The following is a 53,972-nucleotide window of genomic DNA, read 5'->3' as shown; positions in this document are numbered from 1 at the left end:
GTGTGCGAGGGCGGTAACGGCGCCCTCGCACACGCCTCGTTCAGCATCCGGTCACCAGGGACCGGAGTGTCAGCCGTTCGCGTTCACCTGCGTGATGTTGCAGGTGACGTAGCAGTTGTTGAAGTTCGCCTGGTAGTTGACGTCCTCCCAGTCGTAGTACAGGCCGGTGGCCTGACCCTCCGGCAACTGCTGCAGCGCGTCGATGTCCGTCGTGTGCACGTGCTTCACCTCCTCTCGATCTCGTCCCCGCTCCGGCGGCGACGGGTGCGCGTCACGCCTCGTTGATCTGCGTGACACCGCAGGTGTAGTAGCAGGCGTTGATGTTCACCTGGATGATGATGTCGTGGACGAAGTCGCCACAGAGCGCCGTCGGCGTGCTCTCCGGCAACGTCTCCAGAGCCACGACCTCCCGGGTCACCTCCACCCGTTCACCCCCTCTCACCGTCGGGACGGGTCTCGCCGCGGTCGCGGCAAGTTCTCGGGCCGGGAGCGGCGGCCAGGAAGGCCAGCACGGTCCGCGGCAGATCGGGCGCGGCGGCGTCGTCCAGCACGCCGTGCCCCGCGCCGGGGTACTCGAGGTGGCACGGCTCGGAGCCGGCGGCGCGCAGCGCGTCGCGGACGGCGCGCACCTGGGAGACGGGGACCACGTCGTCCGCGGTGCCGTGGGCGAGCAGGACGCGGGCGGTGACCGCCGGGGCGAACCGCGTCACGTCGCGCTCACCGAGCTCGTCCTCGACCGGCGCCAGGCCGTCCAGCCGGTCGATCATCGCCCGGACCGCCGCCCCGGCCTCCGGGTACAGTCGCCGCGCCGAGGCGAACGGCGCCACCGCGACGACGTGCGACCACAGACCGGGCTCGACCCCGGCCGCCAGCAGCGCGAGGAAGGCTCCGTAGCTCGCGCCGAGCAGCCGCAGCGGCGCCCCCGTCGGCTCGGCGAGGTCGCGCGCGAGGGCGAGCAGGTCGGCCAGGTCCGGGCCACCCCAGGCGCCCCGGCCGGTGTGCTCGTCGCGCGGGCCGGGGCCCGTCCCGCCGCGCAGGTTCGGCGCGACGACGAGCAGCCCGGCGGCGGCGAGCTCATGCATCAGCGGGTCGTAGGACAGCCGCCACGCCCCGATCGGGCCGCCATGGAGCGCGAGCAGCACCGCGTGCGCGGTGTCCCGGTCCCCGTGGACCACCGCCTCGATCGGGCCCGCCGGTCCGTGGAGGACCGCGTGTTCCACCGGCCTCGGGGGCACCCGTAGATCGCCGTCATCGGGGTGCAGGACGAACCGGCCGCTCGTCGGCGGTGTCAGCTCGGCCAGCCCCGGCGGCGAGGCCGGCCCGGTGAACGGGAACCGGAGGGCGTCCTCGCCCCAGTGCGCCGAGCCGCCGATCACGCCGGGCGGCACCGGGACGGGCACGAGCTCGTCGGTGCCCGGGTGGTAGATCGCGAGGTGGGACCGGCAGGGCTCGTCGAGCTGCAGGAGCACCCGCCGCCCGCGGGGGTCCGGGGCGAGCGGCCACACGCGGCACTCGTCCGTGCTGCGCAGGACCTCGGGGAAGGTGAGCGGGCCACGCCCGTGGTCGGCGGCCCAGCCCAGCCGGTCCGCGCCGTGCCCGACCACCAGCAGCCCCGTCTCCGGCGCACAGAGCAGCGGGCGCACGCCGTCGTCCGGGCGGTCCGACAGCGGGCGGGTCGTGCCGTCGGTCGTGTCGATCACCAGCGGTCGCATCCGTCCTCCGGAGAGGCACCCGACGGCCAGCGCGCGGCCCGCGGTGTCCAGCCACGCCGTGCTCGGCACCAGGCCGGGCACCCGGCCCACCTCGACCGGCCCGTCGAGGCCGATCCGCCACAGCCGGGACGTCCCGTCCCGCTCGGTGCTCAGCCCCCAGCCCGCTGCTCCCCCGGCGGCCGGCGGGGCGACCAGCCGGAAGCCCTGGGCGTCGACCTCCCCGAGCCGCCGGCTCGTGCCGTCCGGGGCGACCAGCGTGAGGTGGTGGCGGCCCTCGATCGGCCGGGTGACCAGCAGGCTCCCGTCGTCGAGCGGGACGGGCTGGGTCCAGCGCGTCCCGGACCGCTCACCGGGCACCAGCCGTGGTCGGGCCGGGTCGAACGACCACGCCTCCACCCGGTACCGGCCGCCGTTCCCCGCGAGGCAGGCGCCGTGGCGGCCGGACGGGGAGAACCGGAAGCCGAGGCGGTCCGGGGGTCGGGGCGGCGGCGTCGCCGAGGCTGCCGGCTCTGCCGGGACCGGCCGGTCGACGACCTCGTCGACCATCCAGGCGCGGGGGCCTCCGTGCTCGAGCCGGACCAGGAAGCGGAGTACCCCGGCCAGCCCGGTGCCGGCGTCGGCGACCACGTCCCGGCCGGTCTCGTCGGCGACGAGCAGCCGGCCGTCGCGCCGGCAGTGCCGCAGCGCCGCCGCCTCGGCGAGGTCCTCCGCCCAATCCCGGAGGGCGGGTTCGTCGAGCAGCGCGGCGGCGTCGAGCAGGAACTCGCCGTCGCCGGCCAGGCCGTGGCAGGCCGAGGGCAGCGAGCCCCAGCGGGCCCGGTGCACGGCGACCGCGGCGGCCCGCGCGCACTCGGCGTGGCGCTCGTTCCCCGAGCACCGCCAGGCCCGCAGCAGGAAGCTGCCGATCCCCGACGACCCGTTGCACCAGTGCGCCCAGCGTTCCCGCCCACCGGGGCCGGCGGGCCACCACGCGGCCCCGTCCTCGACGGCGGCCGCCTCGCAGAGGGTGTCGGCCGCCGCCAGGGCGAGCTCCGTGGCTCGGCCGTCGCCCGTCGCGGCGCCGGCCGCCAGCAGGGCGTACCCGACGCCGGCGGCGCCGTGGGCGAAGCCGTAGTGCCGAACCCCGGCCAGCTCGGAGGCCAGGTCGCCCGGCACGGGCCACAGGACCTGCCCGTCGATCCGCTCGGCCGCGGCGACCAGCGAGTCGACGTAGCGGCGGGTCCGAGGGCGGAGCTCCTCGGCGCCCGTGGCCGACCACAGGTGCAGCGCGGCCAGCAGTGCCCCCGCGACCCCGTGGGTCACGTCGGGGCTGACCGGGTGGGCCTGCGGGATCTCGAGCGCGGTCCGCACACCCTCGTCGACCAGCGCGGTGTCCCCCAGGACGGCGCCGGCGTCGTGCAGCGCCCAGGCGGTCCCGGACCTGCCGAAGTACAGCCCGGGCAGCCGTCGGGGTTCCGCGGCTGCCCGCCGGCGCAGCCACTCGGCAGCCGCGGTCACCGCGTCGCGGAGCTCGTCCGGCCGCTCGGACGCACGCGCGAGGAGCGCGGCGGTGAGGGTGTCGAGCACGCCTGCGGCGCCGTGCTGCACCGCGGCCGGGTCGAACGCCGCGCCCCGGCCGGCCGGCCAGAGGCGGTCGGGGCGGTCCGGCGTCATCGTCGCGAGCAGGTGCGCGACGCCGTCGCGCACGAGCCGGGCGCGGTCCGGGGCCGGACGGGCCGACGCGGGGACGAGCGGAGCGGAGGGCCGGAGCAGGTGCAGCACCGTCGCCAGCGGGGCCCGGTCCCGCGGGTCGTCGGTCAGGAGCGCGGCGATCGCCGGCCGCAGGGCGCGGGCGGCCTCGTAGTCGCGAGCGACGGCATCGAGCCAGGCGAGCAGGCGCGGCCGAACCGGCGTGGCGCCGGGCGGGCGGTCGGCGGGCAGCACCGGGTCGCTGCCGGTGGCGAGCAGGAAGAACAGACAGCCCAGCGCGTACCGGTCCTCGGCGAGGGTGGCGGCCGGGTCGGGACCCGGCCCGTCGTGCTCCGGTGCGCGGTAGCCGGGCGTCCCGCCCCGCCGGGCCGGTGTGCCGACCGGCGCGGCGAGCTCGAGATCGACGACGGCGGGTAGGCCCGCGGCGTCGACCAGGACGTTCGTGGGGCTGAGGTCGCGCAGCACCACGCCCCGCCCGTGCACCTGCGCGAGCAGCAGGGCCAGCCGCCGGGCCAGCGCCAGCGCCTCGTCGGCCGGGACGCCCCGGCCGGGGCGGCAGCGGGCCGCGGTCCACGCCCCGAGCGGGGCGCGGTCGAGGTGCTCCTCGACGAGGAACTGGTCGCCGTCCTGGGTGAAGGTGGCGAGCAGCCCGGGCACCAGGCCGGTGGGCGCGAGCCGGCGCAGCATGTCCGCCTCCCGGCGGATCGCGTCGCGGGCGTCGCGGCCGGACTCGTCGGCCTCCGCGTGCGCGCGGCCCTGCTTCACCACGACTGTCCCGCCGAGCGCCCCGTCGTCGGCGAGGTAGACCCCGCCCTTCGTGGAGTGCCGCAGCGCGCCGCGGACGGTGAAGCGGTCCCCCAGCAGCACCGCGCGCGGGCCGGCCGGTTCCTCCTCGCCCCGGGGCAGCGGGCACGTCACCCAGGACGGCGGCGTGTACCGGGGTTCGCGGCGGTCCGGCTCGGCGACACCCTCCGGCGTGACGACGACCCCGCGGTAGAGCCCGTCCGCGGTCAGCTCCGCGGGCCGGTCGAAGGCGCCGTAGCGGTAGTGCACCACGCCCCCCGCGCGGTAGGGGCGGTCGGAGAGGATGCGCGGGCCGGCGAGCCCGGACGTCGCGGCGTCGAGCTCGCCCGCCAGGGCGACGAACTGCGCGTCGTCACCGGGATAGACGGTGACGACCTTCCCCGCCTGCGCCCGGTCGCACTCGCGGCTGCCCAGGGCCCGCACCGCGGCGAGGTCGGGGGCGAACTTGAAGGCGACCCGGTGCGCGGCCAGGCACGGGACGATCCCCCGCAGGACGGCCGGAGCCGTGCGCGGCGTCGCCGAGAGGTGCAGCTTCCAGCCGGCGTCGCGTGGGGGCCGCCCGGCGGGTGTCGCGGTGCACCAGGTGTCGCCGCGGCGCACGGTCCAGCCCGGCTGCGCGTCCGCCAGCAGCTCCGCCACCAGCGCGGTCAGGTCCGCGGGCCCGGTCTGCGCGGGCGGCCGGGCGACGAGCGCCCCGACCCGCGACATCCCCAGGGCCGGGCATTCGGGAGCACGCGACCGGGCCACCCGTCCGCCGAGCTCCCCGCGCCGCCGTTCCAGCGGCGCTCGCCCCGATCCGTGGACGTCCATGATCTCGCCCCCTCGCGTACGGCCGAGAAATCATCGGCCCGCCGGAGTCAGGGGCGGTGTGGACGAACTCCGTCGTCGGCTGCCCTGGGGCTGCCGGAACCGGAGACGGCGACGACGTTAACCGGGGCCGCGCCGGACCCGCCATACGTAGAACAACGCATTGCGCACGGCCGGACGCGGTCGGTCGGCGGAGCGCCTCCCGTCGGCGCCTGCGACCCGCTACCCTCCCTGCGACGCCGCCCCCTGCGGCGCCACCGGCCCTGACCTCGCCGTGTCCGCGCACTGCTCGGGGTCCGCGCCCGTCTCCCGTCCCGCTCGCCCGCCCGCGGTGCCGTCCGCGCCGGTCCGGCCGGTCGTGACCCGGTACCCGCCGCGAACCGCGACCCGCGAACGGAGAGCCTCATGCACCCGCGCTCGTTGCCGCGCGGCCGGTCGGTGCCGGTCGTCCTGCTCACCCTCGCCGTGTCCCTTGCTCTCGCGCTGTCCCTCGCCGCGGCGTGCACCGCGCCCGCGCCGTCGCCGCCCGCACCGACAGCTCAGCCGGCACCCACGGCGGCACAGCCGGCGCCGACGGCGGCGCCGCCCGCGGAGGACGACCCCGCGGCCTGCACCCTGGGTCCCTGCGAGATCCGCGTCGACGGACCCCTGACGATCCCGCTCGCCGCGGGCTCCGGTGTCACGGAGATCCGGGTCGTGGCGGCCGGCGCGCGCGGTGTCGAGCTCGTCGCGGTCGTGCCCGGCGGGCAGGTGAGCACCCGTTGCTCCGGCGCCTGCGCGGGCATGCGCACCACGACCTCCGACGGCACCTCCTCTGTCCGGCTCACCGCAGGAGCCGGCGCCGTGGTGGGTGTCAACGACGTCCGGATCGACGTGCGCTCGGCGACCGGCGGCAAGGCCGTCCTCCGCCTCACCCCGGGGTGAGTCCCTCGGCCTCAGCGGTAGCAGTACGAGTCCGAGGAGGCGTCCCCACCCTGCAGCCGGACCTGGTGCACCCGCAGGCCCCGGAACTCGTCGCCGTGGGGGAAGAACCGCTGGTCGAGGGTCATCCCGCCGTCCGGCCCGACGTCCGCCTTCGCCATCCACGCGCCCACGCCGTCGGGGTAGAACTGGTCGTCCCAGGCGCCGTAGAGGGAGTTCGTGAAGTAGACGCGGCGCCCGTCCCGGCTGACCTCGACCATCTGCGGCCCGCCGGCCAGCGGCAGGTCGGGGGCGGCCGGGTGTGCGGCGCGGCCGACGATCCCGCCGAGCCGGACCGAGCCCACCTCGCGCGGGTGGGCCGGGTCGCCGACGTCGAACTGCTTCAGCTCGCCGGTGCCCCAGCAGGAGACGTAGAGGAAGCGGTCGTCGACGGAGAGGTCGATGTCGGTGATCAGCGGCGGCACGGCGGAGAACGGCTTCAGGGCGGGCGGCAGCAGGTCGGGATCGGCGGGCTCGGCCGGGACCGTGATCACCTTCTCGACCCGCCACTCGTCGCCGTCGAGGAACCACCGCCAGATCGACCCCGACAGGTCCTCGGTCGAGATCACGACGCCCACGAACCCCCAGGTCGCCTCGGGATCGTGGGAGGGCCGCACCTCGAGCGCCATCTGGTGCTGCGCGCCCAGGTCGAGCCGCTGCAGGTGGCGGCCCTCGGCCAGGTCCCAGACGTGGATGGCGTGCCCGTACTCGTTGCCGAGCAGGAGCTCGGGCACCACGCCGTCCTCGATCATCGACGGGTGGCCCCACTCGCTGGAGATCAGGACGTTGCGGTTGAGGTGCCACCAGGCGTCGTAGGCCAGCCGCTGCGGGCCGCGGTCCGTCTCCCAGGCCCGAACCACCTCGAACGTCGTGTGGTCGAGCAGCGCGATCCCGCCGGGGCCGTCGTCGTTGCCCTGCGGACCGCCGATGCAGGTGAGGAACACGCCGTCGGGCCCGCAGTGCATCGTGTGCGGCCGCGAGTAACCGGCCGCCTCGGACAGGTCCTTCGCCGTGACCGTGCGGACCACCCGCGGGGCGCGCGGATCGGGCACGGTGTCGAGGACGTGGATGTTCGACGACCGCAGGCCCGGGACCAGCAGGTACCGCCGCGCGAGGCCGTTCATGTCGTGACCGGCGTGGGCGAGCGCGGAGGAGCAGGCGTTCCAGCCGAAGTGGTGCAGCTCGTCGCCGGTGCCGGGCATGTCCGTCCAGCCGACGACACGGCCGTAGGTCTCGGCGTCCGGGTCGACGTCGACCACGGCCATCGCGTCCGGCCGTTCGGCGGGACGGTCGAACGCGGCGACGTACGCCAGGCGCTCGGGTGGGGCGGCCGCGGCCTCGGCGGCGGAGCGGTAGAACGTCGGGTCGGTGACCGGCTGCGTCATGGAACGACCTCCTCGTCTCCCCGAGAGATCGCCCACACTTCGCCGCCTTCCGGGCCCGGTCAAGGGCTCGTCCGGGATCAGCGGACGGCGCGGGGGCGCGGCTGGCAGCGCGGACAGGAGAAGGAGCTGCGGTTCATGAACGCCTCGCGGCGGATCGGGGTGCCGCAACGGCGGCACGGCTCGTCCGTGCGGCCGTAGACCGCCAGCGAGCGGTCGAAGTAACCCGAGGCGCCGTTCACGTTGACGTACAACGCGTCGAACGACGTGCCGCCCTGGTCGAGGGCCTCCGCCATCACCTCGGAGGCGGCCTCGAGAACGGCGACGCCCTGCTTCCGGGTGAGCTTCTCGGTCGGCCGCGCACCGTGCAGCCGCGCGCGCCAGAGCGCCTCGTCGGCGTAGATGTTGCCGATCCCGGACACCACGGTCTGATCGAGCAGCGCGCGCTTGATCTCGGTGCGGCGGCGGCGCATGCCGGCCACGGCCGCGTCGAGCGAGAACAGCGGATCCATCGGGTCCCGCCCGATGTGCGCGACGGGCTCGGGCAGCAGCCCGCCGCCCGCCCCCTCGGTGAGCGGGTGGACGGACAGGCCGCCGAAGGTCCGCTGGTCGACGAAGCGCAGCTCGGGGCCCTCGTCGTCGAACCGCAGGCGGATCCGCAGGTGCTTCTCGTCCGGCCGGTCCGGGGTGGCGACGAGCATCTGGCCGCTCATCCCCAGGTGGGCGAGGATCGCGTCGTCCCCCGGCCCGGCGCTGTCCAGCTCGAGCCAGAGGTACTTGCCGCGGCGCCGGGCCGCGCTGATCGTGCGGCCCTTCAGCCGGGCGGCGAAGTCCTCGCCGCCGGCGACGTGCCGGCGCACCGCGCGCGGGTGCGCGACGGTGACCTCGGCGATGATGCGGTCGAGGACGTGGTCGGCGAGACCGCGCCGGACCACCTCGACCTCGGGAAGCTCGGGCACGTCAGCTCCGGGCCGTCAACGCTGGGCCTGGGGCGACTTCTGCGTCTCGTCCGTGATGGTGCGCCAGGCGAGCGCGGCGGCCTTCTGCTCGGCCTCCTTCTTGGTGCGCCCGTCCCCGGAGCCCAGCTCGCGACCCCCGACGACCGCGGTCGCCGTGAAGGTCTTGAGGTGGTCCGGCCCCTCCTCGGCGATCCGGTACTCCGGCACGCCGAGCCCCTCCGAGGCCGTGAGCTCCTGGAGGCTGGTCTTCCAGTCCAGGCCGGCCCCCAGCAGCGGGGCGCCCTGCAGCAGGTCGCCGAACAGCCGGTGCACCAGCGACCGGGCCGTCTCCAGCCCGTGGTCGAGGTAGACCGCGCCGATCAGGGCCTCGGTGGCGTCGGCCAGGATGCTCGCCTTCTCCCGGCCACCGGTGAGTTCCTCACCACGGCCGAGGGAGATGTAGGCGCCCAGCCCGTGCTCGGACAGCGTCGCCGCCACACCGGCGAGCGCGTGCATGTTGACCACGCTCGCCCGCAGCTTGGCGAGCTGGCCCTCCGGCAGCTCCGGGTGATCCCGGTAGAGCCGCTCGGTGACGATGATCCCGAGCACCGAGTCGCCGAGGAACTCCAGCCGCTCGTTGGTCGGCAGACCACCGTGCTCGTACGCGTACGAGCGGTGCGTGAGAGCGAGGGTGAGCAACTCGGCGCCGATCTCGACGCCGAGTGCCTCCAGCAGCGGGGTGCGGTCCTCGCGGGGCCCCGTGACGCTCTTGTCGCCCACCGGCAAATCAGGCCGGACGGACGACCTGACGACCGTCGTACTGCCCGCAGACGGGGCAGGCGACGTGCGGCGGCTTCAGCTCGCCACAGGCGCGGTTGTTGCAGGCGACGAGGGTCGGCGCGGTGGCCTTCCACTGCGCCCGACGAGAGCGCGTGTTGGACCGCGACATCCGGCGCTTGGGTACGGCCACGGCAGATCTCCTACGGTTGTGCTCGAGAGGTCTTACGACATCGAAACGTCTTCAGTCGGACGGCAGGCGCTCACGCAGAGCCGCCCACCGGGGATCCAGTGTCTCATGCCGGTGGTCGGGCCCGAGATCGGCCCGTCGTCCGCCGCACTCGGGGCACAGACCTGGGCAGTCGTCCCGGCACAGCGGCGCGAGCGGGAGCTCGAGGACGATCGCGTCCCGCACGGTCTGCTCGAGGTCCACGTGCTCGTCGACGACCCGCGGGATCTCGTCCTCGTCGGTCGTCTCCTCGGTGACGCTGTCCGGGTACGCGAACAGCTCCTCGATGCGCACCTCGAGGTCCTCGTCCAGCTCGTCGAGGCACCGGGAGCACTCGCCCGCCAGGTGCGCCGAGGCGGTCCCCGACACGTAGACGCCCTCGCTCACCGACTCCAGGCGCAGGTCCAGCTCGACGGGGCTGCCCGGCGGCACGGCAAGGACGCCGACCAGGCCGATGGCCTCGTCGGCACGCTCCGCGCCCGGTCCGGGGACGGACCGGGTGACGGTGCGCATGGTGCCCGGACGACGGCCCATCTCACGGGTGGAGAACACCCAGGGGCTGGTCTCGGGGCGGGATTCGGGGGCGCGGTTCGTGCTCATGACTCGCGCGAGGATACGCGCAGTCCACGACCCGGCGTCCACACCAGCCGCACCCCACCTCCCCGAGCCGGCAGTCCCGGCACCGCGAGTCGGGAGTTCCGGCAGCGCGAGTCGGGAGTTCCGGCAGCGCGAGTCGGCAGTTCTGGCAGCGCGAGTCGGGAGTTCCGGCAGCGCGAGTCGGGAGTTCCGGCAGCGCGAGTCGGCAGTTGCCACCGAAACGGCGATGCCGGGGAGACGGCGGTCGCGCCGCCCTTCGCTCAGCGGCGTACGTGGGCCGGGAAGGCCTCGGCGACAGCGGCGGCGAGCTCCAGGAAGGCGTCCCGCGTGGCCGGGCGCAGCCGGCCCTGGTCGATCCGCCCGCCCGTCGCGAGGTGGGGGTCGTGCGGCACCTCCACCACCGCGCGGCAGCGGCCGCCGAAGTGGTCGCGCAGCGCCGGGGCGTCGATCTCACGGCCTGCGCGCCCGACCAGCACCACGACCGCGTCGGTCACGAGCCTCTCGTGCCCGTGCGCGACGAGCCAGTCGAGGGTTTTGCTGGCCCGGCCGGCCCCGTCGACCGTCGGCGCCCCGACGACGACGAGCGAGTCGGCCACGTCGAGCGTCCCGGCCATCGCCGAGTGGACCATGCCGGTGCCGGAGTCGGTGATCATCACGCTGAAGTACCGGGCGAGCGCCTCGTCGACCCGCAGGTACTCGTCGCGGGTGAACGCCTCCCCCGCCGCGGGGTCCTGCTCGGAGGCGAGGACCTGCAGCCGGCCGGCGAGGCTCGTGTAGCGCGAGACGGCGGTCCAGGAGTCGACGGCGCCGAGGTCGTCGAGCAGGTCGCGGACGGTCCGGTCGCTGTGCCCGGTCAGCCGGTCGGCGAGGGTGCCGGCGTCGGGGTTGGCGTCGAGCGCGAGGATGCGGTCGCCGCGGTACTCGGCGAGCGCGAGGCCGAGGCACGCGGTCACGGTCGTCTTGCCGACGCCGCCCTTCAGCGAGGTCACCGCCACGCGGTGCGTCCCGGCGAGGTGGCTCCGAACCCGGGCGAGCCGGTCCTGGGCGGCGAGCTGCGCCGCGCTGGGGCCGGGGTCGATCCGGCCGAGCGTGGCGGCGTGCAGGATCTTGCGCCAGCCGCGGTCGGGCACCGGGCCACGCGCCCGGACCAGCGAGTCCGGGTCGAACGACCGCAGGTGGGCCGGTCCCGCGGCGCGCCGCGCGTCCGGACCGACCGCGGGCAGCCCGGCGGGATCGGTGAACCATGCCCCGGCCTCGCCGCCCTGCCGCTGCGGGTACGCCATGCGAGGCGGCTCGCGCCCGTCGTCGGCCGCCCTGTCCTCCGCCACCGTCGTCTCCCTCTCCCCGGACCCCGTCGGCTCGCCGTGCAGGCGGTGGCCGTACCGCTCCCACCAGGTCGCCGGATCCGGCTCGTCGTGGCGGGCCATGTGCGCAGAGTAGTCCGTCCGCCACAGTCTGTTGAGCCGATTGACCGGATAGTGATCGACTGCGCGCCGACATCGTCGGTTGCCGGCATGATCGTCGGCTCGGTGCAGCAACGGTCGCCGATACCGCCACCAGTGCAGGCAAAGGCCGATCACGACGCCCCGCCCTCACCGTCAGTCATGATCGTTGACTAGGTGCACCCACGTGGTCGGCGCCGCCGCCACTGCACGGAACTGGCGATCACACCCGCGGCCCGCCCGCGGGACCAGCAAACAACCACGGTCGTCGATTCAGTGCAGCCACGGTCACGGCCGTCGCTGTGAGCGCACGCGATCGCCGATCATGACGCCGAGCAGCGCTTGGCCGGCGACATGATCGTCGCCTGCGTGCGGCCCTGGTCGTCGACACCGCCGCCAGTGCACGAAACTAGCGATCACCCGTCGCGGCCTGCTCTCACCGTTCGACATGATCGTCGATTCAGTGCAGCCATGGTCGTCGACGCCACCGTGAATTCACGCGATCGCCGATCATGACGCCGCGAGCAGCGCCCCGACCTCCCGCGCGATCCGGTCCGGCTCGTGCAGCACGGTCCACGAGGCGAACCGCACCACCCGCCAGCCTGCGCGGGCGAGGAACGCCTCCCGTTCCAGGTCCCGCCGCGCCTGCTCGGCCGCGCGGTGGTGCGGGCCGTCGTGCTCGACGCCGAGCAGCGCCTCCGGGTACGCGAGATCCAGCCGGTGCGGCCCCACCCGGTGCTGGACCCGCGGACGTGGCAGCCCGGCCAGGTGCAGCGCGACGCGGATCCGCGACTCCATGGGCGACTCCGCCCGCGGGTCGACGAGCCGGAGAACCTCCGCGAGGTCGGCGCTGCCGTGTGCTCCGAGGTGCCGCCGCCACATCGAGCGGATCCGGTCGACCTCGAGCCTCCACACGGAGGCCACCGCGTCCACCCCCGCGACCCGTTCGGCCAGGCTCGGAGCCCACCGGGCCACGTCGAAGGCCGTCCGGATCGGCGTCGTGAGCGGCACCCCTCCCCGATGTGTGAGCTCCTCGCTCCACAGCCCGCTCCGCCGGAGCTGGACACCCGACGGCGGCCTCGTCGTTCCTGCGCGGACGATGAGGTCCACCGGTGCGTCGCGGGGCCCGCAGGACGCGCCGAGTAGCTCGGCGGCGGCCCACCCGGCCACGACGGCGCCCTCCCCCGCCCACACCGCGGCCGCGCGGGCCCGCAAGGCGAGGTCGACGGGCAGGTCTGCGGGCACGTAGACGTCGGGCAGGAGCCTGCGGAAGCGCGGCCCGCGCAGCGCACCGCGGGTGAGCGAGCCCGTGGCCGTCGCCTCGGAGCCGCGGAAGGGTAGGGAGAGATCCATGCGCGGTCGGACGGCTGCGCGATCGCACCGGTTCCGCGCCGCCGGAATCCGGCACGGCCCGCCGCGACGCCGGGAGCGTCTCGACGCCAGATTCGAGAGATCGCCAGCTCCGTGCATCCAACGCAGCGGGGCTCACCATCGCTGCACACCCAAAGACGATCATGGTCGGTGAGTGCACCGCGTAACCGGCGATGCCGTGCACTCAGGGCAGCCGGGCCCGCACCCGCTGCATGACAACAACGATCACGGCAACGTCTTCCCATGATCGATGCGACCGTGCGCTCAGGGCCGCCAAGCTCGCCTTCACTGCTCCCCAAACGTCGATCACCACCGGCAAGCCGGCGTACCCCGTGATCAGCGAGGCTGTGCGCTCAGGGCAGCGAGGCCCACCCTCGCCGCACCCCGACAACGATCACGACCCCGGCGTTCCATAATCGGCGGAAGAGTGCGCTCAGGGCGGCCGGGCCCACGCTCGCTGAAGTCGAATGACGATCACGACCGGCATGCCGGCGCACCCCGTGATCAGCGATGCTGTGCGCTCAGGGCAGCGAGTCCCACCCTCGCTGCACCCCAACGACGATCACGACCACGGCCTCCCATGGTCGGCGAAACCGTGCGCTCAGGGCAGCCGAACTCGCACCCCCTGCACCAGAACGGCGATCATGACAGGCAAGCGGCCCCCATGAGCGGCGATGCCGTGCACCCACGGCACCTCCCACAGCCCTCAGTGCACACTAGCGACGATCACTGCCGACGGAGCCCGCGGAACCTGACCCCGCCAACCGGGGTCGACGAGCGAGCAGCCCTCAGTCGATCAGATCCATCCCCGTCCCCGTGCGCCCGTGCAGGGCGGTGGCGGGGGTGCCGTTGGGCGAGCCGCCCTTCCACAGCTGGCTGCGCCCCCGGCTGACGGTGCGCAGCGCCTTGGTGAGGGTGTCCTCGAACTCGGCGAGCTTGGCGTCGACGTAGCCGTCGCACTCCCGACGCAGCCGGTCGGCCTCGCCGTCGGCGGTGTCGACGATCCGGGCCGCCTCGGTGTGCGCCGCCCGGACGACCTCGGTGCCGGACACGAGCCGGGCCTGCTCGGCCTGCCCGTCGGCGACGTACCGGTCGTGCGTGGTGCGGCCGGCCTCGGCGAGGCGGTCGGCGTCGTGCCGGGCTCGCTCGGTGAGCTCCTCGTACTCCTGCCGGCCGTCGGCGATCATCGTGTCCGCCTCGTGCCGGGCGTCGGCGAGGGTGCGTTCGGCCTCCTCGCGGGCCTCGGCCACCAGCCGTTCGGCCTCGGCGCGGGCCTCGGCGAGCATCTCCTCGGCCTCGGTCGACGCGGCGGTCCGGGTCTCCTCGGCCTCCCGCTCCGCCTCGCCGACGATCTCGTCGCGCCGGTCGAGGACGTCCTGGGCGTCGTCGAGCTCGCCCGGGACCGCCTCGCGGAGGTCGTCGAGCAGGTCGAGGACGTCGCCGCGCGGCACCACGCAGTTGGCGGTCATGGGGACGCCCCGCGCCTCCTCCACCACCGTCACCAGTGCGTCGAGCGACTCGAAGACCCTGTACACGGCCGCGATCCTCTCACCGGCCGACCCGGGATCCCCGTATTCGCGACGCCAGGGCGTGTCAAGTTCCGACCGGGTGATCACCGGCATGATCCGCGCGGCACCCGGGTACGGGGTTCAGCTGCGCTCGGAGATCCGGTCGAGGAGCTGGCGGTGCACCGAGGGCGGGAGCAGGTGCGCGACGTCCCCGCCGTAGGTCGCGACCTCCTTGACCAGCGAGCTGGACAGGAAGCTGAACTCGGGGTTGGTCGACATGAACAGCGTGTCGACGCCCGAGAGGCGCTGGTTCATCTGCGCCATCTGCAGCTCGTAGTCGAAGTCGGTGACCGCGCGCAGGCCCTTGACGATGGCCTTGATGTCGTGGGTGCGGCAGTAGTCCACGAGCAGTCCGTGGAAGGAGTCCGCGCGGACGTTCGGGAGGTCGGCAGTGGTCTCCTCGAGCATCGCGATGCGCTCCTCGACAGAGAAGAGCCCCTGCTTCTTCTTGTTGATCAGCACGGCCACGACGACCTCGTCGAACAGGCCGGCGGCCCGCGAGATGACGTCCAGATGGCCGAGCGTCACGGGGTCGAACGAGCCGGGACAGACCGCGCGCCTCATCGCTGCGCCTCAGCTGGCATGGCCGGACCGTAACAGCCGCCGACGTGGATCACGGTGTCCCCGTAACGACGCTCACGCACGCCTTCGAGCGGTTCCGGCCAGGGGAAACCGGCGGCGCCGCGACCCCGCTCGACGATCACCACGGCGTCGTCGGCCAGCCAGCCGTGCGTTGCAGCGGCGTGCAGCCAGGCCGCGACCTCCGCGTCGGTGACGGCGTAGGGCGGGTCGACCAGCACGAGGTCGAACGGCCGGGGCGCGGGCCCCCTGAGGACCGTCCCGGCCGTGCCGAGCCGGACCTCCCCGCCCAACCCGACGGTGGCGAGGTTGCGCCGCAGCACCCCCGCCGCCTTCCGGTCGGACTCGACGAACAGGGCATGCGCGGCCCCGCGGGAGAGGGCCTCGAGCCCGAGGGCCCCGGTGCCCGCGCAGAGGTCGAGCACCGCGGCGCCCTCGAGGCCCGGGTCGTGGTCGAGCGCCGAGAACAGCGCCTCGCGCACCCGGTCCGAGGTGGGGCGGGTGCCCGAGCCCGGCACCGCGAGCCGCCGGCCGCGGGCGCGCCCCGCGATGATCCTGGTCAAGCTGCGCCTCCGGCGCCCGTGAGTGGTAAGTGGTGCCAGAGCACTACTTACCACGCACGGGCGGCGCAGCCGCGATCACTCGATCTCCAGCAGCAGGTCGCCGCCCTCCACCTGCTGGACCTTGCCGATGGCGAGCCGGGAGACCGTGCCGCCGCGCTGGGCGGAGATGCTGGCTTCCATCTTCATCGCCTCGATGGTGGCGACGGTCTGGCCGGCGGACACCGCGTCACCCTCGCCCACCTGCAGCGTGACGACGCCGCCGAACGGCGCGGGGACGTGGTGGTCGTTGCCCCGCTCGGCCTTCTCCGCGGCCTTGACGTCCGTCTGGATGGACCGGTCGCGCACCGAGACGGGCCGCAGCTGCCCGTTGAGCGTGGTCAGCACGGTCCGATAGCCGCGCTCGTCCGGCTCGGAGATCGCCTCGAGCTCGATGAGCAGCGTCACGCCCTGTTCGAGGGTGACCGTGTGCTCGATGTCCGGCTCGAGGCCGTAGAAGAAGTCCTTCGTCGACAGCACGCTGGTGTCGCCGTAGTGCTCCCGGTGGGCGTCGAACTCCTTGGTCGGGGCGGGGAACAGCAGCCGGTTCAACGTCCGGCGGCGCTCGTCGCGCAGCCCGCGCCGGTCCTCGATGCTCAGCTCGGGGTGCTCGGCCTCCGGCGAGCGGCCCTCCAGCGCCCGGGTCCGGAAGGGCTCCGGCCAGCCGCCGGGCGGGTCGCCCAGCTCGCCGCGCAGGAACCCGATCACCGAGTCCGGGACGTCGAACTTGCCCGGGTCGGACTCGAAGTCCTCGGCCGTGACCCCCGCGCCGACCAGGTGCAGGGCGAGGTCACCCACGACCTTCGACGACGGCGTGACCTTGACCAGCCGGCCCAGCATCCGGTCCGCGGCGGCGTAGCAGTCCTCGATCAGCTCGAACCGGTCCCCCAGCCCGAGCGCGATCGCTTGTTGCCGGAGATTGCTCAGCTGCCCGCCCGGGATCTCGTGCGTGTACACGCGCCCGGTCGGCGAGGCGAGCCCGGACTCGAACGGCGCGTAGACCTTCCGCACCGCCTCCCAGTACGGCTCCAGGTCCGAGACCGCCTGCAGCGACAGCCCCGACGCCCGCTCGGTGTGGTCGGTCGCCGCGACCAGAGCCGACAACGAGGGCTGGCTGGTGGTGCCGGCCATCGAGGCGACCGCGCCGTCGACGGCGTCGACCCCGGCGTCGATCGCGGTGATCAGCGTGGCCAGCTGGCCGCCCGCGGTGTCGTGGGTGTGCAGGTGCACCGGCAGGTCGAACCGGCTGCGCAGGGCCTCGACGAGCGTGCGCGCGGCGGGCGGGCGCAGCAGTCCCGCCATGTCCTTGATCGCCAGCACGTGCGCGCCGGCGTCGACGATCTGCTCGGCCAGGCGCAGGTAGTAGTCGAGGGTGTAGAGCTTCTCGCCGGGGTCCGACAGGTCCGCGGTGTAGCAGAGCGCCACCTCCGCGACCGCCGTCCCGGTGTTGCGGACCGCGTCGATGGCCGGGCGCATCTGCGAGATGTCGTTGAGCGCGTCGAAGATCCGGAAGATGTCCATGCCGGTCTTCGCGGCCTCGGCGACGAACGCGTCCGTGACCTCGGTCGGGTACGGCGTGTAGCCGACGGTGTTGCGGCCGCGCAGCAGCATCTGTGTGCAGATGTTCGGCACGGCCTCCTTCAGCGCCGCCAGCCGCTCCCACGGGTCCTCGGCGAGGAACCGCAGCGCGACGTCGTAGGTCGCACCGCCCCAGCACTCGAGGCTGAGCAGCTCGGGCGCCGTCCGCGCGACGTGCGGCGCCACCGCGAGCAGGTCCCGCGTCCGGATCCGGGTCGCCAACAGGGACTGGTGGGCGTCCCGGAACGTGGTGTCGGTGACCGCCACGGCCTTCTGGTCGCGAAGCCGCTGCGCGAACCTCTCCGGCCCGAGCTCGCGCAGCAGCTGGGCGGACCCGGCGGGCGGCTCGGCGTTCAGGTCGACCGGAGGCAGCTTGTCGACGGGCTCGACGACCTCGGGGCGCGGACCGTTCGGCCTGTTCACCGTGGTCTCGGCCAGGTACGCCAGCATCCGCGAGCCGCGGTCGGCCGACGGGCGCGCCTTCAGCAGCTCCGGCCGGTCCTCGATGAAGCTGGTGGTGATCCGCCCCGCGGCGAAGTCCGGGTCGTCGAGGACCGCGGCGAGGAACGGCAGGTTCGTGGACACGCCGCGGATCCGGAACTCCGCGATCGCCCGGCGGGCGCGCCGCACGGCGTTGGCGAAGTCGTGGCCGTGGCAGGTCAGCTTGACCAGCATCGAGTCGAAGTGCGCGGAGACCTCGGCGCCGGTGTGCACCGTGCCACCGTCGAGCCGCACGCCGGGGCCGCCGGGCGAGCGGTAGGCGCTGATCACGCCGGTGTCGGGGCGGAAGCCGTTGGCCGGGTCCTCGGTGGTCACCCGGCACTGCAGCGCCGCGCCGGAGAGGGTGACCTCGTCCTGGGTCAGGTGCAGCTCCGGCAGCGTCATCCCCGAGGCGATGCGCAGCTGGGCGATCACCAGGTCGCGGTCGGTGACCTGCTCGGTCACCGTGTGCTCGACCTGGATGCGCGGGTTCATCTCGATGAAGACGTGGTTGCCGCGCTCGTCGACGAGGAACTCGACGGTGCCCGCGTTCCGGTAGCCGATGTGCCGGGCGAAGTTCACGGCGTCGGCGCAGATGCGCTCGCGCAGCTCGGGGTCCAGGTTCGGCGCCGGCGCGATCTCGACGACCTTCTGGTGGCGGCGCTGCACCGAGCAGTCCCGCTCGAACAGGTGGACGACGTCGCCCTCGCCGTCGGCCAGGATCTGCACCTCGATGTGGCGGGGGTTCACCACCGCCTGCTCGAGGAACACGGTGCCGTCGCCGAAGGCCGACTCGGCCTCCCGGGAGGCGGCCTCGACGGCGTCGCGCAGGTCGCCGGGGTTCTGCACCCGCCGCATGCCACGGCCCCCACCACCGGCGACCGCCTTCACGAAGATCGGGAACCCGACGTCGTCGGCCGCGGCGAGCAGGGTCTCCACGTCGTCCGAGGGTTCCGACGACTTCAGCACCGGCACGCCGGCCTCGCGCGCGGCCGCGACCGCGCGGGACTTGTTGCCGGTCAGGTGCAGGACCTCCGACGGGGGCCCGACGAAGGTGATGCCGGCCTCGTGGCAGGCGGCGGCGAGATCGGGGTTCTCGGACAGGAAGCCGTAGCCCGGGTAGACGGCGTCGGCCCCGGCCTTCCTCGCCGCCTTGATGATCTCCTCGACCGACAGGTAGGCGCGGACGGGGTGGCCGCGCTCGCCGATCAGGTACGACTCGTCGGCCTTCGCCCGGTGCAGCGAGTTGCGGTCCTCGTAGGGGAACACCGCCACCGTCGAGATCCCCAGCTCGAACGCGGCCCGGAACGCCCGGATCGCGATCTCGCCACGGTTGGCCACCAGCACTTTCGAGAACATCCGGCTCCCTGGTCCGTCGGACGACGTGCGTCCGCGCCGCGGTGGCGGCGGGGACGGGGAATCGTGGCACGCGGCCCGAACACCCGTCGACCGGAGAACCACCAGATGGGACAGGGTGCGCGGAGTGCGCAACCGCCCGTCCGCACCGGACGGGCTGAGACGTCGCTGAGACCGGCCGTTGCGGCGAATGCCGCCGACCGGGGCATTCCCCCGCAGGGTCGATGCACGTCACCACCCATTCGGGTACCAAGGAGGAATGACACGGCGTCCGCATCACCCGGGCGGCTTCGGCGGGCCCGGCGGCTACGGCCGGGGGCACGGTTCCCGCTGGGAGAATCCGGGTGAACGGACGGCGCGACGGGTGCGCCGGATGGCGTCGGGGCCGCCGCACCGGCACCACGGCCCCTACCGGCCGGGGATGGCCGTGCCCTCGCCGTGGATCGCGCTCCCGCTGATCATCCTGCTGGTCGGGCTGGTGGGCAGCGCCGCCGCCGCGACCGCCTTCGCCGCGGTGTCCTTCTCCCCCCTCTTCCTGCTCGCCGTCGTCGCGATCACCGCGCACCGGGCCGGGCGGCGTCGCCCGATCCCGCCGCCGCCGGCCGCGGCGCCCCGTCCGCAGGCCCCGCCGGCGCCGCCGTGGGCGCAGGCCCGGGTGCGGTTCGACCGGCTGCGCGAGGAGTACACGGCCTACGAGTGCGACCCGATGGCCGTGCTGCGGCTGCCCGCCCTCGCGGACGTCTCGGTGCCCAGCACCGGGCGGTTCGTCGAGGCGTTCGCCGAGGCCCAGGCGCTGGACACCGACCACCGGCCCGCCGACCGCCACCATGCGGAGATGTTCGTCGCCGCCGTCGACCGTGCGGTGCGGGCGTGGGAGGCCGCGCGGGACGCGGCCGAGCGGATCCGGCACTCCTCGCTGTCGGCCTCGGAGCGGGCGTCGGTGGAGCGGGCGATCAAGTTGCTGACCACCGCGCGGGACTCCGACAACGACGCCGAGCGGCTCGCCGCGTACGCGATGGCCCGCTCGGAGCTGGCGCGGCTGGAGAAGGCGGGTGTGGTGCACCTGCCCCGCGCCGCCGTGGCCGCGCTCGAGAACGAGGGCCGGGGCCAGCTCAGCGCGTAGCCCCGCGAGTCGGCGGTCTCGGGAGACCGAGACACATCCCGGAACGTCCCGAGAAGTGCAGTTCGGACGCTTGAAAGTGCCGACTCGCGCTGCCGGAACTCGCGACTCGCGGGAGGTTCGCCGGGCTACACCTTGTCGAGGTAGGCGGCGGCCTCCTCGTCCCCCACCGTCTCGGCGACGAGGGCGCGGAGACCGGGGTGGTTGCCGAGGCCGGGGTCGGAGGCGACCAGCCGGGCCGCGGACAGCCGGGCCGCCGAGATGACCTTCTCGTGCCGCAGCAGCGACAGCAGCTTGAGCCCCGAGCGCCGCCCGGACTGCGAGGAGCCCAGGATGTCGCCCTCCCGGCGCAGCTCCAGGTCCAGCCGGGCGAGCTCGAACCCGTCCGTGGTGGAGGCGATGGCGTCGAGGCGCTCGCGGGCCGTGGTGCCACCCGGCATGTCCGTGACCAGCAGACACACGCCGGGCGCCGAGCCACGTCCCACGCGACCCCGGAGCTGGTGCAGCTGGGACAGCCCGAACCGGTCCGCGTCCATGATGATCATCCCGGTGGCGTTGGGGACGTCGACGCCCACCTCGATCACCGTCGTGGCCATGAGGACGTCGAGCTCGGCGGCGTCGAACGCGCGCATGACCGCGTCCTTCTCGTCCGCGGGCAGCTTGCCGTGAAGGATCCCGATCCGCAGCCCCGCCAGCGGCCCCTCGGCCAGCTTGGGCCCGATGTCGAGCACCGCGAGCGGCGGGCGGCGCTCGCCGTCGTCCCCCTCCGCCCCGGCGTCGTCCGGATCGTCGGCGTCCTCCGGGTCCCGGCCCTTCTTCTTCGTCGTGTACTCCCCGCCCACCCGCGGGAACACGACGTAGCACTGGTGGCCCGCCGCGACCTCCTCGCGGATGCGCGCCCAGACCCGCTCCAGCCAGCTCGGCTTCTCCCCGGCCGGCACCACCGTGGTCTTGATCGGCGAACGCCCCTTGGGCAGCTCGGTGAGCGCGGAGACCTCCAGGTCCCCGTACACCGTCATGGCGACGGTCCGCGGGATCGGCGTGGCCGTCATGACCAGCAGGTGCGGGGTGCGCTCGCCGCGGCCCCGCAGAGCGTCCCGCTGCTCGACGCCGAAGCGGTGCTGCTCGTCGACCACCACGAGGCCGAGCTCGGCGAAGCCCACCGTGTCCTCGATGATCGCGTGCGTCCCGACGACGATCCCCGCGGCGCCGGACTGGATGTCCAGCAGCGCCTGCCGCCGCTCGGCGGTGGACATCGAGCCGGTGAGCAGCGTGATCCTCGTGGCCCCGTCCGACGAGCCGAGCTCGCCCCCGTGCCCGAGCGGCCCGAGCATCGCCCGCAGCGACCGCGCGTGCTGGGTGGCCAGCACCTCCGTGGGCGCCAGCATGGCGGCCTGCCGCCCGTTGTCGACGACCTGCAGCATCGCCCGCAGCGCGACGACGGTCTTGCCCGCGCCGACGTCCCCCTGCACGAGCCGGTTCATCGGCAGCGGCCGGCCGAGGTCCTCCGCGATCTCCCCGCCGACCGACTTCTGCCCGGCGGTGAGCGGGAACGGCAGGATCGCGTCGAACGCCTCGAGCAGCCCGCCCGCCTTGCGCGGCGACGGCGCCGCGGGCCGGTGCATCGCCCGCTCCCGCTGCAGCGACAGCGCCAGCTGGACGCCGAACGCCTCGTCCCACACCAGCCGGCCCTTCGCCGCGTGCCGGTCCGCCTCGGACTGCGGCACGTGGATCTTGCGCAGCGCGGCGCCCAGCGGCATGAGCTCGTGCTCGTGCCGCAGGTCCTCGGGCAGCGGGTCGGTCGGGTCGTCGAGCAGTGCGAGCACCTGGCGGACGCTGCGGGCGATGGCCTGCGACCGGACACCCTTGGTGGCCGGGTAGATGGAGATGAACGGCCGGTCCTCGGCGTCCTCCTCCAGCTCCTCGAACTCGGGGTGGGTGAGCTGCAGCGTGGTCTGCCGGCCGGTGCGGAAGACCGAGACCGTGCCGGAGAACATCAGCGTGCGCCCGACCTGGACGAACCCCTTGACCTTCTGCGCGTTGAAGAAGGTGCAGGACAGCGTGGCGCCCTTCGCGTCCCGGATCGTGCAGTTCATGAGCTGCCCGCGCCGGGTGCGCATCGGCCGGGTGGTCGCCGAGGCCACCGTGGCGATCACCGTGACGTACTCGCCCACCTCGAGCCCGGCGATGTCGGTGAGCTTGCCGCGCTCGACGTACCGGCGCGGGTAGTGCCGCACCAGGTCGCCGACGGTGTGCAGCTCGAGCTTGCCGCCCAGCGCGTTCGCCGACGTCTTGCCGATCACGTCGATCAGCCGGGTGTCCATGTCGATCTTCGAGAGGGCCACTACTCCACTCCCAGCACCAGCGGGAAGTCCGCCTGCCCGCCGCGGTAGACCACGAGGTCGACCTCCGGGTGGGTGCGGCGCAGGTCCTCGGCCAGCCCGCTGCCCAGCTCCTCGGGCGCGTCGGCCCCCAGGAGCGCGGTGACGAGCTCACCACCCGGCGTCAGCATGCGGTGAGCCAACCACAGGGCACCGACAGTCAGGTCGGGGGCGATCAGCACGACCTCGCCCTCGCTCATCCCGAGCACCTCGCCCGGCGCGCACCGGCCCACCCAGGTGAGCGCCTCCGCCTCCGCCACCACGAGCCCGCCGGTCCGGGTGCCGGCGGCGGCCTCGGCCATGGCGACGACGTCGTCGGCGGCGTTGCGGGACAGGTCGTGCACGGCGAGGGCGGCGAGGCCCTGCGGCACGGACGTCGTGGGGACGACGACCACCTCGCGGCCCTCGTCCCGCGCCGCGCCGGCGACCCGGGAGGCCAGGCTGAGCAGGCCGACGTCGCAGGTCATGAGCGCGACGTGCGCCGCGCCGGTGGCCTCGACGGCGTCGGCCAGCTCCCGGCCCGAGACGGTGTGCCCGGGCCGGGTCTCCAACACGTCCGCGCCCGCGGCCCGGGCGAGCTCGGCCACCCCGGCCCCCGAGGCGATCATCAGCACCGCGCGCGGCCGGCGGAAGGTGGGGCGTTCGGGCTCGGGCGGGCGGTCGTCGAAGCGCATGACGGTGACCCGGTGCGGCCGGCCCGCCTCGATCCCGGCCTCGATCGCCGCGCCGACGTCCGTGCAGTGGACGTGCACGTTCCAGGTCCCGGACCCGTCGCCGACGACGACCACGGAGTCCCCGAGGGACGTGAGCCGGGCGCGCAGGGCGGTCACCGCGTCGTCGGTGGTCCGGTCGAGGAGGTACATGACCTCGCTGTCGTACTGCTCCGACCCGGACTCGCGGGCCGCGGTGAGCGCCGCGCGGTCCCGGACGACCACCCGCGAGCGCTCCGGGACCCGGCCCGCGCAGGCCTCGACCAGGGCGTCGAGCACCACGGCGACGCCGAGCCCGCCCGCGTCGACCACCCCGGCCCGACTCAGCTCGGCGAGCTGGCCGGTGGTGCGGGCGACGGCCGCGTGGGCGGCGTCGGCGACCGCGACCGGGTCCCCGCCGAGCTCGGCGGCCGCCTCGGCCGCGGCGGCGATGACGGTGAGCATCGTGCCCTCGCGCGGCTCGGCGACGGCGGCAGTGGCCAGCTCGGCGGCCCGGCGCAGCGCGCCCGCGAGGTCCTCGCCCGCGCCGAGCGCCTCGGCGAGCCCACGCAGCAGCTGGGAGAGGATGGTCCCGGAGTTCCCGCGGGCGCCGCGCAGCGCGCCCTTGGCCAGCGCCGCGGCGACCTCCGCCGGCTCGTCGGAACCCTGGTCGACGGCGTCGGCCCCGGCCCGCATGGTGAGGAGCATGTTGGTGCCGGTGTCCGCGTCGGCGACCGGGAAGACGTTGATCCCGTCGAGCTCGCCGCGGTGCCGGTCGAGCCCCGCCACGGCGGCGGTGGCCCAGCGCCGGAGCAGGGCGGCGTCGAGCGTCACGGGCACGTTCCCACCCTATCGAGCGGGCGCGTCGGACGATCGCGGTCCGTCAGGGGCGGGGGGCCGGTGGGAGGGCCGGCGGACGGGCGGTTACCCTGGACGGCACGTGCCCGGGGCGACCCGGGCCTCGCATCGTTGTCTGTCTACCCCGAGGAGTGTCCGACGTGGCTGCCGTCTGCGACGTCTGCGGCAAGGGTCCGGGCTTCGGCATGTCCGTCTCGCACTCGCACCGCCGTACCCACCGTCGCTGGAACCCGAACATCCAGACCGTGCGCGCCAAGGTCGACGGTGGCAACCGTCAGCGCCTGAACGTGTGCACCTCCTGCCTCAAGGCGGGCAAGGTCGGGCGCGCCTGACGCCGAGCGACCGCGAGACCCGAACGGGGCGGCCTCCTTGTGGAGGCCGCCCCGTCGTCGTGCGCGGAGGCGGGTGTGGCCGAGGAGATTCGACCACGGCCGGGTACGAGGGTCAGCCTCACCTCAGTCGACGTCGATCTGAGGGAGGCCTGCCGGTGGGGCTGCGACTGCCGCTCGGCGAGGTGACGGTGATCCTGGGTCCGGCCGTGGCCCGGCGCCGGCTCATGTACGCACTGGACGAGGACCGGACCCGGTGTGCCGACGGGCACGAGACCGGCGCCCTGCGCCTCACGGCCCGGGTGTCCGACGCGCTGGCCGACCGCATGGGCATGATCGAGCGCGCCGCCGCGTCCGACGCCGCGCTCGTGCTGGTCGACCGCCTGACGGACGGCCTGGACGCCCCGCAGCGGCGGCTGGTGCTGCGCGCGGCCCGGGGGCTCGCCCGGCCGGACCGTGCGGTGCTCGTGGAGGACGCCGACCCGGTGGCGGCGCTGGCGCAGGCGGACGGCGCACTGCGCACGGACCGGCGAGGCGCCGTCGCGGCGGAGCCGATCGGCGCGATCGACTACTTGGCCTCGTAGGTCAGGCAGTCGGCGACGTCCTGGTCCTTCCCGATCTCGACGGACGGGGCGGTGCACTCGAGGTTCTCGTTGTGCCGGCACCCGGCGCGGTGGCAGGCGCCGACCATCCCGTTGCGGCCGAGTCCGCCGCGGAACGAGATCTCGACGAAGGTGCCGCAGTGCGCGTGGTCGCCGGCGATGGTGATCGCCCCGGCGTGGCAGTCGGAGTCCTGGTTGTAGGAACAGCGGCGCGATCCGGGCACACCTCGCGCAGGCCGCGGAGATCGTGAACCAGGACACGTACGCCCGGGTTACGGCAGGCGCCAGTCGACGGGCTCGCCGCCGATCTCCTCGAGCAGGTCGTTGGCCCGGCTGAAGGGCCGCGAGCCGAAGAACCCGCGGTCCGCCGACATCGGGCTCGGGTGCGCCGACTCGATGATCGGGACGTCGACGAGCAGGGGCGCGAGGTTGCGCGCGTCCCGCCCCCAGAGGATCGCCACCAGCGGCTCCGCGTCCCGCTCGACGAGCGCGCGGATCGCCTGCTCGGTGACGGCCTCCCAGCCCTTGTCGCGGTGCGAGCCGGGCGAGCCGGGCTCGACCGTGAGGCACCTGTTGAGCAGCAGCACGCCCTGCTTCGTCCACGGCGTGAGATCGCCCGACGACGGCAGCGGCAGCCCCAGGTCCTCCTGGTACTCCTTGAAGATGTTGACCAGGGAGCGCGGCAGCGGGCGGGTGTCGGCGGACACCGAGAAGGACAGCCCGACGGCGTGCCCCGGCGTCGGGTAGGGGTCCTGGCCCACGATCAGCACCCGGACCTCGTCGAACGGCTGCTGGAAGGCCCGCAGCACGTTCACCCCAGCCGGCAGGTACCTGCGGCCCGCGGCGAGCTCGGTGCGCAGGAACTCGCCCATCTGCGCCACGACGGGCGCAACGGGCTCCAGCGCCTGCGCCCAGCCCTCCTCGACGACCTCGGCCAGCGGCTTCGCGGCCATCAGACGTCCAGCCGGCGCAGCTCGGCGCGGAACCGCTTGCCCCGCTGCACGTACGAGTCGACCGCGTACTGGAACCGGTCCTCCGGCACCTCGTAGCCCTCGCGCACGCGGGCGGGGATGCCGAGCGCCATCCGGCGGGGCGGGATCACGGCGTTGGGCGAGACGACGGCGCCGGCGGCAACGATCGCGCCCTCGCCGATCGTCGAGCCGTTGAGCACGACCGAGCCCGAGGAGATCAGCACCTTGTCGGCGATGTCGGCCGCCTCGATGTGCACGTTGTGCCCCACCGTGCAGTCGTTGCCGATCAGCGTGGGCTGCCGGGCCGTGGTGTGGATGATCGAGCCGTCCTGGATGCTGGTGCGCTCGCCGACCACGATGTAGCCGTCGTCGCCGCGGAGCACTGCGGTCGGCCACACCGACGCCTGCGCCCCCAGCCTCACGTTCCCGATGACGACCGCGTCCGGGTGGACGTAGGCCTCGGGATGGATGTCGGGTTCGACGTCACCGAGCGCGTAGACAGCCACGGCCGGAGCCTACTTTCGCCCGGCGGGGCCGCCCTCCCGGGCCTCGCGCTCCATCCGTTCCGCCAGCTCGTCGACGACGAGGGCATCCCGGTCGAGCGTGCCCGTCCGGTAGGCCGAGCGCGCCAGGATCTGCGAGATCACCGGAGCGGTGACGGCCTGGAAGAGGATCACCAGGATCAGCGTGGCGGCGTTCTCGAAGTCCAGCCGGATCGCCGTGCCCAGCAGGATCAGCAGCAGGCCGAGGGTCTGCGGCTTGGTCGCGGCCTGCAGCCGGGCGGGCAGGTCGGGCAGCCGGACCAGCCCGAGCGCCCCCAGCAGGCAGGACAGCGCGCCGAGCAGCAGGAACACGGCCGAGACGACGTCCGTGACCACCTGTCCGCTCACCGGTGCCGCTCCCACCGCTCGACCAGCCGCGCCGCCGTGGCCGACCCCACGAACCCGACGAGCGCGACGGCCACCATCAGCGGGATCGTCGACCCGTCCCGGTAGATCGCGATGTAGACGGCCGAGGCGGCGACGATCAGCACCACGAACACGTCGAGCGCGGCGATCCGGTCCAGCGTCCCAGGCCCGCGCAGCACGCGCGCGACGGTGACCAGCGCCGCGGCCGCGAGCATGCCCAGCACCAGGGCGAACACGACGGTCATTCCCCCACCGCCCGGACCACGCGCTCCTGCAGCCGCGCCATCTGCCGGCGCACGCGTGCGATGTCGGCCGGGCCCCGCAGGCCCAGCGCGTACACGTACAGGCGGCTGCCCGCCCGGTCGATCTGCAGCACGAAGCTCCCCGGGGTCAGCGCCGCGGCGGCGGCGACGAGGGTGGTGATCCGCTCGGACCCGGTCCGCAGCGGGACGGCGACGATCCCGGCCCGGGCCCGCGGGCCGTACCGGACCGTCTCCCACGCGACCAGCGCACCGGAGACGACCAGGTCGGCCAGGAGCCAGCCGCCCAGCTGCAGCAGTGGCCAGGGCCGGAAGGGCAGCCGCGCCAGCAGCGGCAGCGGGAACAGCGCGGTCACGGCGGCGGCGACGAGGATCCCGCCGACCACGATCTTCACCGAGATCGTGCCCCAGAGCAGGACCCACACGACGGTCAGCCAGAGGACCTGGGGCCAGCGGCGCAGGACGGTCATCCCAGCACCGCCTCGATGTAGGGCGTGCGGGCCAGCAGGTCCGACCCCGCCTGCTCGGTGATCGCGGACAGCGGCCCCGCCGCGACGACGATCGCGATGCTCACCGCGATCAACGCGACGGTGGCCGCGTACATCGGCCGCGAGGCCCGCGCGGTGCCGACGACCAGCTCGTCCGTCGGGTCGGGGTCGGGCAGCGGCTCCTTCTCGGCGCCCCAGAAGACCCGCACCCAGACCCGGACCACGGCGTAGAGCGTGAGCAGGCTGGCGAGGACCACGAACCCGGCGACGACGGCGGTGGCCGCCCCGCCCGTGGCCCCGGCCTGCAGCAGCGCCAGCTTCGCGACGAACCCCGACGTCGGCGGGATGCCGGCGAGGGTGAGCGCCGGGACCGCGAAGAGCACGGCCAGCACCGGGGACCGCCGCGCGAGCCCGCCCATCGCGTCGATCGACACGGTCCCCGTCCGCCGCGTGATCAGGCCGCTGACCAGGAACAGCGTGGCCTGCACGGTGATGTGGTGGACGATGTAGAGGGCCGTGCCGGCCGCGCCCCGGGCGTCGTACACCGCGAGGCCGAACAGCATGAAGCCGATGTGGCTGACCAGCAGGAAGGACAGCAACCGGTTGAGGTCGTCCTGGGCCAGCGCGCCGAGCGCGCCCACCACCATCGTCAGCACGGCCAGCACCAGGAGCACGGTCGACGGGCCGGTGCCGGGGAAGACCAGCGTCTGGGTGCGCAGCAGCGCGTAGACGCCGACCTTGGTCAGCAGGCCCGCGAACAAGGCGGTGACCGGCGCGGGCGCGTTCGGGTAGCTGTCCGGCAGCCAGAAGTGCAGCGGCACCATCGCCGCCTTGATCCCGAACGTGACGATCGTGAGCATCGACAGCAGCGTCCGCAGCCCCTCCGGCAGCGCCGCCACCCGGCCGGCGAGGTCGGCCAGGTTGACCGTGCCCGTGGCCGCGTAGACCAGCGCGATCGTGGTGAGGAACAGCAGCGACGACGTGAGCGAGATGATCACGTACGTCATGCCGGAGCGGATCCGGGAGGCGCTGGTGCGCCGGGTGATCAGCACGTACGACGCGGCCAGCATGATCTCGAACGCCACGAACAGGCTGAACAGGTCGCCGGTGAGGTAGGCCAGCGACACGCCGGTCGAGAGCAGCAGGAAGATCGGGTGGAACGTGGTGCTGGCGGTCTCGCGGCCGTAGTCGGAGATCCGCTGGCCGATCGCGTAGACCAGCACGGCGAGCGTGACCACCGTCGAGATCAGCAGCAGCAGCGCGGAGAGCCGGTCCGCCACCAGCACGATCCCGACGGGCGCGGGCCAGCCGCCCAGCTCGGCGACGACGGGGCCGGTGCGGTCCGCCGCGACCAGCAGCACCGCGGCCACGACCGAGACCGCGGCGAGCACCACGATGCCGATCAGCCGCTGGATGCGCGCCGAGCGGGCGGCCAGCACCGTCAGGGCCGCGCCCAGGATGGGCAGCAGGACGGGCAGCGTGACGAGCGTGGTCACCGGGCCGCCCCGCTCCCGCTGACCTCCGCCGGCTCGTCCGGGCGGTCCGACGCCGCCGCGGAGCCCGGATCCTCCTCGTCGTCCGGGCCCTCGGCGTCCTCCTCCATGGAGCCCTCGGGACGCTCCCGCTCGGCGACGCGGCGGTCCTCGACGTCGTCCTGGACCTCGTCGCGGCCGGTCAGCACCCAGCTGCGGTAGCCCAGGGCCAGCAGGTAGGTGGTGAGCGCGAAGGTGATCACGATGGCGGTCAGCGCGAGGGCCTGCGGGAGCGGGTCGGCGAACTCCTCGGGCAGCGCGGTGCCCAGCACGGGCGCGCGGGCGGGTGGGCCGCCGGCGAGCTGCAGCAGCAGGTTGGCGCCGTGGCCGAGCACCACGATGCCGATCAGGATCCGCATCAGCGAGCGCTGCAGCAGCAGGTAGAAGCCCACGGAGTAGAGGACCGCCAACACGACGGCCATCGCGATGTTGATCGTGATCACGGTCCTGCCTCCTCCCCGGCCGCCTCCCGCGCGTCGCGCTCGATCCCGCTGCCCAGCGAGCGCAGCAGGTCGAGCACCACGCCGATGATCAGCAGGTACACGCCGATGTCGAGCAGCAGGCTGGAGACCAGGTCGACGGTGCCGATCAGCGGGATCTCGAACGTCACCTTCGCGCTGGCCAGGACCGGCGCGCCGAACGCGGCCGGGGCGAGTGCGGAGACCACGGCGACCAGCAGGCCGAGCCCCATGAGCACGGGCGGGCGCAGGACGAGCCGGGAGCCGATCTCGGCGCCCTCGGAGCCGCCGCCCGCGATGTAGCGCAGCACGAAGGCCAGCCCGGCGACCAGGCCGCCGGAGAACCCGCCGCCGGGAGCGTAGTGGCCCACGATCAGCAGGTAGACCGAGAAGACCAGCACCGTCGGGAAGAGGAACCGCGCGGCCGCCTCCAGCAGCAGGGTCCGGTTGGTGCGCACGGGGCAGGCCCCCGGCAGCGTCCACTCCCCCTCCGGCTCGTCCCACTGCGTGAACGGCACCTGTTCGCGGGTGCTCATCCCAGGACCTCCTTCTCGTGCTCGGGGGTGCCGCCGCCGGCCGTGCGCCGCTTGTCGAAGCGGGTGGCGAGCACGAGGCTCGCCGTGCCGGCCGCGGCGATGAGCAGCACGGTGATCTCGCCGACGGTGTCCAGCGCGCGGAAGTCGACGAGGATCGCCGCGATGACGTTGTCCGCCCCGGCCTCCGGGGCGCGGGCCACGAACTCGCCGCTCGCGGCGGGTGGCTGCTGGCGTGCACCGCTGAGGACCACGCCCGCGACCGCGACGAACACGCCCGTGACGGTCGCGAGGGCGGCCTTGCGCAGCTCGGTGCCGCGCCGCGGGCGGGTCCCCGGCTCGGTGTCGGGGCGGTCGCCGGGGTCGAAGTGCGCCGGCAGCCGGCGCAGCACGAACACGAAGGCGACCAGCGTCAGCGTCTCGACCAGGAACTGCGCCAGGGCGAGGTCCGGCGCGCCGTCGACGACGAACAGCCCGCCGATCCCGTAGCCGATCGCGCCGACCAGCAGGACGGCGGTGAACCGCCGGCGGACCCGGGTCAGCGCGAGGGCCGCGGCCACCACGATGAGCCCCAGCGGGAGCTGCAGCAGCGACGACACCAGCGACTGGTCCTGCGGCCAGGTCCCGCCGGTGGTCAGCGCGATGCCGGGCAGGACGAGCACCGTGCACAGCAGGACACCCAGGTAGACGGGCAGTGAACCGACCTGCACGCGACCGGTGACCTGGGTGGCGGCCCGCTCCAGCCCGGCCACCGCGATCTCGTACCCGCGCTGCGCCGACAGCGGGTGGCGGAGCGCCCGGTGCAGGCCGGTGATCCGCTCGCGCCCGACGTGCAGCGCGAGGCCCCCGGCCAGCGCGACCACGGAGAACAGCAGCGGAAGCGAGAGCCCGTGCCAGAGCGCGAGGTGGTAGTCCGCCTCGGTCGCGTCGGTGGCCGGGTAGGCCTCGGCGTAGGGCTGGGCCAGGGCGTCGACCAGCGGCGGGACGCAGCCGAGCACCAGCCCGGCGACCGCGGCGGTCCAGGTCGGTGCGAGCAGGCCCGGGGCGGGCCGCTTCGGGTCGACGGGCTCGACGCCGGGCTTGTCGGCGAAGGCACCCCACAGGAAGCGCGCGGAGTAGGCGACGGTGAGGACCGAGCCGGCGAGCAGGCCGAGCGCGAGGACCCAGCCCCGCGCGCCGCCCTGGTGCACGAAGGCCTCGAACGCCGCCTCCTTGCCCAGGAACCCGAGCAGGAACGGCACGCCGGCCATGGACGCCGCGGCCAGCACGGCGGCGACCGCGAGGCCCGGCAGCCTGCGCCCGAGCCCGGACAGCGCGCCGACCTCCCGGGTGCCGGTGACCTTGTCGACGATCCCGACGACCATGAACAGCGGAGCCTTGAACAGGCCGTGGGCCAGCAGCATGGTCAGCGCCGCGACCTCGCCGATCCGGTCGCCGGAGCCGAACAGCACCATGAGGAAGCCGAGCTGGCTCACCGTGCCGAAGGCCAGCAGCCGCTTCAGGTCCGTCTCGTGCAGTGCCCGCCAGCCGCCGATCACCATCGTGACCAGCCCCAGCACGGCGATCGGCACCCACCACTCCGCCCGGTCGGCGAAGCCCGGGGAGAGCCGGCCCACCAGCACCACACCGGCCTTCACCATCGACGCCGCGTGCAGGTAGGCGCTCACCGGCGTGGGCGCGGCCATCGCCGCGGGGAGCCAGGGGTGGAACGGCGCCTGGGCGGACTTGGTGAGCGCACCGACCAGGATCAGCGCGACGCCGGTCGCGGCCACCCCGCCCGCCGGCGGCGCGGCGACGATCTCCGAGATCCGGTAGGTGCCGGCGGACTCGCCCACGAACACGATCCCGAGCAGCATCGCGAGCCCGCCGAAGACCGTGACCAGCAGCGCCTGGACGGCCGCGCGCCGGTTGGCCCGGTGCAGCCCGCTCTGCCCGACCAGCAGGAACGACGCGATCGACGTCAGCTCCCAGAAGACGTAGAGGGTGAGCAGGTCGTCCGCCAGGACGAGGCCGAGCATCGCCCCGGCGAACGCGAGCAGCAGCGCCGAGTTCCGCGGGGCGTCGCGGCTCTCCCTGCCGAAGTACCAGGCGCTGTAGGCCAGGATCAGGGCCCCGAGCCCGCCGACCAGCACGATCATGACCAGGCCCAGCGCGTCGAGCCGGAACCCGAGCTCGAGGTCGAGCGCCGCGGACCAGGTCACCGTCTCCTCGAGGCCGGGCCCGAGCGCCGCACCGAGGTGGGCGAACCCCCAGACCAGCGTCGCGGCGGGGAGCACCGCGGCGATCCCGAACGCGGCGCGCCGGCTGCGCCGCGACACCAGCGGCAGCAGCGCGGCCACCACGAGATGGGCGACGACGAGCGCGAGCAAGACACCTCCGTCCCGCGACCACCGTGCAGCGCGCATGCTCGCAGGGAGCGGCCCGGCTCAAGGGGTGCGTCGGGTCGTTGACGAGCTTCGGACAGATTGCGCCGGAGGCCGGCGCCGCCACCGATCCTACTGGTCGGGGTCGCGGCCGCCCCTCCTCAGGCGATGATCTTGGCGAAGCAGAGGCTGTCCGGTTCCTCCCGGTACACCCCGAACCGCGCGATCGGCGCGTAGCCGGAGCTGCGGTAGAGCGCGACCGCCTCCGGCTGCTTCGTGCCCGTCTCGAGGATCATCCGGCGCCGCCCCGCCGCGGCCGCCGAGCGCTCGATCGCGGCGAGCACCGCGCGGGCGTGTCCCCTCCCCCGGGCCTCCGGGACGACGTACATCCGCTTGATCTCGGCGTCGCCGTCGCGGATCCCGGGGTCGTCCGCCTCGGCGTCGCGCACCCGCCAGCCGCCCGCCGCGACCGGCGCACCCTCGCCGTAGCCCACGAGGAAGAGCCCGTGCGGGGCGGCGAACTCCGCGGGGTCGGTGCGCGTCTCGTCGTGGCCGCCGTAGCGCTCGACGTAGACCTGCTGGACCGCGGCGATCAGCCGCTGCGCGTCGGGATGGTCGAAGGCGGTGGCGCGGAGGTCGAGCGTCATGCGGCGACGGTGGACCGCGTGCGGCGGCCTGCCGTGACCAGCACCGCGAGACACACGGCGGCGACCGCGGCCACCACCACGAGCAGCACCGGGTACGGCACGTGGACGGCGAGCGGCGCCAGGATCACCGGCAGCAGGAACCCGCCGTAGGTCAGCGTGTAGTAGACGGCGGTGAGCCCGGCCAGGTGCGCCGGCTCGGCGATCCGCTGCACCTCCAGCAGCCCGGAGACCAGCGAGATGCCGTAGGCCCCGCCCAGGACCGCCGACGCGACGAACGCCACGACCAGCGAACCGGTCAGCGCCGTGACCGCGGCGACCAGGGTCCCGAGGACGATCAGCGCCAGGCCGAGCCGGGCGCCGGCGAGCGGGGCGCGGGCGTCGAGCCGGCGGGCGGCGGACTGGATCGCGATACCCGCCGACAACGTCACGGCCGTGAGCCCGGTGGCGAAGATCAGTCCGAAGCCGGCCGTGCGCTGCGCCCCGAGGGCGGCCGGCTGCACGGCGAAGGACAGGGCGGGCCCGGCGAAGACCCACGGGGCCAGCGGCAGCACCAGGCCGCGGAAGCGCGGGTGCGCCGCCGCCGGCACCTTCAGGTCCGCGACGAGCGACCGCCGCGGCGCCGTCTCCGGCAGCCGCGTCTCGGGTGCGCGGGTGACCAGCGCGATCACCGGCAGGGTGAGCACGATGTGCACCAGGTAGGGCAGCTCCATGGGCAGCGGCGCCCACTGGGCCAGCACGCCGCCGACCACCGGACCCACGCCGAACCCCGCGGACAGCGCGAGCGCGGCGCGGCGGGCGCCCGAGCCCGGGTCCGCCTCGGTGTCGTACGGGGCCTGCGAGAGCTCCTTCACCCACGTCGTCCCGACGGCCATGGCCACGCCGGTGACCACGCCGAACAGGAAGCGGCCGGTGAACAGCAGCGCCTCGGAGAAGGCCCCGGCGGCGAGGACCGCGCTCGCCGGCACGGACGCGACCAACGCCGGCAGCAGGACCCGCCGGCGGCCGAGCCGGTCCGACAGCGGGCCCCCGACGAGCAGGCCCGGCGCGAGCCCGGCCACGTAGACGCCGAAGAACGCCGCGACGACCGTGGCCGAGTAGTGCCCCTGCTCGCGGTACATGACCATGAGCGGGCTGAACTGGTTCGCGCCGTAGCCGATCACGAACAGCACCGCCGCGACGCGCGCCCACGCCCTCATCCGTCCTCCCACGTCGGGCACCAACCCGTCGGCGCCGGGCTGCGTTCCCCGGGGAGACGCAGACCTCATGCGCGCTGCTTGGCCTTCTGCCGCCAGGTGGTGAGCACGCGCTCGGTGTAGCCGTTGGGCTCGGTGCGGCCGGTGAGGACGAGTTCCAGGGCGGCCTGGAAGCTCTCGCTGCCGTCGAGGTCCTTGGCCATCGGCGGGTAGCCCGGCTCGTTCGCGTTCTGCTCGTCGACCAGGGCGGCCATGCGGGCGAAGGTGTCCCGGACGGTCTTCTCCTCGACCACGCCGTGGTGCAGCCAGTTCGCGATGAGCTGGCTGGAGATCCGCAGGGTCGCCCGGTCCTCCATCAGCCCGACGCCCTCGAGGTCCGGCACGGTGGAGCAGCCGATGCCCAGGCCCACCCAGCGGACGACGTAACCGAGGATCGACTGCGCGTTCGTCTCGAGCTCGTGGGTCTTCTGCTCGTCCGTGAGCTCCCCGTCGAGGATCGGCAGCACGAGCAGCTTCTCCCGGTCGGTGACGGGCCGCTTCGCGATGTCCTCCTGGACGGCGTGCACGTCCGTGCGGAGGTAGTGCAACGCGTGCAGGGTCGCCGCGGTCGGCGAGGGCACCCACGCGCAGTTGGCGCCCTGCTTCGGCTGGGCGCCCTTCTGCTCCAGCATGTCGGCCATCGCCGCGGGCTTGGCCCACATGCCCTTGCCGATCTGCGCCGTGTGCGCGAACCCGGAGGCGAGCGCGACGTCGACGTTGCGGTCCTCGTAGGCGTTGAGCCAGGTCGACGACTTCATGTCGCCCTTGGGGACCACCGGGCCGGCCGCGAAGCAGGTGTGGATCTCGTCGCCGGTGCGGTCGAGGAAGCCGGTGTTGACGAAGATGACCCGGTCGGCGGCGGCCGCGATCGCGCTCGCGAGGTTCACACTGGTGCGCTTCTCCTCGTCCATGATGCCGATCTTGAGCGTGCGCGCGGGCAGGCCGAGGGCCTCCTCCACGGCGGCGAACAGCTCGACGGTCAGCGCCACCTCGTCCGGCCCGTGCTGCTTGGGCTTGACGATGTACATCGACCCGCTGCGGGAGTTGGAGAACCGGCCCTTCCCCTGCAGGTCGTACTGCGCGGCGGTGGCCGTGACCAGCGCGTCGAGCACGCCCTCGGCGATCTCCTCGCCCTCGGCGGTGCGCACCGCATTGGTCGTCATGTGGTGCCCGACGTTGCGGACCAGCAGCAGCGACCGGCCCGGCAGGGTGAGCGGCGAGCCGTCGGGACCGGTGTACTCGCGGTCGCCGTTCACCCGCCGGGTGACGGTCTCCCCGCCCTTCCGGAACTCCGACACCAGCTCGCCGGTCATCAGGCCGAGCCAGGTGCGGTAGGCCAGGGCCTTGTCCTCGCCGTCGACCGTCGCGACCGAGTCCTCGAGGTCGACGATGGTGGTGACCGCGGACTCCAGCACGACGTCGGCCACGTCGGCGTGGTGCTGCCGGCCGACGCGGTGCGTCGGGTCGATCGTCAGCTCGACGTGCAGGCCGTTGCGCCGCAGCAGGATCGCGGCGCGGCCCTCGCCGTCCGGCGCGCGGAAGCCGGCGAACTGCCCGGCGTCGGCCAGCGCGCTCTCGCCGCCCCCGGTGAACGCGACGAAACCCTGCTCCGAGCCCGAGTAGGCGGTGACGTCCGCGTGCGAGCCCTGGGCCAGCGGGAACAGCTCGTCGAGCAGCTCGTCCGCGGCGGCGATGACCTGTGCGCCGCGCTGCTCGTCGTAGCCCTTGGCGAGCTCGTGGTCGAGCGGCAGCGCGTCGGTGCCGTAGAAGGCGTCGTAGAGCGAGCCCCAGCGGGCGTTGGCCGCGTTGAGCGCGTACCGCGGCACGGTGGCCGGGACGACCAGCTGCGGGCCGGGAACCTCGGCGATCTCGGCGTCGACGTCGCCGACCGAGATCGAGGCCGGCTCGTCGGCGGGCAGGAGGTAGCCCAGCTCGGTGAGCAGCTTCTGGTAGGCCTCGGGCTCGCCCGGGCCGTGGGCCTCGTGCCAGGTGTCGATCCGCGACTGGATCTCGTCCCGGCGGGCCAGCAGCTCGGCGATCCGCGGGGCGAAGCGCCCCTGCAGGTCCGCGAGCGCACCCCAGAAGGCCTCGGGGGCCAGGTCCAGGCCCGCCAGCAGCTCGTCCTCCACGAACCGCCGGAGCTCGGGGTCGACCTGAAGTCCTGCGGTGCCGGCCATCGCGGCGTCCTCTCTCCTCGACTCTGCTGCGGCGTCTTTTCTACCATACGGACTGGCGTTTCCGCATCGTGGAATGTAGGGTCGATCCTTGTGACCGACGGCACCACGTCCCGGCCCGATGTACCCCGCGCGGGCGGCGTCCAGTCGCTGGCCCGGGCGTTCGGACTGCTCGAGACGCTGGCGGAGGCGGGTGGCGAGGCCGGGCTGTCCGAGCTCGCCGACCGGACCGGGCTCGCCCCGGCGACCATCCACCGGTTGGTGCGCACCCTCGTCGACCTGGGTTACCTGCGGCAGCTGCCCTCGCGGCGCTACACGCTCGGCCCGAAGCTCGTCGGTCTGGGCGAGACGGCCGCGCGCCAGTTCGGCCGCTGGGCCACCCCCGTGCTCGCGGACCTCGTCGCCGAGATCGGCGAGACGGCGAACCTCGCGGTGCTCGACGGCGACCGCGCGGTCTACGTCGCGCAGGTCCCCTCGCCGCACCAGATGCGGATGTTCACCGAGATCGGGCGGCGGGTCCCGGTGCACTGCACGGGCGTCGGCAAGGCACTGCTGTCCGCGCTGCCGCCCGCCGACGCGGCCGCCGTCGTCGCGCGCACCGGCCTCCCCGCCGTCACGCCGACCACGATCACCGACCCGGAGGTGCTCGCCCGTGAGCTGGCCGTCGCCCGCGAGCGGGGCTACGTGCTCGACGAGGGCGAGCAGGAGACCGGCGTGCGCTGCGTCGCCGCGCCCGTGGCCGGGCCGCACGGCTCGGCCGCCGTCTCGGTCTCCGGCCCCCTCTCCCGCATGGACGACACCGCCGTCGCCCGGATCGCGCCGCTCGTCGTCGCGGCCGGCCGGCGACTGGGCACCCTGCTCGCGACCGCCTGACCCCGGCGACCGCGGCCGATTCGAGACGGCCGGGCCGCCCGTGCCGCCCTACGCTTTCCCCGTTCCCACCACGAGCCGTGACAAGGAGGTCAGATGGCACTCGATCCCGTGGCCCGCGCCGCGATCGTCGCGGCCCTGGGCCCCGACGACATAGTCGACGACCCCGTGCAGACCCGCGCCTACGAGTGCGACGGCCTGACCGGGTACCGGGTCCGTCCCGAGATCGTGCTCATCCCCCGCGACGCGGAGGGGGTCGCCCGGGCGGTGAAGGCCTGCCACCGCAACAGGGTCCCGTTCGTCGCCCGCGGCGCCGGCACCGGGCTCTCCGGCGGCGCGCTGCCGGTGGCCGACGGCGTGGTGATCTCCCTGGCCCGCCTCAAGCGGGTGCTGGAGGTCGACCCGGAGAACCGGCGCGCCGTCGTCGAGCCCGGGGTCACCAACCTGGAGATCACCGCGGCCGTCGCGGCGCACGGGCTCTACTACGCGCCCGATCCCTCGTCGCAGCAGGTGTGCACGATCGGCGGCAACGTCGCGGAGAACTCCGGCGGCGCGCACTGCCTCAAGTACGGGTTCACCACGAACCACGTGCTGTCCATGGAGGTCGTGCTGCCCGACGGCGAGCTGGTCACCCTCGGCGGCAACTCCCCCGAGCAGCAGGGCCCGGACCTGCGCGGGGTGTTCCTCGGCTCCGAGGGCACGCTGGGGATCACCACGAAGATCACCGTGCGGCTGCTGCGCACCCCGGAGACGGTGCGGACGCTGCTGGCGGACTTCCCGTCCGTCGCCGAGGCGGGCGAGGTGGTCTCGGACATCGTCGCGGCCGGGATCGTGCCCGCGGCCGTCGAGATGATGGACACGCTGGCGATCGAGGCGGCCGAGGAGGCGGTGCACGCCGGCTACACGGTGGGTGTCCCGGCCGCGCTGGTCGTGGAGCTCGACGGCCCGATCGAGCAGTGCGACGCCGAGTTCTCGCAGGTCAAGGAGATCTGCGACGCCCACGGCTGCACCCGCCTGCACATCGCGGGCTCGCCGGAGGAGCGGGCGGCGATCTGGCGCGGGCGCAAGGCGGCCTTCGCCGCGGTCGGCCGGATCTCGCCGGACTACTTCGTGCAGGACGGCGTGGTCCCCCGCACCCGGCTCGCCGAGGTGCTCGGCCGCATCGCCGACATGGGCGACGAGGCCGGCCTGCGCGTGGCCAACGTCTTCCACGCCGGCGACGGCAACCTCCACCCGCTCGTCCTCTACAGCGCCGCCGCGGGCGAGACCGAGCGCGCCGAGGAGCTGTCCGGGGCGATCGCGGAACTCTGCGTGGAGCTGGGCGGGTCGCTGTCCGGCGAGCACGGCATCGGCACGGACAAGGCGTGCTCGATGCCCACGATGTACGGCGAGGAGGACCTCGCGGTGATGCAGCGGGTGCGGGACGCCTTCGACCCCGAGGGCATCTGCAACCCGGGCAAGGTCCTGCCCACGCCGCGGCTGTGCGGCGAACGGCCCGGGAAGTACCGGCCGCACCCGCTGGAGGAGTCGGGAGTGATCGAGCGGCTATGAAGAATCGGGAGGGGACCCTCACGGCACTGAAGCCGGCGTCGTTGAAGGAGGCCCGCGAGGCCGTCCTCGACACCGCCGGCCGGATATCCGTCGCCGGGGCCGGGACGGCCGCGGACTGGGCGGGCCGGCTCGGGCCCGTCGACGCCGTGCTCGACACCACCGGGCTGAGCGGCGTCATCACCCACAACCCGGGCGACATGACGGTCTCGGTGCACGCCGGGACGCCGCTGCGGGCGCTGCAGGAGGAGCTGGCGAAGCACGGCCAGCACCTGTCGTTCGACGCCGCACGGGTGGCCGACGGCGCGACCGTCGGCGGGCTGGTGGCCACGGCCGACGCCGGCCCGTCCGCGCTGGTCCACGGCACGCTGCGCGACCTCGTCATCGGGGCCACCACGCTGCTCGCCGACGGCGCGGTGGTCCGCTCGGGCGGGCACGTCATCAAGAACGTGGCCGGGTTCGACCTGGCCAAGCTGTTGCACGGCTCCTACGGCACCCTCGGGGCGCTGGTCGAGGTCGTGCTGCGGCTGCACCCGGTGCCGAAGGCCGTCGGCACCGTGGTGGTGGAGTGCGACCTCGCCGAGGCCGCACGGCTCGGGCGCGAGGTGCTGGCCTCGCAGCTGGAGCCGACGGCCGTCGAGTGGCTGAGCTCCGGGCGGCTCCTGGTCCGCATCGACTCCACCGAGGAGGCCCTGCCGGCTCGGTCGGAGCGGCTCGTCCGGCTGCTCGGCGACGCGGCGGCCGTCGCCGAGGCGGACGTGTGGGACGAGCACGCGGCCCTCACCCGCGGCGCGGAGGGGGCCGCCGTCGTCAGGATCGGCGTGAAGCCCTCGCTGCTGCCGGGCGTGCTGGCGGGACTGCCGGCCACGGCCGTCACCGCGGGCCTCGGGACCGGGGTCGCCACCGTCTCCGTACCCGGGACGGCGGTCGCCGAGGCGCACGCCGCCGTCCACGCGGCCGGCGGGACGAGCGTCCTGCGGTCCCGCCCCGCCGACCTCGACGCCCCTGCGTGGGGGCCGCCGCCCTCCGCCCTCGCCGTGCTCAAGGCCGTCAAGCAGCGGTTCGACCCGGACGGCCGGTTCGGCCCGGGCCGCTACGACCCGTGGGAGATCTCGTGACCACACCCGCCGGCTCCGCCGACACCAACCTGCCGCAGACCGGCCCGAGCGCCTTCGACGAGCACCACCCGCCCTCGCGGGAGCTGCTCGACGACTGCGTGCACTGCGGTTTCTGCCTGCCGACCTGCCCCACCTACCAGCTGTGGGGCGAGGAGATGGACTCGCCGCGCGGGCGCATCTACCTCATGGACCTCGCCGAGAAGGGCGAGATCGGCCTGGAGGGGCCGCTGCGCCAGCACATCGACGCCTGCCTGGGCTGCATGGCGTGCGTGACGGCGTGCCCGTCGGGCGTGCAGTACGACAAGCTGCTCGAGTCGGTGCGCCCGCAGCTCGAGCGCAACGTGCCGCGGGCCCCGTCCGACCGGCTGTTCCGCGAGGCGATCTTCGCGCTGTTCCCGTACAAGCGGCGGCTGCGCGCGGCCGCCCTGCCGGGAGCCGTGTACCAGAAGCTGGCCACGGTGCCCGCCGTCCGGAAGCTCGCCGCGAAGCTGCCGGGCCGGTTGGCCGCGCTGGAGTCGCTGCTCCCGCCCGTCACGGTGCGGGAGGCGTTCGCGACCCTGCCGGTGCACACCTCCGCCGTCGGGGAGCGGCGCGGCCGGGTCGCGCTGCTGTCCGGCTGCGTGCAGGACGTGTTCTTCCACCGGGTCAACGAGGCCACCGTGCGGGTGCTCGCGGCCGAGGGGCTCGACGTGCTCGTCCCCCGCGACCAGCAGTGCTGCGGGGCGCTCGAGCTGCACGCCGGCCGCGAGGACCCGGCCCTGGCCCGGGCCAGGCTGACGATCGCGCGGTTCGAGCGGCTCGACGTCGACCACGTGGTGACCAACGTGGCCGGCTGCGGGTCCTCGATGAAGGACTACGCCCACCTGCTCGCCGACGACCCGGAGTGGGCGGTGCGGGCGAAGGAGTTCAGCGCGCGGGTGCGCGACGTGCACGAGGTGCTCGCCGAGCTGGGGCCGCGCGCCCCGCGCTCGCCCGTCGCCGTGCGGGTCGCCTACCACGACGCCTGCCACCTCGGGCACGCCCAGGGCGTGCGCACGCAGCCGCGGGAGGTGCTGCGCAGCATCCCCGAGCTGGAGCTGCTCGACATCCCGGAGGCGGCGCTGTGCTGCGGCTCCGCGGGCATCTACAACATGATCATGCCCGAGGCGGCCGACGAGCTGGGCAGACGGAAGGCGGACAACGTCCGGTCGGTCGAGCCCGCGGTCGTCGTCACCGCCAACCCGGGCTGCCTGCTGCAGATCGGCAAGCACCTCGGCGGGGCCCTGCCGCTGCTGCACCCGGTCCAGCTGCTCGACGCGAGCATCCGGAACGTCCCGGTCCCCCGCAGCTGACACCACCCGTGCGCGGTGGGTGGTGTGCCGGCACCACTCACCGCGCACGACGCCGGGAACCGTCGGGGGCCGGGGCTAGCGTGCGCGGGTATGACGGACACCACGACCCGCACCGCCACCACGCAGCTGGCCGAGCAGCTCTCCTGGCACTGGCAGGCGCTGCTGCGGCCGAAGCTCGAAGGGCTGACGGACGAGGAGTACCTCTGGGAGCCCGCGCCGGGCTGGAGCGTCCGCCCGGCCGGGCGGCCCGCACCGGGTGCGGTCCAGGCGGGCACCGGTGACTTCCGGGTCGACTTCGCCTTCCCCGAACCCGATCCGCCGCCGCTCACCACGATCGCCTGGCGGATGGCGCACCTGATCGTCGGGGTGTTCGGCGTGCGGGCGGCGGCGCACTTCGGCGGGCCGCCGACCTCGTACGAGGAGCACGCCTACGCCGGCACCGCCGCCGACGGCCTGCGCCAGCTCGACCGGGCCTACGCGACGTGGATCGGCGGGGTCGAGGCGCTCGACGACGCGGGGCTGGCCCGGCCCTGCGGCCCCGCGGAGGGGCCGTACGCGGAGTTCCCGCTGGTCGACCTGGTGCTGCACATCCACCGCGAGGCCATCCACCACGGTGCCGAGATCCTGCTGCTGCGGGACCTGTACCGGAACCTGCACGGGTGAGTGCCGGGCGTCCGGGATGTCCGGCTCGCTCAGCGCCCTCTCAGCGCGCTGCGTGCCCGGCCCCGGACGCGGTGTGAGAGTGGCCGGAGGGGCGAGCCGATCGGGGAGGCCGGATGACGGAGACCGCACGGACCACCACGCAGACCACCACGCAGACCACCACGCCGACCACCACGCCGACACGGGCACGAGGGGTCGAGGAGCTGCCGCTGCACATGCAGCGGGCGGGCTTCGACCCGGCGCCCGAGCTCGGGGCGATCCGCGACGGGGCCGGGGTGCGGAAGGTCCGCACGCCCTTCGGGCTGGAGGCGTGGCTGGTCACGCGCTGGTCGGACGTCCGGGGGGTGCTCGGCGACCCGGCGCGGTTCAGCAACGAGTGGCAGGGCGCGTTCCGCCCGCCGGGCATGCCGGAGCGGAGCCCGGAGGAGATCGCGCGGCTGCGGGCCGGGAACCTGCTGGCGTTCGACCCGCCCGCGCACACCCGGCTGCGGCGGATGCTCACCCCGGAGTTCACCGGGCGCCGGATGGCCCGGCTCGAGTCCCGGGTGCGCGAGATCGTCGCCCAGCACCTCGACGCGATGGAGCAGGCCGGACCGCCCGCGGACCTGGTCGCCGACTTCGCGCTGCCGGTCCCGTCGCTGGTGATCTGCGAGCTGCTCGGCGTGCCGTACGGGGACCGGGCGGAGTTCCAGCGGCGCAGCGCGCGGCTGCTCGACCTGTCGTCGCCGATGGACGAGCGCATGCGGGCGCAGGAGGAGCAGCGCGACTACATGGCCGGTCTCGTCGCGCGCGAGCGGGCGGAGCCGGGCGAGGAGCTGCTCGGCATGCTGGTGCGCGAGCACGGCGAGGAGCTCAGCACGGACGAGCTGATCGGCATCGCGAACCTCCTGCTGATCGCCGGGCACGAGACCACGTCGAACATGCTCGGGCTGGGCACGCTGGCGCTGATGGACCATCCCGACCAGCTCGCCCTGGTCCGGGACGACCCGGACGCGATCGGGCCCGCGGTCGAGGAGCTGCTGCGCTGGTTGTCGATCGTGCACTCCGGCACGATCAAGTCCGCGACCGGACCGGCCGAGATCGCCGGGCAGCCGATCGCGGAGGGCGAGCTCGTGATGCTCTCGATCCCGGCCGCGAACCGCGACCCCGCCCTGCTCGAGGATCCCGAGCGGCTCGACGTCCGGCGCGGCGCGCTCGGGCACGTCGCCTTCGGGCACGGGGTGCACCACTGCCTCGGCGCGCCGCTGGCCCGCATGGAGATGCGGATCGCGTTCCCCGCGGTGCTGCAACGGTTCCCGGACCTGCGACCGGCGGCCCACGATCGTCGGTTCCGGTCGTTCAACGTCGTCTACGGGATGGAGAGCCTGCCCGTGACGTGGGGAGGAGCGTGATGAGCGAGCTCAAGGCGGACCGTGGCATGTGCATCGGCGCGGGCATGTGCGTGATGACCGACTCCGCGGTCTTCGACCAGGACGACGACGGCATCGTCGTCCTCCTGGAGGAGGACCCGGAGACGGACGGGAAGGTGCGCGCCGCGGTCGACGCCTGCCCGTCCGGCGCGTTGTCGATCACCGGGGACTGAGTCGATCACCGAGGGCCGAGTCGGGCCGCGGCCCCTGCCACCCGTTCGGCCCAGCCCACCCTGCCGGGCCGGGTGACGCGGCGCACACTGCGCGACCATGACGTCTGCGACGGTGTTGTCCGGACCGTTGGCGGGGCCGGTCCTGGCGGTCTACCAGCAGGACCCGAAGGCCGTCGGCGGCTCGCTCGCGTGGTCCGCCCTGGTCTCCGTGATCCCGCTCGCGGTGGTGCTCCTCATGCTGGGGGTGCTGCGCGTGCGGGCCCAGTGGGCGGCGCTGGCCGGGCTGGTCGCGGCGCTCGCCGTCGCGATCGTGGGCTTCGCGATGCCGTTCGGCATGTCGCTGCTGGCCGCCGCGCACGGCGCGTTCTTCGGGCTGTTCCCGATCATGTGGATCGTGGTGAACGCCCTGTGGGTGTTCAACATGACCGTCGCGACCGGCCACTTCGACGTGCTGCGCCGCAGCTTCGGCACGCTGTCCTCGGACCGGCGCACCCAGGCGATCCTCGTCGCGTTCTGCTTCGGTGCGCTGCTCGAGGCGTTGGCCGGCTTCGGCGCCCCGGTGGCGATCTCGTCGGTGATGCTGATGGCGCTCGGCTTCCGGCCGCTGCGCGCGGCCATCCTGGCGCTCGTCGCGAACACCGCGCCGGTGGCGTTCGGCGCGATGGGCGTCCCGGTGATCACGCTCGCGCAGGTGACCGGGTTGCCCCTCAACGACGTCGCCTCGATGGTCGGCCGGCAGACCCCGTTCCTGGCCCTGTTCGTCCCGCTGGTGCTGGTGTTCCTGGTCGACGGGCGCCGGGGTGTCCGGGAGGCGTGGGTGCCGGCGGTGGTGGCCGGCGTCGTCTTCGCGGTCGTCCAGTTCGTGACGTCGAACTACATCTCCGTTCCGCTGACGGACATCCTGGCCGCGCTGCTGTCCGCGATCGCCGTCGTGGTGGTCGCCCGGGCGATGCCGCACGCGGCGTGGGCCGCGCGCCGGACGGGCGCGGAGCCCGAGCCCGAGCCCGAGGTCGACGGCGGGAGCCTCGTCGGGGCGGGCGGTCCCGACTCCTCCGGTGAGGGGACCGGCAGGTCCGGCCGCGGTGGGCCCCGGCCGACCGGTGGGCCGGTACCCGCCGACAGCTCGCCCGAGGGCGGCGAGGCGGTCGCGACCGTGCGGTCGGGCGCCAGGGTCGACGATCCCCGCGAGATCCGCCGCGCCTACGCCCCCTACGTGATCATCGTGCTGGTCTTCGCGCTCGTGCAGCTGCCGGGGATCAAGCCGGCCGTCGACAAGCTGAAGCTGGCGTTCCACTGGCCCGGCCTCGACGTCGTGGCCACCAACGGCAAGGCCAGCAGCACCACGCAGTACTCGCTGACCTGGCTGTCGACCGCCGGGACCCTGATGCTCATCGCCGGGGTGATCGTGGCGGCGGTGCTCGGCATCGGCGCCGCGGAGGCCGTCCGGATCTGGGGGCGGACCGTCGCGGACCTGAAGTGGGCGATCGTCACCGTCGCGGCGGTCCTGGCCCTGGCCTACGTGATGAACGCGTCGGCACAGACCACCGCCATCGGCCTGCTGATCGCCGGCGCGGGCGGTGCCCTCGCCTTCCTGTCCCCGATCCTCGGCTGGTTCGGCGTCGCCGTGACGGGCTCGGACACCTCGGCCAACGCGTTGTTCGGTTCCCTGCAGGTCACCGCGGCCAACTCGGCCGGGCTGCCGCCGGAGCTGCTGGCCGGCGCGAACTCGTCGGGCGGCGTGCTCGGGAAGATGCTGTCGCCGCAGAACCTCACGATCGCCGTCGCCGCGGTGAAGCTCGAGGGGCAGGAGGGCGTGCTGCTGCGGAAGGTCATCGGGTGGAGCCTCGGCATGCTGCTGCTGCTCGCGATCCTGATCTACCTGCAGTCCACGCCGGTGCTGGGCTGGATGCTGCCGTAAGGAGGCCGTGCCGAATCCGGCTGCCCCGCCGCGCAGCGCCTGCGAGGGTGGCCGGGTGAAGCGCGTGATCGGCGAGTTCGAGATCGACGACGACCCCGCCCGGCTGGACCGCGAGGCCGTCTGGGCCTGGTTGTCCACCGAGGCGTACTGGGGCACCTGGCGGCACCGCGAGCACCTGGAGCGCCAGCTCGACGCGGCCTGGCGGGTGGTCGGGCTGTACCGCGGCGACCGCACGCTCGGGTCGGCGCGCGCGGTGTCCGACGGCGTGTCCTTCGCCTACCTCGCCGACGTCTGGGTGGACCCGTCGGTCCGCGGCCACGGGCTCGGCGTCGCGCTCGTCGACGCGATGCTCGCCAGCGGGCCGGGCATGCGGTGGTCGCTGCACACGCGCGACGCCCACGGCCTCTACGCGCGCTTCGGGTTCGCGACGCCGGACGAGACGCTCCTGGAGCGGCCGGCGGACCCCGAGGTGATCCTGCGCGGGGAACTCGGGGCGGGCAGCGATGAGTTCCCGGCGGACGTGCGGTCTCCCCTGTGACACCGCGGCAGAGGCCGCACCGACCGAGAGGACCGAGACCATGATCGCCGCCGGTACCGCCGCCCCCGCCCGCAGCAAGGGCCGGATCGCCCTGTACGTCCTGCAGGTCGTGCTGGGCCTGTTCATGGCCGTCGCCTCCGGCGCGCCGAAGCTGTTCGGCGAGGCCACTGCCGTGCAGACCTTCGACGCCATCGGCGCGGGCGACTGGTTCCGCTACGTCATCGGGGCGCTGGAGGTCGCGGGCGGGATCGGCCTGATGGTCCCGGTGCTCGCGGGCCTCGCCGCCGCCTGCCTCGTGGCGCTCATGATCGGCGCCGCGCTCTTCCAGGTCTTCGTGATCGGCATGGCCGAGTACGTCTACACGCCGATCATCCTGGGCGTGCTGTTCGCCCTGATCGCGTGGGTGCGCCGGCACGAGATCGCGGCACTGTTCCGCCGCTGAGCGGGACCGCGGGTCCGCGGGCGCGCCGGGGTCGAGGGGTCCCCGGCGCGCCCTCGTCGTCGTGCGCTCAACGGATCCAGTCCGGCACGCCGCGGTCGGCCCCGTCCGGGAGCAGGGCCCGCCCGGCACCGGCGCCGGTGACCAGGGCGGAGAGCCCGCGCTCGGGATCGGCGACGATGCGCCGGGCCGCGCCGGCCGGCAGGACCGCGGTGTCCCCCGCGGTCAGCACGGTCTCGCCGCCGGTCGTGCGGAGCGCCATCCCGCCGTCGACGACGGTCCACACCTGCTCCACGTCCATCACGTGGTCCGGCCCCGCCTGCCCCGCCCGCATCCGCACCTGCCAGAGCGACTGCGCGGCGCCGCCGAGGGTGGGCGACGCAAGGGTGGTCATCACGGCGTTCGGGGTCTCGTGGACACGCTGGTCGGCGCGGCGGACGACGGTCACGGCGGGCTCCGGTAAGGTCGACAATGTGGTTGTCGATATGGTGAACCTGGTTGTCGACCGTGTCAACTGAACGTCCCGGCTTCGCGCTGCCACTGCTGCTCCTGGCCGGGTTCCAGAGGTTGGTCGATGCGCTCCACGAGGAGCTCGCGGAGCGCGGACACCCCGAGGCCCGGCCGATGCACGGCTTCGCCCTCCAGGCCGTCGGCGCGGGCACGACCGCCGCGGAGCTCGGCCGGCGGCTCGGCGTGACCAAGCAGGCCGCGGCGAAGACGATCGCGGCGCTCGAGGCGGCCGGCTACGTCGAGCGCGGCGCGGACCCGGTCGACGCCCGCCGGATCGTCGTGCGCCCGACCACCCGGGGCCGTGACCTCCTCGCCCGCTCCGCCGAGATCTTCGACGAGCTCCGGGCGCGGTGGGTGGGCGAGCTCGGCGAGGACACGGTCCGCACGATGGAAGACGCGCTCGGCCGGGTCACCTCCGGCCCCCGCCTCGACGCCCCCTCGTGGTTCACCCGCTGAGCCGGAGTGCAGCAGCCGCCACCGCGGCGTCGACCATGATCACGCGTTGTGGAGGGGCACCGCGCTCAGCGCGGCTTCCGCTCCCAACGCGACGATCATGCGACGGTCCGGGCCGTCGTCAGGCGGTCTCCACCCGTCGGTCGGGGGTGTCGGCGGAGCGGATGCGCCCGACCACCGAGACCGAGGCCGCGCCGATCGCGGCGACGACCGCGAAGGCGTAGAAGCCCCAGGGGTAGGCGAGGCCCGCCGAGAGCAGGGTGCCGCCGACCACCGGGCCGCAGATCGCGCCGAGCCGGCCGACCCCGGAGGCGCTGCCGATGGCCGTGGCGCGCGCCTCGGCCGGGTAGTACTGGCTGACGTAGGCGTACACGAGCACCTGCGAGCTGAACACGAACACGCCCGCGAGCAGCACGCTCACGTACACGCCCACGCCCGGCAGCTTGATCGACAGCAGCGCGAGGAAGAGCGCGGCGGCGGTGAACCAGGCGATCGTCGAGGTGCGCACGCCGATCTTGTCCGCGACGCGGCCGGCGAGGAGCAGGCCGACGATCGCGCCGACGTTGAGCACCAGCAGCAGGGCCAGGGCGGCGCCGAGCGCGTAGCCGGCGGAGCGCATGATCTCCGGCAGCCAGGTGTTCAGGCCGTAGACCAGCAGCAGGCCCATGAACGAGGTGACCCAGAAGGCGAGCGTCGCGCGCAGGTAGCCACCGTGGAACAGGGTCGCGATCGGGTTGCGCCGCGCGGCCGGACCGCGCTCGACCGGGATCGACTCGGGCAGCCGGAGCCAGATCAGCGGCACCAGCACCAGCACGGGCAGCGCGCCGATCACGAACATCGCCCGCCAGCCCAGCGAGGGGATGACCAGGATGCCGAGCAGCGAGGTGAGCACGGCGCCGACGTGGTAGCCGGTCATGAGGACGGTCGTCGCGCTGCCGCCCCGGCCGGAGCGGGCGAACTCGTTGACCATCGCGATCGCCACCGGCAGCACGCCGCCCAGGCCGAGCCCGGCGAGGAACCGCAGCACGCCGAACAGCACCGGCCCGGGCGCGAAGGCGCACAGCAGCGTCAGCACCGAGAACGACGTGACGGTGACCAGCAGCATCGAGCGGCGGCCGAAGCGGTCCGTGAGCGGGCCGGCGGCGAGTGCGCCCACCATGACGCCGACCAGGCCGACCACCGAGATCAGCGAGGCCGACGCGGGGTTCAGCCCCCAGGACGGGTCACGCAGCAGCGACGGGAGGACCACCCCCAGCACCACCAGGTCGAACCCCTCGAGCGCCACGGCGGACCAGCACAGCGGCGCGGCCCAGCCCGCTCGCGCCCCCGCCCCTCCCGACGTCCCTGCTGACTCCGTTGTCATGGAACCCTCCCTCGGTGTCCGGATCGCCGGAGTATGAGCGGGGTACGCGAACCTTGTCAGGGCAAGCTTCCGGTGAGCGGAAGCGGCGCGACGGGCGGCGGCCCGCGCCGGTGCCCTCACCCGACGGGCGGGCCGTCGCCGATTGAGACACCGCCCGCGGCGCGGGGGTGAGAGGCTGCCCCCACCGTCCCGGGTGGGGTGCCCGGGGCCGACCCCATCGACCCTGGAGGTGGCCGTGATCCTGATCGTGCTCAAGGTGAAGATCAAGCCCGCGAAGCGCGAGGACTGGCTGGCCGGCATCAAGGAGTACACCGACAACGTGCGGGCCGAGCCGGGCAACGTCTCGTTCGACTTCTACGAGAGCGGCACCACGCCGAACGAGTTCGCGATCGTCGAGACGTTCCGCGACGGCGACGCCGGCTCCGCGCACGTCCAGACCGAGCACGCCCAGAACTTCTTCCCCTGGATGGGCACCGTCGTGGCCGAGCGCCCGAAGATCAACTACCAGGACCTCGACGGCGAGGCCTGGAACGACATGGCCGAGGTCACCCCCGAGTAGGCCCGGGCTGCTCCGCGGGGCGCCCCGGCGTCCCGCGGAGCACCAGCGCCACCACCCGGGGCACCGCCCGCACCGCCACGACCATCCCCAGGACCTCGACGAGCGTCTGCGCCACCACCGTCGCCGCGACGACGGGCCCGGCGGGCAACGCCAGGGCCAGCGGCAGCACGACGAGCGAGTTGCGCGTCGCACCGGTGAACGCCACGGCCCGGGCGTCGGCGGTCCCGAGCCGGAACAGCCGGGCCGCCAGCGCCCCCAGCGGCACCATGACCAGCAGGAACACGACGTAGAAGGGTACGGCGCCGAGGACCGCCCCGGCGCCGCCCAGCGCTGGGACCTGCGAGGCGACCACGAGCAGCAGCGTCGCCACCATCAGCGGCACCATCGCCGCCCCGGCCACGCCCGCGACCACCGCGCCGCCGCGGTGCCGCGCCGCCCACCCCTGCGTGAGCCACGCCAGCGCGAGCGGCAGCAGGATGAACCCGAGGAACGCCTCGACGAACGGGCCGGGTTCGACCGCCCCGGCGGCCGCGGGCCCGAGCAGCAGGCCCAGGAGCACCGGCAGCAGCGCCATCTGGGCCAGGAGCAGCAACGGCGTGGCGGCGAGCAGACGACCCGCGCTCCCGCCGGCCAACCCGGTGAACACCACGACGTAGTCGACGCACGGAGCGAGCAGCACCAGCAGCACGCCGGTGCGGACCGCGACGTCCGCGGGCAGGAACGGCGTCATCGCCGCGACCACGAGCGGCGCCACCACGAAGTCGACGACCAGCACCGCCGCAAGGAACCGGCCCGCCCGCAGCGAACGGGCGAGCTCCCGGGCCGGGACCTGCAGGAACGTCACGTACAGGAGCGCGCCCAGCACCGGCCCGACGGCCACGGCGAGCGCCGGCCCCGCGGCCGGCGCGAGCAGCCCGAGCGCCACCCCCGCCGCGATCGCGGCGACGTACAGCGGGACCTGGTGCCGTTCCAGCCAGCCGACCACCCGATCCCCTCCCGCCGCCGAGCCTAGAAGCGCGTCCCATGTCGACCTAGGGTCGGGGTGACGCGAGGAGGCGATCGATGAGCGACGCGAGCGGCACCGCACCCGTCGACGAGGAGGCCCGGGCCCGGAACCTCGTCGAGGCGGAGCGCAAGGCCCTGCACCTGTTCGAGGAGGCGGGGCGGCGAGGGCTGATCGCGCCGGGCGAGTCCGAGCGGACCGTGAGCGACCGGGTGCGCGACCTCGGCGCGGAGCTCTTCGGCACCGACCGGCACTGGCACAAGCGGGTGGTGCGCTCGGGCCCGAACACCCTGCTGCCCTACAAGGAGAACCCGCCGGACCGGCTGATCGAGGCGGACGACATCGTCTTCCTCGACCTCGGGCCGATCTTCGCCGAGTGGGAGGCGGACTTCGGGCGCACCTTCGTGCTGGGCGACGACCCGGTCAAGCACCGGCTGCGCGACGACCTGCCCCGCATCTTCGACGCCGGCCGCGCCCACTTCGAGGCCCACCCGGACATCAGCGGCGCGGAGCTGTACGCGCACGTCGTCGGCCTGGCCGAGGAGGCGGGCTGGGAGTTCGGCGGCGCGCACAGCGGTCACCTCGTGGGCGAGTTCCCGCACGAGTGGATCGACGGCGAGCGGATCGAGAGCTACATCGCGCCCGGCAGCGACCACGCCATGCGCCGCACGGACCCGTCGGGCCGGCGGTGCCACTGGATCCTCGAGGTGCACCTCGTCGACCGCGAGGGCGGGTTCGGCGGGTTCTTCGAGCAGCTCCTCACGCTGCACCGCTGACCGCACGTCCCGAACCGATCCGACGGGCGGGCGCGAACGTCGGGCGTGAACCCCAGGGAGGCCGCCCCGCGCGCCGGCCGGGCGCCCGCGCCGGACGAGGCCGATCTCCTCGCCGGTGTCGCGGAGGGCCGCCGCGACGCGCTGGCCCGGCTCTACGACCGGTACGGCCGGCAGGCCTGGTCGCTCGCCCGTCGGATCTGCGGCGACGACGCGCTGGCCGAGGACGCCGTGCAGGAGGCCTTCACCGCCGTCTGGCGCGAGGCGGGACGCTTCGACCCACGCCGCGGCCGGGCGTCGACCTGGCTGATGACGCTGGTCCACCACAAGGCGGTGGACCTGGTCCGGCGCGAGGACACCGCACGCCGGCGCACGGTGCCGATGGACGACGACACCGACCGCGCCCTCCCCCGGCTGCCCGGCGCCGACGTCGACGCGCTCGGCGCGGTCGTCGCCGGAACGGTGCGGTCCGCGCTCGACGCGCTGCCCGCCGACCAGCGGCACGCCCTCGTCCTCGCCTACTTCGGCGGCTACACCCAGCGCGAGGTCGCCGCGCTCACCGGCGTGCCGCTCGGCACGGTGAAGTCCCGGATGTTCGCCGGCCTCGGCCGGCTGCGCACCGCCCTCGGGCCGGTCCTCGGCGAGGACGACCTCCGGTGACCACGACCGCCCCGCCCTGCCCGATGAGCCGCCAGGTCGCCGGCTTCGCCCTGCACGCCCTGGAGCCCGACGAGGAGTTCGAGGTCCGCGCCCACCTCGGGCGCTGCCCCGAGTGCACCGTCGCCCTGCGCCGGCACGACGCCGTCCTGGCCGGCCTGGCGCGGACCGTGCCGCCGGTACCGCCGCCGCCCGCCTTGCGCGACCGGATCCTGCACGCCGCGCGCAGGAACGACCCGCCCGGCCTCCCGGCACCCGTCGACCGCCCGCAGGAGCGGCAGACCGAGCGGGCGAGGCCCTGGTCGCGCCGTCGATGGATGGTCGCGGCCGTCGCGGCGTGCGTGGTCGCCGTCGGCGGGCTGGCCGGGCAGGCCGCTGCCCTGCACCAGCAGCGCGACGCCGAGGTGGCCCAGGCCCGCGACCTGGGGCGGCTCGTGACCGGGCTGGACGCGCCCGGCAGCACCCACGCCACCCTGACCGACGGGCACGGGACGCCGGTGGCCGCCGTGGTGACCGGCGACGGTGTCCGGCGCGTGGTGGTCGCGGACCTCCCGACCAACGACCGCGCGAGCTCCGTCTACGTCCTGTGGGGCGTCGGGGCGCCCACCGGCGCGGCTCCCGTGCCGCTCGGCACGTTCGACGCCACCTCCGGGCACACGGACGTCACCACCCTGCCGGCCGGCGGCACCTTCGCCGCCTACGCCGTGTCGCTCGAACCGGGCCGGGTCGCCCCCGCGACCCCGAGCCGGGTCGTGGCGAGCGGCCAGGTGGCCTGAGCGGGCAGCAGCGGCTCGATGACCGGCGTCGACGGCAACGGGCCCGGGCGGGACGTCCCCCGGCCCGGGCCTCTGCGGCAGTACCGCCTCGGCCGGTCAGGCCTGCGCGGCCTCCGGCCGTGCAGCCGGCAGGTTGACCGACCGGGCCGGGTCCGCGACGAAGCAGTCGTTCACGACCGCGTCGCCGAATGCCCCGTCCAGCAGTTGTTGCAGCCCGTCGAGGCTGGGTGCCTCCCAGATGCACATCGCCCGCGCGGCGTCGTCCTGCGTGACGCTCGCGAGGAGCACGAAGCCTTCCGGAAGAGTGGGATTACTGCTCATCACGCGGTCCCATCCGGCGGGGTCGCGGATGTCGTGCACCACTCCGAAATGCATGACGACCTCCTCCACGTCTCGAGAGCGGCGCGAGTATGCGCCTCGGCCGTCATGGTCGTAAGGACCTCCCGCATGGTCATTCACGAGGCTCGTCGATAGCTGCACAGGACACCTAGACCTGGAGGTCGGCGCCCTGCTCCCGCAGGCACCTGCGGCGACGCCGACCTGTCGGCCTTCCGGGACGAACCGGATTCGCGGCGAGAACGAAGCACGGGAAGGCACGAACCGCATTCCCGGGATCCGTCGAAGAAACCGACGACGGGCCCGGAGCAACCGGGCCGGGAACCACGGGAGAACACGATGAAGAAGCCTTTCCGGGTCGCCGCCGCCGGCGCGATCGCCGCCCTGGGTCTGGGTCTCGCCGCGTGCGGCGGGTCCGGGTCCTCGACCGCCGCCGCCCCGGCATCGCCGATGGCCTCGGCTCCGATGTCGGCGGCCCCGATGTCCGCCGCCGCGGGCGACGGCGTGACCACCGACGCGGACGTCTTCGGGCCGGCCTGCAACCAGCTGCCGCAGGGCGACGCCCCCGGCTCGCTGAACAACATGGGCCCGCAGCCGGTGGCCAGCGCGGCGAGCACCAACCCGTTGCTCACCACGCTCGTGACCGCGGTCGGGAAGGTTCCGGGCCTGGCCGACACGCTGAACTCGCAGAAGGGCATCACCGTGTTCGCGCCGTACAACGGCGCGTTCGACCAGGTGAAGACGCAGCTGGGCGACCAGGCGTTCAACGGGCTGCTCGCGAACCAGCAGCAGCTGGGCGGCCTGCTGTCGTACCACGTGGTGCCGCAGCGCTACGACGCCGAGGGTCTCGTCGCCGCCGGCACCACCACCGAGCTGGCCGGGGGCACCGTGACGATCGGCGGCACGCCCGAGGCGCCGACCGTGACCGACGGCCAGGGCAACACCGCGAAGGTCCTCTGCGGCAACATCCCGACCGCCAACGCCACCGTGTTCGTCATCGACAAGGTCCTGATGCCGGCGGAGTCCTGATGCCGGCGGGCTGACCCGCACACGCGCGAGGGGCGGGGACCGGTCGGTCCCCGCCCCTCGGCGTGTCGGCACTCCCCGAAGATCGATCTCGTG

General features: G+C 74.3%; 53 protein-coding genes. 20 read left to right on the top strand and 33 right to left on the bottom strand.

The annotated features are described in order from the left end of the window. Window positions 1-69 precede the first annotated feature (69 nt). The 3 genes from AB0B41_RS10305 to lanL are packed head-to-tail and all read right to left on the bottom strand — an operon-like array spanning window position 70 to window position 5,015. The gene (locus AB0B41_RS10305; protein WP_358201199.1) at window positions 70-219 is read right to left on the bottom strand and encodes an ALQxL family class IV lanthipeptide; all 150 of its coding nucleotides are present in this window, start codon (window positions 217-219) and stop codon (window positions 70-72) included. A gap of 52 nt (window positions 220-271) precedes the next feature. After that, the gene (locus AB0B41_RS10300) at window positions 272-424 is read right to left on the bottom strand and encodes a hypothetical protein (RefSeq protein ID WP_358201197.1); all 153 of its coding nucleotides are present in this window, start codon (window positions 422-424) and stop codon (window positions 272-274) included. Between the two features lie 4 nt (window positions 425-428). Continuing rightward, on the bottom strand, window positions 429-5,015 hold the full coding sequence (gene lanL, locus AB0B41_RS10295) for a class IV lanthionine synthetase LanL (protein ID WP_358201195.1): 4,587 nt from the start codon (window positions 5,013-5,015) through the stop codon (window positions 429-431). 402 nt (window positions 5,016-5,417) lie between these two features. Here lanL and AB0B41_RS10290 point away from each other — a divergent pair, with 402 nt between their 5' ends. Further along, window positions 5,418-5,936: a hypothetical protein gene (locus tag AB0B41_RS10290; protein ID WP_358201193.1), complete on the top strand. Its 519-nt coding sequence runs from the start codon at window positions 5,418-5,420 to the stop codon at window positions 5,934-5,936. 11 nt (window positions 5,937-5,947) lie between these two features. On the opposite strand, the gene AB0B41_RS10285 is transcribed toward AB0B41_RS10290, so the two are convergent. The 11 genes from AB0B41_RS10285 to AB0B41_RS10235 form a co-directional block, all read right to left on the bottom strand. Next, window positions 5,948-7,357, bottom strand: coding sequence for a selenium-binding protein SBP56-related protein (locus AB0B41_RS10285; protein ID WP_358201191.1), 1,410 nt, complete (start codon window positions 7,355-7,357; stop codon window positions 5,948-5,950). A 77-nt stretch (window positions 7,358-7,434) separates the two neighbouring features. After that, window positions 7,435-8,313: a bifunctional DNA-formamidopyrimidine glycosylase/DNA-(apurinic or apyrimidinic site) lyase gene (mutM, locus tag AB0B41_RS10280; protein WP_358201188.1), complete on the bottom strand. Its 879-nt coding sequence runs from the start codon at window positions 8,311-8,313 to the stop codon at window positions 7,435-7,437. Between the two features lie 15 nt (window positions 8,314-8,328). Beyond that, a complete protein-coding gene (gene rnc / locus AB0B41_RS10275; protein WP_358201186.1) occupies window positions 8,329-9,072 on the bottom strand; it encodes a ribonuclease III in 744 nt (247 codons plus the stop codon). Between the two features lie 7 nt (window positions 9,073-9,079). Further along, window positions 9,080-9,262: a 50S ribosomal protein L32 gene (rpmF, locus tag AB0B41_RS10270; RefSeq protein ID WP_081924191.1), complete on the bottom strand. Its 183-nt coding sequence runs from the start codon at window positions 9,260-9,262 to the stop codon at window positions 9,080-9,082. A gap of 51 nt (window positions 9,263-9,313) precedes the next feature. Next, window positions 9,314-9,898, bottom strand: coding sequence for a YceD family protein (locus tag AB0B41_RS10265; RefSeq protein ID WP_358201183.1), 585 nt, complete (start codon window positions 9,896-9,898; stop codon window positions 9,314-9,316). Between the two features lie 257 nt (window positions 9,899-10,155). Continuing rightward, a complete protein-coding gene (locus AB0B41_RS10260; RefSeq protein WP_358201181.1) occupies window positions 10,156-11,322 on the bottom strand; it encodes an AAA family ATPase in 1,167 nt (388 codons plus the stop codon). 525 nt (window positions 11,323-11,847) lie between these two features. After that, window positions 11,848-12,690 carry a DUF559 domain-containing protein gene (locus tag AB0B41_RS10255; RefSeq protein ID WP_358201179.1) on the bottom strand — a complete coding sequence of 281 codons (843 nt, stop codon included), beginning with the start codon at window positions 12,688-12,690 and terminating at the stop codon, window positions 11,848-11,850. Window positions 12,691-13,496: 806 nt separating this feature from the next. Further along, on the bottom strand, window positions 13,497-14,243 hold the full coding sequence (locus tag AB0B41_RS10250) for a DivIVA domain-containing protein (RefSeq protein ID WP_358201177.1): 747 nt from the start codon (window positions 14,241-14,243) through the stop codon (window positions 13,497-13,499). A 114-nt stretch (window positions 14,244-14,357) separates the two neighbouring features. Then, window positions 14,358-14,840, bottom strand: coding sequence for a pantetheine-phosphate adenylyltransferase (gene coaD / locus AB0B41_RS10245; RefSeq protein ID WP_358201174.1), 483 nt, complete (start codon window positions 14,838-14,840; stop codon window positions 14,358-14,360). Beyond that, on the bottom strand, window positions 14,837-15,418 hold the full coding sequence (gene rsmD / locus AB0B41_RS10240; RefSeq protein WP_358201172.1) for a 16S rRNA (guanine(966)-N(2))-methyltransferase RsmD: 582 nt from the start codon (window positions 15,416-15,418) through the stop codon (window positions 14,837-14,839). The genes coaD and rsmD overlap by 4 nt, the downstream gene beginning before the upstream one ends. Window positions 15,419-15,493: 75 nt before the next feature. Then, window positions 15,494-18,871 (bottom strand): pyruvate carboxylase, encoded by a 3,378-nt coding sequence (locus tag AB0B41_RS10235; RefSeq protein ID WP_358201170.1) that lies wholly within the window; start codon window positions 18,869-18,871, stop codon window positions 15,494-15,496. Window positions 18,872-19,127: 256 nt separating this feature from the next. On the opposite strand from AB0B41_RS10235, the gene AB0B41_RS10230 reads away from it, so the two are divergent. Beyond that, window positions 19,128-19,991 carry a hypothetical protein gene (locus AB0B41_RS10230; protein WP_358201169.1) on the top strand — a complete coding sequence of 288 codons (864 nt, stop codon included), beginning with the start codon at window positions 19,128-19,130 and terminating at the stop codon, window positions 19,989-19,991. A 125-nt stretch (window positions 19,992-20,116) separates the two neighbouring features. Here AB0B41_RS10230 and AB0B41_RS10225 read toward each other — a convergent pair whose 3' ends face one another. Together AB0B41_RS10225 and AB0B41_RS10220 are read right to left on the bottom strand one after the other, a co-directional pair. Next, the gene (locus AB0B41_RS10225; RefSeq protein WP_358201209.1) at window positions 20,117-22,312 is read right to left on the bottom strand and encodes an ATP-dependent DNA helicase RecG; all 2,196 of its coding nucleotides are present in this window, start codon (window positions 22,310-22,312) and stop codon (window positions 20,117-20,119) included. Between the two features lie 20 nt (window positions 22,313-22,332). Continuing rightward, window positions 22,333-23,898: a DAK2 domain-containing protein gene (locus AB0B41_RS10220; RefSeq protein ID WP_358201167.1), complete on the bottom strand. Its 1,566-nt coding sequence runs from the start codon at window positions 23,896-23,898 to the stop codon at window positions 22,333-22,335. A 158-nt stretch (window positions 23,899-24,056) separates the two neighbouring features. On the opposite strand from AB0B41_RS10220, the gene rpmB reads away from it, so the two are divergent. Next, the gene (gene rpmB / locus AB0B41_RS10215) at window positions 24,057-24,248 is read left to right on the top strand and encodes a 50S ribosomal protein L28 (RefSeq protein ID WP_358201165.1); all 192 of its coding nucleotides are present in this window, start codon (window positions 24,057-24,059) and stop codon (window positions 24,246-24,248) included. A 155-nt stretch (window positions 24,249-24,403) separates the two neighbouring features. Beyond that, on the top strand, window positions 24,404-24,829 hold the full coding sequence (locus AB0B41_RS10210) for a hypothetical protein (RefSeq protein WP_358201163.1): 426 nt from the start codon (window positions 24,404-24,406) through the stop codon (window positions 24,827-24,829). Here AB0B41_RS10210 and AB0B41_RS10205 read toward each other — a convergent pair. The 13 genes from AB0B41_RS10205 to AB0B41_RS10145 all read right to left on the bottom strand — a co-directional run bounded on the left by AB0B41_RS10205 (window position 24,814) and on the right by AB0B41_RS10145 (window position 36,416). Continuing rightward, window positions 24,814-25,071, bottom strand: coding sequence for a DUF1540 domain-containing protein (locus tag AB0B41_RS10205; protein WP_358201161.1), 258 nt, complete (start codon window positions 25,069-25,071; stop codon window positions 24,814-24,816). The genes AB0B41_RS10210 and AB0B41_RS10205 overlap by 16 nt on opposite strands. 48 nt (window positions 25,072-25,119) lie before the next feature. After that, window positions 25,120-25,800 carry a uracil-DNA glycosylase gene (locus tag AB0B41_RS10200; RefSeq protein ID WP_358201159.1) on the bottom strand — a complete coding sequence of 227 codons (681 nt, stop codon included), beginning with the start codon at window positions 25,798-25,800 and terminating at the stop codon, window positions 25,120-25,122. Beyond that, the gene (locus AB0B41_RS10195) at window positions 25,800-26,324 is read right to left on the bottom strand and encodes a gamma carbonic anhydrase family protein (protein WP_358201157.1); all 525 of its coding nucleotides are present in this window, start codon (window positions 26,322-26,324) and stop codon (window positions 25,800-25,802) included. Before AB0B41_RS10195 ends, AB0B41_RS10200 begins: the two co-directional genes overlap by 1 nt. Before the next feature lie 9 nt (window positions 26,325-26,333). Further along, on the bottom strand, window positions 26,334-26,708 hold the full coding sequence (gene mnhG, locus AB0B41_RS10190) for a monovalent cation/H(+) antiporter subunit G (protein WP_358201155.1): 375 nt from the start codon (window positions 26,706-26,708) through the stop codon (window positions 26,334-26,336). Beyond that, window positions 26,705-26,971 carry a monovalent cation/H+ antiporter complex subunit F gene (locus AB0B41_RS10185; protein ID WP_358201154.1) on the bottom strand — a complete coding sequence of 89 codons (267 nt, stop codon included), beginning with the start codon at window positions 26,969-26,971 and terminating at the stop codon, window positions 26,705-26,707. The genes mnhG and AB0B41_RS10185 overlap by 4 nt, the downstream gene beginning before the upstream one ends. Continuing rightward, window positions 26,968-27,456: a Na+/H+ antiporter subunit E gene (locus AB0B41_RS10180; RefSeq protein WP_358201153.1), complete on the bottom strand. Its 489-nt coding sequence runs from the start codon at window positions 27,454-27,456 to the stop codon at window positions 26,968-26,970. The genes AB0B41_RS10185 and AB0B41_RS10180 overlap by 4 nt, the downstream gene beginning before the upstream one ends. Beyond that, window positions 27,453-28,970 (bottom strand): Na+/H+ antiporter subunit D, encoded by a 1,518-nt coding sequence (locus AB0B41_RS10175; protein WP_358201151.1) that lies wholly within the window; start codon window positions 28,968-28,970, stop codon window positions 27,453-27,455. The genes AB0B41_RS10180 and AB0B41_RS10175 overlap by 4 nt, the downstream gene beginning before the upstream one ends. After that, on the bottom strand, window positions 28,967-29,446 hold the full coding sequence (locus AB0B41_RS10170) for a Na(+)/H(+) antiporter subunit C (RefSeq protein ID WP_358201207.1): 480 nt from the start codon (window positions 29,444-29,446) through the stop codon (window positions 28,967-28,969). Before AB0B41_RS10170 ends, AB0B41_RS10175 begins: the two co-directional genes overlap by 4 nt. Continuing rightward, window positions 29,446-30,000, bottom strand: a complete 555-nt coding sequence (locus AB0B41_RS10165; RefSeq protein WP_358201149.1) for an MnhB domain-containing protein — start codon at window positions 29,998-30,000, stop codon at window positions 29,446-29,448. The genes AB0B41_RS10170 and AB0B41_RS10165 overlap by 1 nt, the downstream gene beginning before the upstream one ends. Continuing rightward, complete coding sequence (mbhE, locus tag AB0B41_RS10160; RefSeq protein ID WP_358201147.1) at window positions 29,997-32,366, bottom strand: hydrogen gas-evolving membrane-bound hydrogenase subunit E; 2,370 nt, start codon at window positions 32,364-32,366, stop codon at window positions 29,997-29,999. The genes AB0B41_RS10165 and mbhE overlap by 4 nt, the downstream gene beginning before the upstream one ends. Window positions 32,367-32,521: 155 nt before the next feature. After that, a complete protein-coding gene (locus AB0B41_RS10155; RefSeq protein WP_358201145.1) occupies window positions 32,522-33,007 on the bottom strand; it encodes a GNAT family N-acetyltransferase in 486 nt (161 codons plus the stop codon). Further along, complete coding sequence (locus AB0B41_RS10150) at window positions 33,004-34,203, bottom strand: MFS transporter (protein WP_358201143.1); 1,200 nt, start codon at window positions 34,201-34,203, stop codon at window positions 33,004-33,006. Before AB0B41_RS10150 ends, AB0B41_RS10155 begins: the two co-directional genes overlap by 4 nt. 65 nt (window positions 34,204-34,268) lie before the next feature. Next, window positions 34,269-36,416, bottom strand: a complete 2,148-nt coding sequence (locus tag AB0B41_RS10145) for a malate synthase G (protein WP_358201141.1) — start codon at window positions 36,414-36,416, stop codon at window positions 34,269-34,271. Window positions 36,417-36,506: 90 nt separating this feature from the next. On the opposite strand from AB0B41_RS10145, the gene AB0B41_RS10140 reads away from it, so the two are divergent. From AB0B41_RS10140 to AB0B41_RS10095, 10 genes are all read left to right on the top strand, one after another. Next, complete coding sequence (locus tag AB0B41_RS10140) at window positions 36,507-37,286, top strand: IclR family transcriptional regulator (RefSeq protein WP_358201139.1); 780 nt, start codon at window positions 36,507-36,509, stop codon at window positions 37,284-37,286. Between the two features lie 93 nt (window positions 37,287-37,379). After that, a complete protein-coding gene (locus AB0B41_RS10135) occupies window positions 37,380-38,834 on the top strand; it encodes an FAD-linked oxidase C-terminal domain-containing protein (protein ID WP_358201137.1) in 1,455 nt (484 codons plus the stop codon). Then, window positions 38,831-39,949 (top strand): FAD-binding protein, encoded by a 1,119-nt coding sequence (locus AB0B41_RS10130; RefSeq protein WP_358201135.1) that lies wholly within the window; start codon window positions 38,831-38,833, stop codon window positions 39,947-39,949. The genes AB0B41_RS10135 and AB0B41_RS10130 overlap by 4 nt, the downstream gene beginning before the upstream one ends. After that, complete coding sequence (locus AB0B41_RS10125; protein WP_358201133.1) at window positions 39,946-41,280, top strand: heterodisulfide reductase-related iron-sulfur binding cluster; 1,335 nt, start codon at window positions 39,946-39,948, stop codon at window positions 41,278-41,280. Before AB0B41_RS10130 ends, AB0B41_RS10125 begins: the two co-directional genes overlap by 4 nt. Before the next feature lie 90 nt (window positions 41,281-41,370). Next, a complete protein-coding gene (locus tag AB0B41_RS10120) occupies window positions 41,371-41,943 on the top strand; it encodes a DinB family protein (protein ID WP_358201131.1) in 573 nt (190 codons plus the stop codon). A 215-nt stretch (window positions 41,944-42,158) separates the two neighbouring features. Then, window positions 42,159-43,334, top strand: coding sequence for a cytochrome P450 (locus AB0B41_RS10115; RefSeq protein WP_358201204.1), 1,176 nt, complete (start codon window positions 42,159-42,161; stop codon window positions 43,332-43,334). Continuing rightward, entirely contained in the window at window positions 43,334-43,525 is a 192-nt protein-coding gene (locus AB0B41_RS10110) for a (4Fe-4S)-binding protein (RefSeq protein WP_358201129.1), read from the top strand. The genes AB0B41_RS10115 and AB0B41_RS10110 overlap by 1 nt, the downstream gene beginning before the upstream one ends. Before the next feature lie 97 nt (window positions 43,526-43,622). Then, window positions 43,623-45,443, top strand: a complete 1,821-nt coding sequence (locus AB0B41_RS10105) for an L-lactate permease (RefSeq protein ID WP_358201127.1) — start codon at window positions 43,623-43,625, stop codon at window positions 45,441-45,443. A 7-nt stretch (window positions 45,444-45,450) separates the two neighbouring features. Beyond that, on the top strand, window positions 45,451-45,981 hold the full coding sequence (locus AB0B41_RS10100) for a GNAT family N-acetyltransferase (RefSeq protein WP_358201125.1): 531 nt from the start codon (window positions 45,451-45,453) through the stop codon (window positions 45,979-45,981). A 40-nt stretch (window positions 45,982-46,021) separates the two neighbouring features. Continuing rightward, entirely contained in the window at window positions 46,022-46,423 is a 402-nt protein-coding gene (locus AB0B41_RS10095; RefSeq protein ID WP_358201123.1) for a DoxX family protein, read from the top strand. A gap of 67 nt (window positions 46,424-46,490) precedes the next feature. Here the strand turns inward: AB0B41_RS10095 and AB0B41_RS10090 are convergent, their stop codons facing one another. Next, window positions 46,491-46,868: a cupin domain-containing protein gene (locus AB0B41_RS10090; protein ID WP_358201121.1), complete on the bottom strand. Its 378-nt coding sequence runs from the start codon at window positions 46,866-46,868 to the stop codon at window positions 46,491-46,493. Between the two features lie 59 nt (window positions 46,869-46,927). On the opposite strand from AB0B41_RS10090, the gene AB0B41_RS10085 reads away from it, so the two are divergent. Then, window positions 46,928-47,386: a MarR family winged helix-turn-helix transcriptional regulator gene (locus tag AB0B41_RS10085; RefSeq protein ID WP_358201119.1), complete on the top strand. Its 459-nt coding sequence runs from the start codon at window positions 46,928-46,930 to the stop codon at window positions 47,384-47,386. A gap of 118 nt (window positions 47,387-47,504) precedes the next feature. Here the strand turns inward: AB0B41_RS10085 and AB0B41_RS10080 are convergent, their stop codons facing one another. Beyond that, window positions 47,505-48,746: an aromatic acid/H+ symport family MFS transporter gene (locus tag AB0B41_RS10080; protein WP_358201117.1), complete on the bottom strand. Its 1,242-nt coding sequence runs from the start codon at window positions 48,744-48,746 to the stop codon at window positions 47,505-47,507. 235 nt (window positions 48,747-48,981) lie between these two features. Between AB0B41_RS10080 and AB0B41_RS10075 the strand changes: the two genes are divergently transcribed. Next, entirely contained in the window at window positions 48,982-49,305 is a 324-nt protein-coding gene (locus AB0B41_RS10075; RefSeq protein ID WP_037047113.1) for a putative quinol monooxygenase, read from the top strand. Here the strand turns inward: AB0B41_RS10075 and AB0B41_RS10070 are convergent. Next, window positions 49,292-50,290 (bottom strand): bile acid:sodium symporter, encoded by a 999-nt coding sequence (locus AB0B41_RS10070; RefSeq protein WP_358201115.1) that lies wholly within the window; start codon window positions 50,288-50,290, stop codon window positions 49,292-49,294. The two genes, AB0B41_RS10075 and AB0B41_RS10070, sit on opposite strands and share 14 nt — an antisense overlap. 77 nt (window positions 50,291-50,367) lie before the next feature. Here AB0B41_RS10070 and AB0B41_RS10065 point away from each other — a divergent pair, with 77 nt between their 5' ends. From AB0B41_RS10065 to AB0B41_RS10055, 3 genes are read left to right on the top strand one after another with little or no spacing between them, the layout of a single operon-like run. Next, window positions 50,368-51,084 carry a M24 family metallopeptidase gene (locus AB0B41_RS10065; RefSeq protein ID WP_358201113.1) on the top strand — a complete coding sequence of 239 codons (717 nt, stop codon included), beginning with the start codon at window positions 50,368-50,370 and terminating at the stop codon, window positions 51,082-51,084. 45 nt (window positions 51,085-51,129) lie between these two features. Then, complete coding sequence (locus AB0B41_RS10060) at window positions 51,130-51,741, top strand: sigma-70 family RNA polymerase sigma factor (RefSeq protein WP_358201111.1); 612 nt, start codon at window positions 51,130-51,132, stop codon at window positions 51,739-51,741. Beyond that, complete coding sequence (locus AB0B41_RS10055; protein WP_358201109.1) at window positions 51,738-52,514, top strand: anti-sigma factor; 777 nt, start codon at window positions 51,738-51,740, stop codon at window positions 52,512-52,514. The genes AB0B41_RS10060 and AB0B41_RS10055 overlap by 4 nt, the downstream gene beginning before the upstream one ends. A 96-nt stretch (window positions 52,515-52,610) precedes the next feature. Here AB0B41_RS10055 and AB0B41_RS10050 read toward each other — a convergent pair whose 3' ends face one another. Then, entirely contained in the window at window positions 52,611-52,889 is a 279-nt protein-coding gene (locus AB0B41_RS10050; RefSeq protein WP_358201107.1) for a hypothetical protein, read from the bottom strand. Window positions 52,890-53,189: 300 nt separating this feature from the next. Here AB0B41_RS10050 and AB0B41_RS10045 point away from each other — a divergent pair, with 300 nt between their 5' ends. Next, window positions 53,190-53,879: a fasciclin domain-containing protein gene (locus tag AB0B41_RS10045; RefSeq protein WP_358201105.1), complete on the top strand. Its 690-nt coding sequence runs from the start codon at window positions 53,190-53,192 to the stop codon at window positions 53,877-53,879. The last annotated feature ends 93 nt before the right edge of the window (window positions 53,880-53,972 follow it).

The organism is Pseudonocardia sp. NPDC049154 (assembly GCF_040648315.1).
Lineage (GTDB): Bacteria > Actinomycetota > Actinomycetes > Mycobacteriales > Pseudonocardiaceae > Pseudonocardia.
The sequence above is the reverse complement of the archived record's forward strand: the minus strand, read 5'-3'. Positions and strand labels throughout refer to the sequence as shown.

Bases quoted from the DNA above. Each gene is read 5' to 3' on its own strand.
- lanL (WP_358201195.1), bottom strand. From the start codon at position 5,015: ATGGACGTCCACGGATCGGGGCGAGCGCCGCTGGAACGGCGGCGCGGG.
- AB0B41_RS10165 (WP_358201149.1), bottom strand. From the start codon at position 30,000: ATGAGCACCCGCGAACAGGTGCCGTTCACGCAGTGGGACGAGCCGGAG.
- AB0B41_RS10230 (WP_358201169.1), top strand. From the start codon at position 19,128: ATGACACGGCGTCCGCATCACCCGGGCGGCTTCGGCGGGCCCGGCGGC.
- AB0B41_RS10290 (WP_358201193.1), top strand. From the start codon at position 5,418: ATGCACCCGCGCTCGTTGCCGCGCGGCCGGTCGGTGCCGGTCGTCCTG.
- AB0B41_RS10145 (WP_358201141.1), bottom strand. From the start codon at position 36,416: ATGGCCGGCACCGCAGGACTTCAGGTCGACCCCGAGCTCCGGCGGTTC.
- AB0B41_RS10105 (WP_358201127.1), top strand. From the start codon at position 43,623: ATGACGTCTGCGACGGTGTTGTCCGGACCGTTGGCGGGGCCGGTCCTG.
- AB0B41_RS10235 (WP_358201170.1), bottom strand. From the start codon at position 18,871: ATGTTCTCGAAAGTGCTGGTGGCCAACCGTGGCGAGATCGCGATCCGG.
- AB0B41_RS10285 (WP_358201191.1), bottom strand. From the start codon at position 7,357: ATGACGCAGCCGGTCACCGACCCGACGTTCTACCGCTCCGCCGCCGAG.
- AB0B41_RS10110 (WP_358201129.1), top strand. From the start codon at position 43,334: ATGAGCGAGCTCAAGGCGGACCGTGGCATGTGCATCGGCGCGGGCATG.
- AB0B41_RS10120 (WP_358201131.1), top strand. From the start codon at position 41,371: ATGACGGACACCACGACCCGCACCGCCACCACGCAGCTGGCCGAGCAG.
- AB0B41_RS10115 (WP_358201204.1), top strand. From the start codon at position 42,159: ATGCAGCGGGCGGGCTTCGACCCGGCGCCCGAGCTCGGGGCGATCCGC.
- AB0B41_RS10080 (WP_358201117.1), bottom strand. From the start codon at position 48,746: ATGACAACGGAGTCAGCAGGGACGTCGGGAGGGGCGGGGGCGCGAGCG.
- AB0B41_RS10225 (WP_358201209.1), bottom strand. From the start codon at position 22,312: ATGGACACCCGGCTGATCGACGTGATCGGCAAGACGTCGGCGAACGCG.
- AB0B41_RS10185 (WP_358201154.1), bottom strand. From the start codon at position 26,971: ATGACCGTCGTGTTCGCCCTGGTGCTGGGCATGCTCGCGGCCGCGGCG.
- AB0B41_RS10255 (WP_358201179.1), bottom strand. From the start codon at position 12,690: ATGGATCTCTCCCTACCCTTCCGCGGCTCCGAGGCGACGGCCACGGGC.
- AB0B41_RS10155 (WP_358201145.1), bottom strand. From the start codon at position 33,007: ATGACGCTCGACCTCCGCGCCACCGCCTTCGACCATCCCGACGCGCAG.
- AB0B41_RS10180 (WP_358201153.1), bottom strand. From the start codon at position 27,456: ATGACCGTCCTGCGCCGCTGGCCCCAGGTCCTCTGGCTGACCGTCGTG.
- AB0B41_RS10095 (WP_358201123.1), top strand. From the start codon at position 46,022: ATGATCGCCGCCGGTACCGCCGCCCCCGCCCGCAGCAAGGGCCGGATC.
- AB0B41_RS10260 (WP_358201181.1), bottom strand. From the start codon at position 11,322: ATGGCCCGCCACGACGAGCCGGATCCGGCGACCTGGTGGGAGCGGTAC.
- AB0B41_RS10045 (WP_358201105.1), top strand. From the start codon at position 53,190: ATGAAGAAGCCTTTCCGGGTCGCCGCCGCCGGCGCGATCGCCGCCCTG.
- AB0B41_RS10135 (WP_358201137.1), top strand. From the start codon at position 37,380: ATGGCACTCGATCCCGTGGCCCGCGCCGCGATCGTCGCGGCCCTGGGC.
- AB0B41_RS10150 (WP_358201143.1), bottom strand. From the start codon at position 34,203: ATGAGGGCGTGGGCGCGCGTCGCGGCGGTGCTGTTCGTGATCGGCTAC.
- AB0B41_RS10265 (WP_358201183.1), bottom strand. From the start codon at position 9,898: ATGAGCACGAACCGCGCCCCCGAATCCCGCCCCGAGACCAGCCCCTGG.
- AB0B41_RS10065 (WP_358201113.1), top strand. From the start codon at position 50,368: ATGAGCGACGCGAGCGGCACCGCACCCGTCGACGAGGAGGCCCGGGCC.
- AB0B41_RS10130 (WP_358201135.1), top strand. From the start codon at position 38,831: ATGAAGAATCGGGAGGGGACCCTCACGGCACTGAAGCCGGCGTCGTTG.
- coaD (WP_358201174.1), bottom strand. From the start codon at position 14,840: ATGAGGCGCGCGGTCTGTCCCGGCTCGTTCGACCCCGTGACGCTCGGC.
- AB0B41_RS10050 (WP_358201107.1), bottom strand. From the start codon at position 52,889: ATGCATTTCGGAGTGGTGCACGACATCCGCGACCCCGCCGGATGGGAC.
- AB0B41_RS10200 (WP_358201159.1), bottom strand. From the start codon at position 25,800: ATGGCCGCGAAGCCGCTGGCCGAGGTCGTCGAGGAGGGCTGGGCGCAG.